This window comes from Catenulispora sp. GP43 (assembly GCF_041260665.1).
Taxonomy (GTDB): domain Bacteria; phylum Actinomycetota; class Actinomycetes; order Streptomycetales; family Catenulisporaceae; genus Catenulispora.
Genome location: NZ_JBGCCT010000043.1, coordinates 1 through 56,062, shown reverse-complemented (window position 1 = coordinate 56,062; position 56,062 = coordinate 1). Strand labels below are relative to the sequence as shown.

Annotated in this window: 53 protein-coding genes (1 of these 53 cut by a window edge); 10 read left to right on the top strand and 43 right to left on the bottom strand. The window is 71.2% G+C overall.

Annotated features, from left to right (window positions below):
- Positions 1-428 carry the 3' portion of an LLM class flavin-dependent oxidoreductase gene (locus ABH926_RS48750; RefSeq protein WP_370374237.1) on the top strand. The gene continues 544 nt to the left of window position 1, outside the view, so the window shows 428 of its 972 coding nt (coding positions 545-972); the start codon falls outside the window, past its left edge; its stop codon occupies positions 426-428.
- Positions 429-603: 175 nt separating this feature from the next.
- Here the strand turns inward: ABH926_RS48750 and ABH926_RS48745 are convergent, their stop codons facing one another.
- Positions 604-1,008, bottom strand: coding sequence for an SCO5389 family protein (locus ABH926_RS48745; protein ID WP_370374236.1), 405 nt, complete (start codon positions 1,006-1,008; stop codon positions 604-606).
- 385 nt (positions 1,009-1,393) lie between these two features.
- The gene (locus ABH926_RS48740) at positions 1,394-1,669 is read right to left on the bottom strand and encodes a hypothetical protein (protein ID WP_370374235.1); all 276 of its coding nucleotides are present in this window, start codon (positions 1,667-1,669) and stop codon (positions 1,394-1,396) included.
- Positions 1,670-1,764: 95 nt separating this feature from the next.
- Here ABH926_RS48740 and ABH926_RS48735 point away from each other — a divergent pair, with 95 nt between their 5' ends.
- Together ABH926_RS48735 and ABH926_RS48730 are read left to right on the top strand one after the other, a co-directional pair.
- Positions 1,765-1,917 (top strand): hypothetical protein, encoded by a 153-nt coding sequence (locus tag ABH926_RS48735; RefSeq protein WP_370374234.1) that lies wholly within the window; start codon positions 1,765-1,767, stop codon positions 1,915-1,917.
- A 42-nt stretch (positions 1,918-1,959) separates the two neighbouring features.
- Complete coding sequence (locus tag ABH926_RS48730) at positions 1,960-2,208, top strand: hypothetical protein (RefSeq protein ID WP_370374233.1); 249 nt, start codon at positions 1,960-1,962, stop codon at positions 2,206-2,208.
- Between the two features lie 287 nt (positions 2,209-2,495).
- Here ABH926_RS48730 and nucS read toward each other — a convergent pair whose 3' ends face one another.
- Positions 2,496-3,173 (bottom strand): endonuclease NucS, encoded by a 678-nt coding sequence (nucS, locus tag ABH926_RS48725; RefSeq protein ID WP_370374232.1) that lies wholly within the window; start codon positions 3,171-3,173, stop codon positions 2,496-2,498.
- An 85-nt stretch (positions 3,174-3,258) separates the two neighbouring features.
- Positions 3,259-3,726 carry a hypothetical protein gene (locus ABH926_RS48720; RefSeq protein ID WP_370374231.1) on the bottom strand — a complete coding sequence of 156 codons (468 nt, stop codon included), beginning with the start codon at positions 3,724-3,726 and terminating at the stop codon, positions 3,259-3,261.
- A gap of 223 nt (positions 3,727-3,949) precedes the next feature.
- Here ABH926_RS48720 and ABH926_RS48715 point away from each other — a divergent pair, with 223 nt between their 5' ends.
- Positions 3,950-4,276, top strand: coding sequence for a hypothetical protein (locus ABH926_RS48715; RefSeq protein WP_370374230.1), 327 nt, complete (start codon positions 3,950-3,952; stop codon positions 4,274-4,276).
- A gap of 168 nt (positions 4,277-4,444) precedes the next feature.
- Here ABH926_RS48715 and ABH926_RS48710 read toward each other — a convergent pair whose 3' ends face one another.
- The gene (locus tag ABH926_RS48710) at positions 4,445-6,400 is read right to left on the bottom strand and encodes a protein meaA (RefSeq protein ID WP_370374273.1); all 1,956 of its coding nucleotides are present in this window, start codon (positions 6,398-6,400) and stop codon (positions 4,445-4,447) included.
- 266 nt (positions 6,401-6,666) lie between these two features.
- Between ABH926_RS48710 and ABH926_RS48705 the strand changes: the two genes are divergently transcribed.
- Complete coding sequence (locus tag ABH926_RS48705; RefSeq protein WP_370374229.1) at positions 6,667-8,070, top strand: MFS transporter; 1,404 nt, start codon at positions 6,667-6,669, stop codon at positions 8,068-8,070.
- Here the strand turns inward: ABH926_RS48705 and ABH926_RS48700 are convergent.
- From ABH926_RS48700 to murA, 3 genes are all read right to left on the bottom strand, one after another.
- Positions 8,025-8,582, bottom strand: coding sequence for a GNAT family N-acetyltransferase (locus ABH926_RS48700; protein ID WP_370374228.1), 558 nt, complete (start codon positions 8,580-8,582; stop codon positions 8,025-8,027). The two genes, ABH926_RS48705 and ABH926_RS48700, sit on opposite strands and share 46 nt — an antisense overlap.
- A gap of 129 nt (positions 8,583-8,711) precedes the next feature.
- Entirely contained in the window at positions 8,712-9,566 is an 855-nt protein-coding gene (locus ABH926_RS48695; protein WP_370374227.1) for a 3-hydroxyacyl-CoA dehydrogenase family protein, read from the bottom strand.
- A 175-nt stretch (positions 9,567-9,741) separates the two neighbouring features.
- Complete coding sequence (gene murA, locus ABH926_RS48690) at positions 9,742-11,058, bottom strand: UDP-N-acetylglucosamine 1-carboxyvinyltransferase (protein ID WP_370374226.1); 1,317 nt, start codon at positions 11,056-11,058, stop codon at positions 9,742-9,744.
- A gap of 86 nt (positions 11,059-11,144) precedes the next feature.
- Between murA and ABH926_RS48685 the strand changes: the two genes are divergently transcribed.
- Positions 11,145-12,542: a hypothetical protein gene (locus tag ABH926_RS48685; protein WP_370374225.1), complete on the top strand. Its 1,398-nt coding sequence runs from the start codon at positions 11,145-11,147 to the stop codon at positions 12,540-12,542.
- 40 nt (positions 12,543-12,582) lie between these two features.
- On the opposite strand, the gene ABH926_RS48680 is transcribed toward ABH926_RS48685, so the two are convergent.
- From ABH926_RS48680 to dtd, 31 genes are all read right to left on the bottom strand, one after another.
- On the bottom strand, positions 12,583-13,182 hold the full coding sequence (locus ABH926_RS48680) for a cob(I)yrinic acid a,c-diamide adenosyltransferase (RefSeq protein ID WP_370374224.1): 600 nt from the start codon (positions 13,180-13,182) through the stop codon (positions 12,583-12,585).
- A gap of 43 nt (positions 13,183-13,225) precedes the next feature.
- Positions 13,226-13,672: a DUF2550 domain-containing protein gene (locus ABH926_RS48675; protein WP_370374223.1), complete on the bottom strand. Its 447-nt coding sequence runs from the start codon at positions 13,670-13,672 to the stop codon at positions 13,226-13,228.
- Between the two features lie 56 nt (positions 13,673-13,728).
- Positions 13,729-14,175 carry a F0F1 ATP synthase subunit epsilon gene (locus tag ABH926_RS48670; RefSeq protein WP_370374222.1) on the bottom strand — a complete coding sequence of 149 codons (447 nt, stop codon included), beginning with the start codon at positions 14,173-14,175 and terminating at the stop codon, positions 13,729-13,731.
- Positions 14,172-15,611: a F0F1 ATP synthase subunit beta gene (gene atpD, locus ABH926_RS48665; RefSeq protein ID WP_370374221.1), complete on the bottom strand. Its 1,440-nt coding sequence runs from the start codon at positions 15,609-15,611 to the stop codon at positions 14,172-14,174. The genes ABH926_RS48670 and atpD overlap by 4 nt, the downstream gene beginning before the upstream one ends.
- Before the next feature lies 1 nt (position 15,612).
- Positions 15,613-16,524, bottom strand: a complete 912-nt coding sequence (locus tag ABH926_RS48660) for a F0F1 ATP synthase subunit gamma (protein WP_370374220.1) — start codon at positions 16,522-16,524, stop codon at positions 15,613-15,615.
- Positions 16,525-16,578: 54 nt separating this feature from the next.
- The gene (atpA, locus tag ABH926_RS48655; RefSeq protein ID WP_370374219.1) at positions 16,579-18,213 is read right to left on the bottom strand and encodes a F0F1 ATP synthase subunit alpha; all 1,635 of its coding nucleotides are present in this window, start codon (positions 18,211-18,213) and stop codon (positions 16,579-16,581) included.
- A 186-nt stretch (positions 18,214-18,399) separates the two neighbouring features.
- Positions 18,400-19,215 (bottom strand): F0F1 ATP synthase subunit delta, encoded by an 816-nt coding sequence (locus ABH926_RS48650; RefSeq protein WP_370374218.1) that lies wholly within the window; start codon positions 19,213-19,215, stop codon positions 18,400-18,402.
- On the bottom strand, positions 19,215-19,784 hold the full coding sequence (locus ABH926_RS48645; protein WP_370374217.1) for a F0F1 ATP synthase subunit B: 570 nt from the start codon (positions 19,782-19,784) through the stop codon (positions 19,215-19,217). The genes ABH926_RS48650 and ABH926_RS48645 overlap by 1 nt, the downstream gene beginning before the upstream one ends.
- Positions 19,785-19,825: 41 nt before the next feature.
- On the bottom strand, positions 19,826-20,071 hold the full coding sequence (gene atpE / locus ABH926_RS48640) for an ATP synthase F0 subunit C (protein WP_370374216.1): 246 nt from the start codon (positions 20,069-20,071) through the stop codon (positions 19,826-19,828).
- A gap of 160 nt (positions 20,072-20,231) precedes the next feature.
- Positions 20,232-21,071, bottom strand: a complete 840-nt coding sequence (gene atpB / locus ABH926_RS48635; protein WP_370374215.1) for a F0F1 ATP synthase subunit A — start codon at positions 21,069-21,071, stop codon at positions 20,232-20,234.
- A 97-nt stretch (positions 21,072-21,168) separates the two neighbouring features.
- Positions 21,169-21,510: an AtpZ/AtpI family protein gene (locus ABH926_RS48630; protein WP_370374214.1), complete on the bottom strand. Its 342-nt coding sequence runs from the start codon at positions 21,508-21,510 to the stop codon at positions 21,169-21,171.
- Between the two features lie 175 nt (positions 21,511-21,685).
- Positions 21,686-22,165: a hypothetical protein gene (locus ABH926_RS48625; protein ID WP_370374213.1), complete on the bottom strand. Its 480-nt coding sequence runs from the start codon at positions 22,163-22,165 to the stop codon at positions 21,686-21,688.
- Positions 22,166-22,442: 277 nt separating this feature from the next.
- On the bottom strand, positions 22,443-23,774 hold the full coding sequence (locus ABH926_RS48620) for a glycosyltransferase family 4 protein (protein WP_370374212.1): 1,332 nt from the start codon (positions 23,772-23,774) through the stop codon (positions 22,443-22,445).
- Positions 23,775-23,936: 162 nt separating this feature from the next.
- A complete protein-coding gene (locus ABH926_RS48615) occupies positions 23,937-25,928 on the bottom strand; it encodes a hypothetical protein (protein WP_370374211.1) in 1,992 nt (663 codons plus the stop codon).
- 52 nt (positions 25,929-25,980) lie between these two features.
- Positions 25,981-26,631 carry an L-threonylcarbamoyladenylate synthase gene (locus ABH926_RS48610; protein ID WP_370374210.1) on the bottom strand — a complete coding sequence of 217 codons (651 nt, stop codon included), beginning with the start codon at positions 26,629-26,631 and terminating at the stop codon, positions 25,981-25,983.
- A gap of 60 nt (positions 26,632-26,691) precedes the next feature.
- Entirely contained in the window at positions 26,692-27,537 is an 846-nt protein-coding gene (gene prmC, locus ABH926_RS48605) for a peptide chain release factor N(5)-glutamine methyltransferase (RefSeq protein ID WP_370374272.1), read from the bottom strand.
- 91 nt (positions 27,538-27,628) lie between these two features.
- Positions 27,629-28,699: a peptide chain release factor 1 gene (prfA, locus tag ABH926_RS48600; protein WP_370374209.1), complete on the bottom strand. Its 1,071-nt coding sequence runs from the start codon at positions 28,697-28,699 to the stop codon at positions 27,629-27,631.
- A 107-nt stretch (positions 28,700-28,806) separates the two neighbouring features.
- Positions 28,807-29,025 (bottom strand): 50S ribosomal protein L31, encoded by a 219-nt coding sequence (rpmE, locus tag ABH926_RS48595; RefSeq protein WP_194909381.1) that lies wholly within the window; start codon positions 29,023-29,025, stop codon positions 28,807-28,809.
- 92 nt (positions 29,026-29,117) lie between these two features.
- Positions 29,118-29,906, bottom strand: coding sequence for an alpha/beta hydrolase family protein (locus ABH926_RS48590; RefSeq protein WP_370374208.1), 789 nt, complete (start codon positions 29,904-29,906; stop codon positions 29,118-29,120).
- 33 nt (positions 29,907-29,939) lie between these two features.
- Positions 29,940-31,913 (bottom strand): transcription termination factor Rho, encoded by a 1,974-nt coding sequence (gene rho / locus ABH926_RS48585; protein WP_370374207.1) that lies wholly within the window; start codon positions 31,911-31,913, stop codon positions 29,940-29,942.
- A gap of 373 nt (positions 31,914-32,286) precedes the next feature.
- Positions 32,287-33,315 (bottom strand): homoserine kinase, encoded by a 1,029-nt coding sequence (thrB, locus tag ABH926_RS48580; protein ID WP_370374206.1) that lies wholly within the window; start codon positions 33,313-33,315, stop codon positions 32,287-32,289.
- A gap of 53 nt (positions 33,316-33,368) precedes the next feature.
- Positions 33,369-34,424 (bottom strand): threonine synthase, encoded by a 1,056-nt coding sequence (gene thrC, locus ABH926_RS48575; RefSeq protein ID WP_370374205.1) that lies wholly within the window; start codon positions 34,422-34,424, stop codon positions 33,369-33,371.
- A gap of 29 nt (positions 34,425-34,453) precedes the next feature.
- The gene (locus ABH926_RS48570; RefSeq protein WP_370374204.1) at positions 34,454-35,749 is read right to left on the bottom strand and encodes a homoserine dehydrogenase; all 1,296 of its coding nucleotides are present in this window, start codon (positions 35,747-35,749) and stop codon (positions 34,454-34,456) included.
- A 128-nt stretch (positions 35,750-35,877) separates the two neighbouring features.
- Positions 35,878-37,275, bottom strand: coding sequence for a diaminopimelate decarboxylase (lysA, locus tag ABH926_RS48565; RefSeq protein WP_370374203.1), 1,398 nt, complete (start codon positions 37,273-37,275; stop codon positions 35,878-35,880).
- A 35-nt stretch (positions 37,276-37,310) separates the two neighbouring features.
- The gene (gene argS, locus ABH926_RS48560) at positions 37,311-38,990 is read right to left on the bottom strand and encodes an arginine--tRNA ligase (protein WP_370374202.1); all 1,680 of its coding nucleotides are present in this window, start codon (positions 38,988-38,990) and stop codon (positions 37,311-37,313) included.
- A 5-nt stretch (positions 38,991-38,995) separates the two neighbouring features.
- Positions 38,996-39,385 (bottom strand): response regulator, encoded by a 390-nt coding sequence (locus tag ABH926_RS48555; RefSeq protein WP_370374201.1) that lies wholly within the window; start codon positions 39,383-39,385, stop codon positions 38,996-38,998.
- Between the two features lie 30 nt (positions 39,386-39,415).
- On the bottom strand, positions 39,416-40,627 hold the full coding sequence (locus ABH926_RS48550) for a hypothetical protein (protein ID WP_370374200.1): 1,212 nt from the start codon (positions 40,625-40,627) through the stop codon (positions 39,416-39,418).
- Positions 40,624-40,959: a PadR family transcriptional regulator gene (locus ABH926_RS48545; RefSeq protein WP_370374199.1), complete on the bottom strand. Its 336-nt coding sequence runs from the start codon at positions 40,957-40,959 to the stop codon at positions 40,624-40,626. Before ABH926_RS48545 ends, ABH926_RS48550 begins: the two co-directional genes overlap by 4 nt.
- Before the next feature lie 128 nt (positions 40,960-41,087).
- Entirely contained in the window at positions 41,088-42,767 is a 1,680-nt protein-coding gene (locus tag ABH926_RS48540) for a DUF885 domain-containing protein (RefSeq protein ID WP_370374198.1), read from the bottom strand.
- Positions 42,768-42,787: 20 nt separating this feature from the next.
- Positions 42,788-44,074, bottom strand: a complete 1,287-nt coding sequence (locus ABH926_RS48535) for a S8 family serine peptidase (RefSeq protein WP_370374197.1) — start codon at positions 44,072-44,074, stop codon at positions 42,788-42,790.
- A gap of 174 nt (positions 44,075-44,248) precedes the next feature.
- Positions 44,249-44,695, bottom strand: a complete 447-nt coding sequence (dtd, locus tag ABH926_RS48530) for a D-aminoacyl-tRNA deacylase (RefSeq protein ID WP_370374196.1) — start codon at positions 44,693-44,695, stop codon at positions 44,249-44,251.
- Between the two features lie 44 nt (positions 44,696-44,739).
- On the opposite strand from dtd, the gene ABH926_RS48525 reads away from it, so the two are divergent.
- A complete protein-coding gene (locus ABH926_RS48525; RefSeq protein ID WP_370374195.1) occupies positions 44,740-45,609 on the top strand; it encodes a metal-dependent hydrolase in 870 nt (289 codons plus the stop codon).
- 167 nt (positions 45,610-45,776) lie between these two features.
- On the opposite strand, the gene ABH926_RS48520 is transcribed toward ABH926_RS48525, so the two are convergent.
- A complete protein-coding gene (locus ABH926_RS48520; protein WP_370374194.1) occupies positions 45,777-47,075 on the bottom strand; it encodes an MFS transporter in 1,299 nt (432 codons plus the stop codon).
- Between the two features lie 125 nt (positions 47,076-47,200).
- On the opposite strand from ABH926_RS48520, the gene ABH926_RS48515 reads away from it, so the two are divergent.
- Positions 47,201-48,094, top strand: coding sequence for an ADP-ribosylglycohydrolase family protein (locus ABH926_RS48515; RefSeq protein WP_370374193.1), 894 nt, complete (start codon positions 47,201-47,203; stop codon positions 48,092-48,094).
- Positions 48,091-49,338 (top strand): serpin family protein, encoded by a 1,248-nt coding sequence (locus ABH926_RS48510; RefSeq protein ID WP_370374192.1) that lies wholly within the window; start codon positions 48,091-48,093, stop codon positions 49,336-49,338. Before ABH926_RS48515 ends, ABH926_RS48510 begins: the two co-directional genes overlap by 4 nt.
- Here the strand turns inward: ABH926_RS48510 and ABH926_RS48505 are convergent.
- The 3 genes from ABH926_RS48505 to ABH926_RS48495 form a co-directional block, all read right to left on the bottom strand.
- Positions 49,272-50,102, bottom strand: a complete 831-nt coding sequence (locus tag ABH926_RS48505; RefSeq protein ID WP_370374191.1) for a hypothetical protein — start codon at positions 50,100-50,102, stop codon at positions 49,272-49,274. The genes ABH926_RS48510 and ABH926_RS48505 overlap by 67 nt on opposite strands.
- 234 nt (positions 50,103-50,336) lie before the next feature.
- Entirely contained in the window at positions 50,337-53,006 is a 2,670-nt protein-coding gene (locus ABH926_RS48500; protein ID WP_370374190.1) for a DUF6493 family protein, read from the bottom strand.
- Positions 53,007-53,020: 14 nt separating this feature from the next.
- Complete coding sequence (locus ABH926_RS48495) at positions 53,021-54,421, bottom strand: SWIM zinc finger family protein (protein ID WP_370374189.1); 1,401 nt, start codon at positions 54,419-54,421, stop codon at positions 53,021-53,023.
- A 173-nt stretch (positions 54,422-54,594) separates the two neighbouring features.
- Between ABH926_RS48495 and ABH926_RS48490 the strand changes: the two genes are divergently transcribed.
- Entirely contained in the window at positions 54,595-55,779 is a 1,185-nt protein-coding gene (locus ABH926_RS48490; RefSeq protein ID WP_370374188.1) for an ROK family protein, read from the top strand.
- Positions 55,780-56,062 lie beyond the last annotated feature (283 nt).

Genomic DNA, 56,062 nt, shown 5'->3' with positions numbered 1-56,062 from the left:
CACGCCGGCTGCCGATGCTGCTCGGCATGCACTCCGACGACGCCGAGAAGGCGGAGATGGTGCGGGCCTACGGGGTCGGCGCGCCGCATGCCTCGGTGGTGGTCGCCCAGGTCGCCGAGTCCCGCGCGTCGGGAATCAGCCTTCTGCGACAGACGATGCCCACGTGGCTGCGCCCGGGGATGGCCGCGCATGTCCGGTTCGACGGGACCCGGCAGCCGATGCGCGACCCCGACGCCTACGCCGAGCACCTGACGGCGATCCACCCGATCGGGCCGGCCTCGTACTGCGCCGACCGCATCCTACAGGCCCGCCAAGCGACCGGGATCGAACACTTCCTGCTCTTCGTCGAGGGCGGCGGCCCCGACCATACGCTGGAGAACATCAAGGCTTTGGGAAGTTCAGTGCTCCCACTGTTACGCGGCGCCTGAACGGGTATGAGTCCTGCCGGAGACAAAGAAGAGCCGGTGGCGTCCCCTGCCCCCTGGGACGCCACCGGCCTTTCGCAAGTCCTCCGGCCTCGATTCGGGAAGCCCGCACCAGCCCGTATTCCAGTACGGCTATCCGAACCCGAACCGTCCCCACCAGCTCCGCAGGACCCGCGGCTCAGCAGTCGCGCAGCAGCGGCGACTGGTTCAGGAGCTGTGCACGAACAGAGGTGAACCTGCCGTACACCTCGGAGTCCGCGGACGTCCCGACGGGGAAGACCGCGACCCGGTGGCAGTTCTGGAACGCCAGCTTGACCGCGAAGTGCCGCTCCAGGCAGCCGCGGATGGCGTCGCTGGCCAGAGCCCGGAGCAGCTGCCCGCGCGCCTGCTCGTCCGGCGGCGGCGTGGTGTTGTCCACGAAGCCGGTCCCGTCCGCGCCGTCCACGTGCAGCCGGGTCGACAGGTCGCTGACCATCCGCCACGCGTAGGGCAGCGAGTCCCGCACGCACTCGGCGAACTGCTCGTCGGTCACCTCACCGCGCTCGGCGGCGTCAAGCAGATCCGGGGAAACATCGAGGGACATATCAGAGGACTCCTCCCGGTAGGGGATACACCTAGAGGCATGGCCCAACCCGGAGGTCTTCTAACCTGTCGGGGCGAAGGGCTTTCAAAACGACATCAGCACACGACTGATGTCCAACATCTCTCGGCATCCCGGTCCAGAGCTGGGACGGATACCCTGCTGGCGGCGCTCGATCCCGCTCTACGCTCCGCCACGCGAAGCCGGCGCGCTGCCTTCGCGCCGGTCCCACTGGGGCCCCATGGGTCAAGCTGTGCGCCGCACCTCGTCGACCAGGGCGTCGAGGTCGGCGGCGACGAGGGCGGCGCCGGCGGCGAGGCGTTCGCGGGCGACGGCCAGGAAGGATCTGAGCTGGCGCATGTCCGGGGTCTGCATCGGCGGCGTGCCGTCAGTGGTAGCCGACTGCGTGCAGGCGGGCCTTGTAGAACTCCGCGCCGTAGGACAGGCCGCGGGTGAAGGAGGTCGCGCCCGCGGCGTTGAAGAACTGCACGTCCGGGTTCACCCAGTCGCGGGTGTCGCCGTGGTACGCCTTGCCGGTGCTCTGCACCCAGAACGCCTCGCCGGAGGAGTGCTGGCTGAAGGACTTCACCGCGTGATTGGCGTGCACCGTGCTCACCGCGTGCGTCGTCTTGTTGATGGCGATCACCGCGCTGGTGTGGCTCACCAGCAGGATGCCGCTGTCCTTGTACGACGCGTCCAGGCTGTGGCCCAGGTTGCCCGTGCCGATCGAGACGTCGACCCCGTCGGGTGTTCCGGTAGGTGCCGCTGACCGCGTACGACGTCGCCTTGTCCTGGCCGACCGCCCAGAAGCGGTTGTGCACGTCGTCGTACCAGAGGCCGTGCGCGCCCGGGAAGCTGACGGTCTGCACCAGCGCCAGCGTGCTCGGGTCGTTGATCGCGGTCGGCCCGTAGACGTGCAGGTAGCCGCCGGAGGACGCGGCGACCACCGCGCCGATGTTCGGGATCCGCTCGATCGCGTGCGGGTTGGAGCCGGGCGAGGCCTCCCACAGCAGGCTGCCGGTGCCCTGCGTGCCGGACGCGTTCTTGTCCACCATGCCGACGTTGCCGCCGGAGGCCGCGACCAGGGCCACCTCCCCGAACTTCGCCGTGCTGCGGAACTTCACGTCCGAGAGGTTGGCCCAGCCGCCGGCGCCGGGCGACCAGATCCACTCCGGCGAGGTCCAGCCGGCCGCCGAGGAGTAGATCTGTATCTGGTTGTGGTACTGCTCGCACACCGCGACGTCGTAGCTCGCGTACGCCTGCGCGGTGCCCTCGGCCAGGTACAGCGTGGCCGGCGCGGCCACCGCGGCCGCCGCCCCCGCTAGCAGGGTTCTTCTGCTGAGTTGCATTTCTCTGCTCCCACCGTGTCGGTTACCTTCGAGACAACATCCTGATTCACCCTCCCCGCTCCAGCCAAGGGGGGACGAAAACGGGACGCGCACGGGCAGCCGGCGGGGCCGGATCAGTACCGACTCGGGGCGAATCGGCCCTCAGAACAACCGCGAACTCGGGTCGTCCATCCCGCGCAGCACCTCGTAGTCCAGCACCGTGCACTCGATCCCGCGGTCCGCGGCCAGCACCCGCGCCTGCGGCTTGATCTCCTGCGCCGCGAACACCCCGCGGACCGGGGCCAGCAGCGGGTCGCGGTTGAGCAGTTCCAGGTAGCGGGTCAGCTGCTCGACGCCGTCGATCTCGCCGCGGCGCTTGATCTCCACGGCGACGTGGGCGCCGTCGGCGTCGCGGGCCATGATGTCCACCGGGCCGATGGCGGTCGGGTACTCGCGGCGGACCAGGGTCCAGCCGGTGCCCAGGGTCTCGATCTGCTCGGCCAGCAGTTCCTGCAGGTGCGCCTCGACGCCGTCCTTCTGCAGGCCGGGGTCGACGCCGAGGTCGTGGCTGGAGTCCAGCTCGATGTCGCGCAGAGTGATCACCAGGCGCTCGCCGGCCTTGTTGGTGACCGTCCAGACCAGGCCGCCGTCCTCGTCGCCGGCGGTCTCCTTGAGCACACACGGCGGCGACATCCAGTTGAGCGGCTTGTAGGCGCGGTCGTCGGCGTGGATCGAGACGCTGCCGTCGTTCTTCACCATCAGCAGGCGCTTGGCCTCCGGGAGGTGTGAGGACAGACGGCCGGCGTAGTCGACGGTGCAGTGGGCGATGACGATGCGCATGGGATCGGAGCCTATCAACGGGAAAGCGGTGCGCCGCGCATCCGGGCTGCCGTGGGTGACTGGACGACTACCGGTGCGGTGCCGATCAACCCGACGGTTCCTCAACAACACCTCTGCGCTTCCTGCGTTCCAGGAACAGCTCCAAAGACGCGTCGATGTTCTCCGCGACGAACTCGTCCTCCTCGGCCGCGATCAGCTCCCGCATCCGCGCGACGTCGTCCTCGGCCCCGGGAAGATCGAAGACGGTGTAGCCGGCGGTGTTGCGGACGTCGGAGTCGGAGTCCTCCGCGGCCAGCCGGATCAGGGCCGCTCGAACGGAGGCCGCGGGGCCGCCCTCCGGTATGTACGCGATCGGCAGCACCCTGATCGCCTCGATGCGGACCAGATCGTCCTCGGCCGCGTCGGCGGCCACCGACAACAGGAACGGTGTCAGCACCGGCGCGTCGCCGTCCTCGGGGACGAACAACCGCAGGGCGGCGCGGCGCGCGTCCGCCGTGCGCCCGGGATGGCCGGCGATCAGGTTGCGCGCGCGAGCCGATGGCGACTGGTTCATTACTCGATGTTCCCACGGGGCAGACGCAGAGCTTCCCCTATCGCAGTACTAGTCCCGCATACGCACTTCGCCGTAACCCGTTCTCGCAGTTGCCGCTATCATTCAGCTCGATACGCTGCTAACCCGCACTCTGTCCGTCACGGCAGGGGCGTGTAGGGGAGCACGCATACGCCTCGTCGATAGTGTCGATGGGCGCCGTTTCGACGCGAGGAGTCGCAGACCGATGAGTTTCATAGCCAAGTGCCTCGAGATCACCGAGAAGAGCTTCGAGGGCGCGGTTGAGGAAGCCGAGGAGTGGAGCGCCCACCGGCACGGCGCGAAGCTGTTCATGAAGCTGGGCATCGCCTACTACGCCGAGCAGCGCCTGGAAGGCCACCACGAGCCCGTCGAGCGCATCCTGAACGCCCTGGACGGCCACGCCGCCGAGCACGGCGAGACCGGCATCGACCACCTGCGGGTCACGCACGAGGTGCTGGGCCGCGAATTCGCCGGCGAGCACCACCCGGACGCCATCGCGGAGAAGGAAGCCGCCGAGAAGGCCGACGCCTGATTCGTCGTTGAGTGAATTCGAGCTCGCATAAAAGTTCATACTGTGACGCGCAGCGTCTCCTTAACGGGCGGTGGTGGGAGACGGGCGGGCCTACAAATCGGCGCCCTTCCCTAGGGGATATCTCCGGGGGAAGGGCGCCGATTCGCGTCCGGCGGCGAGGGAGTCCGCTCAGACCGCGACCGATCCGGCACGCCGGATCTCTTCGACGATGGTGTGCAGGATCTGCGTGATCCCGAAATCCTTCGGGGTGAACACCGCGGCCACGCCGGCCTCGCGCAGCGCCCGCGCGTCGGCGTCGGGGATGATGCCGCCGACCACCACCGGCACCGAGCCGGCCCCGGAGGCCCGCAGCTCCTTCAACACCTCCGGCACCAGCTGCAGATGCGAGCCGGACAGCACCGACAGCCCGACGCAGTGCACGTCCTCGGCCACCGCGGCGGCCGCGATCTGCGCCGGCGTCAGCCGGATCCCCTGGTACACGACCTCGAAACCGGCGTCGCGGGCGCGCACCGCGATCTGCTCGGCACCGTTGGAGTGGCCGTCCAAACCGGGCTTGCCGACCAGCAGCCGCAGCCGCCGGCCGAGCTCCTCAGAGGCCTGATCCACCTCGCGGCGCAGCTCCACGAGCTCCTCCGACGGGATCGCGGTCCCGGTGGAGCCCGAGACGCCGGTGGGCGCCCGGAACTCGCCGAAGACCTCACGCAGCACCCCGGTCCACTCCCCCGTGGTGACCCCGGCGCGCACGCACTCCAGCGTCGCGTCCATCAGGTTCGCTTCCGTTCCGGCCTCCCGGCGCAGCCGGGCCAGTGCGGCGTCCACCGCCGCGCCGTCCCGCTGCTCCTTCCATTCCTTCAGCGCCGCCACGGCGTGCTGCTCCACGGCCGGGTCGACGGTCTGGATCGCGGCGTCCAGGTCGGCGGTCAGCGGGTTCGGCTCGGTCTCGGTGAACTTGTTGACGCCCACGACCGTCATCTCGCCGGACTCGATCTTCGCGCGCCGCTCGGCGTGCGCGCCGACCAGCTGCGCCTTCAGATAGCCGGACTCCACGGCCGCCACGACGCCGCCGAGCTCCTGGATGCGCTCGATCTCCGCCCAGGCCGCGTCGGCGATCTCGTCGGTCTTGGCCTCGACCACCTTCGAGCCGGCGAACAGGTCCGGGTACTCCAGCAGGTCCGACTCGTAGGCCAGCACCTGCTGCATGCGCAGCGACCACTGCTGGTCCCACGGCCGCGGCAGGCCCAGCGCCTCGTTCCACGCCGGCAGCTGTACGGCGCGCGCCCGCGCGTCCTTGGACAACGTGACGGCCAGCATCTCCAACAGGATCCGCTGCACGTTGTTCTCCGGCTGGGCCTCGGTCAGCCCCAGGGAGTTGACCTGGACGCCGTAGCGGAAGCGGCGCAGCTTCTCGTCCTCGACGCCGTAGCGCTCGCGCGTGATCCGGTCCCAGAGCGCCGCGAAGGCCCGCAGCTTGCACATCTCCTCGACGAAGCGCACGCCGGCGTTGACGAAGAACGAGATGCGCCCGACCACCTGGCCGAAGTCCTCCGGCGCCACCTGCCCGGAGTCGCGCACGCCGTCGAGCACGGCGATCGCCGTGGACAGCGCGTAGGCGACCTCCTGCACCGGCTGCGCGCCGGCCTCCTGCAGGTGGTAGGAGCAGATGTTGATCGGGTTCCACTTCGGCAGGTTCGCCACCGTGTAGGCGATGGTGTCGGTGATCAGCCGCAGCGACGGGCCGGGCGGGAAGACATAGGTCCCGCGCGACAGGTACTCCTTGACGATGTCGTTCTGCGTGGTGCCGGCCAGCGCCGCGACATCGGCACCCTGTTCCTCGGCGGCCACCTGGTACAGCGCCAGCAGCCACATGGCCGGGGCGTTGATGGTCATCGAGGTGTTCATCCGCTGCAGCGGGATGCCGTCGAACAGCGCGCGCATGTCGCCCAGGTGCGAGACCGGCACGCCGACCTTGCCGACCTCCCCGCGGGCCAGGATCGAGTCCGGGTCGTAGCCGGTCTGCGTGGGCAGGTCGAAGGCGACCGACAGACCGGTCTGGCCCTTTGCCAGGTTCCTGCGGTACAGGGCGTTGGACTCGGCCGGGGTGGAGTGGCCGGCGTAAGTCCGCATCACCCAGGGGCGGTCTCGCTCGAAAGAACTGCCGCGCTCGGTCACGGGGGCTCCCAAGGTGGATGGTGTCGCCGCCCCGGCAGAGTGGGGTCGGCGCCTTGGTCCGGAGCCTACTGACGGGTAACAGGAGTGTCACCGGTGACCTTGCGCACATCGGCGCACGACGCACCGGAACGCCACTATCTCGACATCAAGCTTCTTGACATCGAGCGATTGCCTGCGTCACACTCCAGGAGGACCTGCAGGGCTGACGCTAGGGGTGGGACATGGGGTGGCGCAGGAGCCAATCGGCGAGCGGTGGCATCGGGACCGGCGACACGGGGCGCCGGACCGGTGCGTCCGCCACCGCCGGACCGGCCCCGAAACGCACCTCGACGATCGCGCAGCTGCGTAACCCACCTGGCGGACACGACGCCCGCCGGATGCTCGCGGCGCTGTTCCTGGACCGGGTCGGCAACGGCGTCTGGTCCTCCGCGCTGGTCCTGTACTTCACGGTGGTGGCCCACCTCAGCGCGGGGCAGATCGGTGCACTGCTGGGCGTGGCCGGGCTCGTGGGGATCGCCGGACCGCCGATCGCGGGCGAGCTGGCCGAGCGGTACCCGGTGCGCACGATCCTGGTGGCCTGCCATCTCATCAGGGTGCTGACGCTGTGCGCGGTACCCCTGTGCCACGGCTTCGCACCGCTGCTGGCGGTCACGACCGCGACCACGCTGTGCGACCGCGGATCGAAGACGATGGAGATCGTGTTCGCCGGCCAGACCGCCGGAGACCGGCGCACGACGTACCGGGCCCTGTCGCGGGTGGTGATGAACGCGGCGTACGCGCTGGGCGCGGGGCTCGCGGCGATCGCGGTCGCCCTCGGGACGACGCGGGTGTACGAGGTCGTCGTGGTGCTCGACGGGCTGTCGTACCTGGCGGTGGCGGCGATCGTGATGCGGACGAGCCGGCGCGCGCCGGTGCGGGCCGCCGCCGACTCCGCCCCCTCCTCCGCCGACGCCGCCGACAACGCTGGTGGGAAGAAGGCCGAAGCACGCGGCCGCAGCCCCTGGCGCGATCCGGGCTACCTGCTGTTCGTGGTGCTGGACACCTTCCTGAACCTGGACGACACGATCATGACCGTCGGCATCCCGCTGTGGGCGGTGACCCGCACCGACGCGCCGCACGCGGTGATCCCGGCCGTCATGGTGATCAACACCCTGATGTGTGTATTCCTGCAGATGCCGGTCACCTCCAGGGTCGCCGGCGCCCGCTCCGCGGCGCGCGCGGCCTGCTGGTACGGCGTGGCGCTGCTCGCCGGCTGCGCGCTGATCGCGGGGTCCGCCCGCGGCGGCGCGGCGGTCGAGGCGGTGGCGCTGCTGGCCGCGGCGGTGGTGCTGACCGGCGCCGAACTGGTGCGCTCGCTGGTGTCCTGGGAGCTGGCGGTGTCCCTGGCGCCGGCCGACGCTCAGGCCTCGTACCTGGGTGTCGCCGGGATGGCGCAGGCGGTCGAGCGCTCCGCGGGGCCGGTGGTGCTCTCCACCGTGGTCCTGGCCGCCGGGCCGGTCGGCTGGCTGGGCCTGGGCGCGGTGGTGACCGGGCTCGGCGTCCTACAGCGGGTGGCGAGCCTGCGGCGGCTGGACCGCGATCAGGCCGCCGCGCGCCAGTCGGTCTCCAGCATGGCCATCACGTAGGCGTCGAACCACTGGCCGTCCCACAGCAGCGCCTCGCGCTTCGTCCCTTCCAGGACGAAGCCCGCCTTCTCGTACACGCGCCGGGCGCGCGGGTTGAACGTGTACACGTCCAGCTCGACGCGGTGGATCCCGACCGTCTCGAACGCGTGCCGCAGCACCAGGCGCGTCGCCTCGGTGCCGTATCCGCGCCCGAAGACGCGCGGGCCGACCAACGAGATGCGGAAGCCGCACGAGCGGTTCTCGACGTGCAGGTCGTTCAGCACCACCTCGCCGACGTACGTCCCGGTGGCGTTCTCGACGATCGCGAGGTCCAGCCGGTCGTCGTGCTCGCCGCGGGTCGCGTACCACCGCCGCGCGACCTCGGGGTCGGGCTCGGCGCGGGTGGCGGTCAGCCGGGAGCTCTCCGGGTCGGCGAGCAGCTCCAGCAGACCGGGTGCGTCCTCGACGGCCACCGGGCGCAGGGTGACCAGCTCGCCGGGCAGGACCGGCTTCTCGGCGAACGAAAGCGTCATGATCGTGATCCTGACAGGACGAGGCCGCGGCGTCCGCCGGTTTTTCGCGCACCGGCGGCCGCCGCGGCCTCGTTTCAGCCCGACCGGGGCCTCGTTCCACCCCGGCCAGGGCCTATGAGTAGCTCAGGCCTATGAGTAGTTGTAGAAGCCCTTGCCGGACTTGCGGCCGAGGTCGCCGGCCGTGACCATGCGGTTCAGCAGCTCCGGCGGGCTGAACTTCTCGTCCTGGGTCTCGGTGTAGATGTTCCGCGTCGCGTTGCGCAGGATGTCCACGCCGGTCAGGTCGGTGGTCGCCAGCGGGCCCATGGCGTGGCCGAAGCCGAGCTTGCAGGCCAGGTCGATGTCCTCGGCGGTGGCCACGCCGGACTCGGAGAGCTTGACCGCCTCCACCACCAGCGCGGCGATCAGGCGGGTGGTGACGAAGCCGGCGACGTCGCGGTTCACCACGATGCAGGTCTTGCCGATCTCCTCGGCGAAGGCCCGGGCCTTGGCCAGCGTCTCGTCGGAGGTCTTGTAGCCGCGGACCAGCTCGCACAGCTGCATCATCGGGACCGGGGAGAAGAAGTGGGTGCCGACCACGTCCTGCGGGCGGGAGGTGACCGCCGCGATCTGGGTGATCGGGATCGCCGAGGTGTTGGTGGCCAGGACCGCGCCGGGCTTGGCCAGCCGGTCCAGCTCGCGGAAGATCTCCTGCTTGACCTCGACGTTCTCGAACACCGCCTCGACGACCACGTCGGCGTCGGCGACCGCCTCGGCCAGCTCGGTGGTCGTGGTGATGCGGCCCATCGCCGCCTGGACCTCCTCGGCGGTGTAGCGGCCCTTGGAAGCGAACTTCTCCAGCGAGGCGCGGATGCCCTCGACACCGCGCTCAAGGGCGGCGTCGGTCACGTCGCGGACCGCGACCTCGTAACCGGCGGCGGCGGCCACCTGCGCGATCCCCGAACCCATCAGACCGGCGCCGATGACGGTCAGCTTCTTGGACACTGCGCTACCTCATACTTCACAAGGGTGATTTGCTTGGACGTCCAAAAGATAACGCGGGGTCGGCCGTACCCGGTGTGAACGGCGGCGTAACGCTCGTCACGGGCGTCTGCCAGGGCTTCTTCCGGGGCTCTTCCAGGGCTTCTTCCAGGACGTCCTCACAGATCCTGCGCCGTGCTTACGGGTACGGGTCCGGGTCCGGCTCCCGCTCGATCTGCGCGCCCAGCGAGCGCAGCTGCGTCACCAGGCCCTGATAGCCGCGGTCGATGTGCCGGACGTCGGACACCGTGGTGTGGCCGTCGGCGACCAGCCCGGCCAGCACCAGCCCGGCCCCGGCCCGGATGTCGGTGGCCCGCACCGGCGCCCCGGACAGCCGCTCGACGCCGCGCACGATCGCGTGGTGCCCCTCGGTGCGCACCGAGGCGCCCAGGCGCGCCAGCTCCTGTAGGAACACGAAGCGCGCGTCGAACAGGTTCTCGGTGACCATCGAGGTACCCTCGGCGATCGAGTTCATCGCGGCGAACAGCGGCTGCAGGTCGGTGGCGAAGCCCGGGTAGGGCAGCGTGATGATGTCCACGGCCCGGGGGCGGCGGTCCATCGTCACCCGGAACCCGGTCTCGTCCGGCAGCACGGTCGCGCCGGCCTGCGTCAGCTTGTCCAGGGCGATCTCCAGGTGCGCGGCGTTGCCGCCGTCCACCCGCACGTCGCCGCGGGTCATGGTGGCCGCGACCGCGAACATGCCGGCCACGATCCGGTCGGCCACCACCTGGTGCGGCGAGGGCGCCGGGCTCAGGGTGTCCACGCCCTCGATGACCAGCGTGGAGGTGCCCGACCCGTCGATCTTGGCGCCCATCGAGGCCAGCAGCGCGCAGATGTCGACGATCTCCGGCTCGCGCGCGGCGTTGTCGATGACCGTGGTCCCCTTGGCCAGCACCGCGGCCATCAGGATGTTCTCGGTCGCGCCGACGCTCGGGAAGTCCAGCAGGATGCTGGCGCCGAGCAGGCCGTTCGGGGCCGAGGCGACCAGGAAGCCGTGCTCCTGGGAGATGTCGGCGCCGAGCCGCTCCAGGCCGTCGATGTGCATGTCCAGGCCGCGCGACCCGATGGCGTCGCCGCCGGGGTAGGACACCTTGGCCTCCCCGCGCCGCGCCAGCAGCGGGCCCAGCACGCAGATCGACGCGCGCAGCCGGCGCACCAGGTCGTAGTCGGCCTCGGTGCCCGGATCCTCCGGCACGTCGATGACGAGGGCCGACCCCTTCTGCGGGCCGTCCTCCCGCTCCGGCCCCGGCTCCCAGTCCAGGCGGACGCCGCAGCCCAGCCGCCGCAGCAGCTCGGCCATCAGCTCGACGTCCAGGATGCGCGGGACGCCCCGCAGCTCGGTCCGACCCTCGGCCAGCAGGGCGACCGCCATCAGCTTCAGCGCGCTGTTCTTCGCGCCGCACACCGCGATCTCGCCCGCGAGGCGGGCCCCTCCGGCAACTTTGAAACGCTCCACGACCGGCCATCCTGGCACACTCCGCTACCGCCTCCGGGTGACCGGCAGGCAACCTGCGGCTTTCGATTCGCGTCTTCCCTGGCGCCATGGACACCTGGGACAACGCGCGGCCTGACCGTGATGAGCCGACCGGCGACGCACCGGCGACCCCCGAGGAGGGGGCGCGGCAGGGATCGCCGGAGGGATCGCGGGCACCCGTACCGCAGACCGTGCCGGATCTGCGCAGGGCGCTGAGCCTGATCGCCGACCACTACAGCTCGGCGCCGCAGAGCGACCTGCTCCCCCAGGTGATGGCCCGGGCCACGCGCATCCGGCGGCGCCGCCGCGCGGTCCGCGCCGCCTCGGCGACCGCGGTGCTGGTGGTGGCGGCGGTGCTCGGCCCGTCGGTCGCCTCGCAGCTGGGGGTGCACGGCGGGGCCGCCTCGGCCGCGCCGCCGCCGTCCGCGATCGTGGATCTGACCAGCGCGTACCCGGCACCGGTGCCGGTACCGCCGGCGGCGCAGAGCGGCGACACCGTGGCGCTGCCGACGCCGCCGGAGAACGCGCTGGCCTGGCCGAGCCGCGGCGCGGCGGTGCCGGCGCAGGCGGTGGACGTGGCGAAGTCGTACTTGCTGGCGCACGTCACGGCTCCCACGGCGACCGCGACGGTCACGACGCTGTGGGCGCAGGTGGACCAGGACACCACCGGGGCGACGCCGGCGCCGGCTCCGGCCTCGTCGGGGCACGGCGCGGCGGCGAAGGGGGCACCGCAGAAGGCACAGAAGACCTGGCTGTACGTCATGCAGGGCTGGACGAACGGGCCCGACGGCTCGCCGTCCCAGGCCCAGCTCCTGGTCGGCGACTACACGCAGACCGAGACACAGACAGGGAGCCAGACCGGGAGCCAGACCGGGAGCCAGACCGGGACCCAGACCGGCAAGGCATCGAGCATGTCGGTGTACGCGACGCCGGTGACGTTCACCCACGCCCGCCCCGGCTCGACCGACGACGTCGACGACGCGCAGCAGATCGCGGAGCTGTCGGTGTGGCTGCCGCAGAGCAACCGGCTGGTGGTCCTCGGCACGCCGCAGACCGAGACGGTGCTGTACGCGAAGACCGGCGGCGACCTGGTCCCGGAGAAGACCGACGACGGCGTCGCGGTGTTCCCCCGCACCAAGCAGCTGGTGAAGGGGCGCTACGCGGACACGATCCAGGTGCGCGACGCGAAGAACGTCGCGCTGACGCCGCCGAAGGCTTGGAGCGCCGCGGACTTCGCGCTGGACGGCGCGATGAGTCTGTGGACCAGTAGCGGGGACGGCGAGTGGGGCACGGTCCCGGCGCGGGGCGGGGCGGTGCTGCGGCCGAAGCCGACCGTCGCCGTTCCGACTCCGAGCGGGGGCACCGCTTCCACGGCGCCCTCCACCGGCACGGAGACGGCGACGGAGACCGCGGCAGAAACGGCGACGGTCAGCGGTGGTGCTGCGAGGTTCTCGAGCTCGCTCTAGGCGTTCTCGAGCTCGTTCCAGGGGCTCTCGAGCTTGTTCTCTACCGCTCGCCGCCCGGCACCCACAGCACATCGCCGTCACCGCCGTGCGAGTCGGTGTTCGCCACCCGTGCCAGGATGAACAGCAGGTCCGACAGCCGGTTCAGGTACTTCACGGCCAGCGGGTTCACCGCGTCCCCGTACTCCTCGACCGCGGCCCAGGCGCTGCGCTCGGCGCGCCGCACCACGGTGCGCGCGACGTGCAGCTGCGCGGCGACCACGGTGCCGCCGTTGAGGATGAAGGAGCGCAGCTTGCTGAGCGTCTCGTTCCACTCGTCGCAGGCCGCCTCCAGGCGCTCGACGTACTCCGGCTCGATGCGCAGCGGCGGGTACTCCGGGTTCTCGGCGGGCGGGGTGCTCAGGTCGGCGCCGAGGTCGAAGAGCTCGTTCTGGACGCGCAGCAGCAGGGTCCTGATCCCGTCGTGCAGCATGCCGAGCTCGTTCCTCGCGAAGGCCACGGCCAGGCCGATCGCCGCGTTGGCCTCGTCGACGTCGGCGTAGGCCGCCAGGCGCGCGTCGGTCTTGGCCACGCGGCTCAGGTCGCCGAGGGCGGTCGTGCCGTCGTCGCCGGTGCGGGTGTAGATGCGGGTCAGGTTCACCATGGGGGACACGCTAGCCGGTGGCCGTGCCCGCTGCATGGCCCGGTCAGCTCACCCGCGAGATGTCCCACCCCGGAGGCGCCGCCTCCACCCACGTCAGGAACGCCATCATGGACTCCGTCGACATCGCCAGCTCCACCACGCGCCCCGCCGCCGAGCACTCCAGCACCGCCCAGCCGGGCAGCAGGGTGCGGCTCTCCTCGCCGGCGGCGTCGCGGCGGGCCACGACGTCGAACCCCCGCCGAGCCAGGCTCGTGCGGGGGCGGGGGGAATAGCTGAAGACGCGGTAGAGGTCCACCGTGAGGTCGCGGTAGCGGCCGACGGCGAAGGACCAGCCGGAGGCGTCGCCCGGGGACGGCAGGGGGCCGAAGCGGACCGCGCAGTCGAAGGCTCCGCCGCCGCGGCGGATCAGGTGGCGGCGCATCGGGATGAACGCCACCGACAGGCAGAGCACCACAAAACAGACGGCCAGGACCTCGACAGCGCTGAGCATTTACGAAAGCTCCTCACCGTCGAGTCCCGGCCGCATCTACGTGTACCTCAGGGCCCTCAGTGTCCGGCGCCCACGGAGGCGTCGCCCGACACCCGCAGCTGGGCCTCGGCGAAGCGGAGGTCCGCCTGCGCCTGGTCGCGGGCCGCGCTGTCGTCGCCGGCCGCGTCCTCGGCCGCGCGGGCCGCGGCGGCCAGCTCCTTGGCCGCCGCCACGTTGATCTCGGACGGGAGCAGGACGCTCTCAGCCAGGACCGACACGTCGTCGCGGGCGACCGACAGGAAGCCGCCGGAGACGACGACCTCCTTGGTGCCCTCGTCGGTACCGCGGACGGTCACCACCGAGGGCGCGAGGATGGACAGGATGGGCTGGTGGCCCGGCAGCACGCCGGTGTCGCCCTCGGTGGTGCGGGCGATGACCATCTCGGCCGTGCCCTGCCACACCTTGCGGTCGGCCGCCACCAACGAGACGTTCAACCGGCGGGCGCCGGCGTGCGACTCGCTCATGCCCGCTCCAGCTCCTTGGCCTTCTTCTCCAGGTCCTCGATGCCGCCGCACATGAAGAACGCCTGCTCCGGCACGTGGTCGTACTTGCCGTCGGCGATCGCGGTGAAGGCCGCGATGGTCTCGTCCAGCGGGACGAAGGAGCCGTCGATGCCGGTGAAGATCTTCGCCACGAAGGTGTTCTGCGACAGGAAGCGCTCGATGCGCCGCGCGCGCTGCACGGTGATCTTGTCTTCCTCGGAGAGCTCGTCGATGCCGAGGATCGCGATGATGTCCTGCAGGTCCTTGTACTTCTGCAGGATCGCCTTGATCCGGGTCGCGCACTCGTAGTGGGCCGCGGAGATGTACCGCGGGTCCAGGATGCGCGAGGTGGAGTCCAGCGGGTCCACCGCGGGGTAGATGCCCTTCTGGGTGATCGGACGGCTCAGCACCGTCGTCGCGTCCAGGTGGGTGAAGGTGGTGTGCGGCGCCGGGTCGGTGATGTCGTCCGCGGGGACGTAGATCGCCTGGACCGAGGTGATCGAGTGACCCTTGGTCGAGGTGATGCGCTCCTGCAGCTGACCCATCTCGTCGGCCAGCGTCGGCTGGTACCCCACCGCGGAGGGCATGCGGCCCAGCAGGGTCGACACCTCCGAGCCGGCCTGGGTGAACCGGAAGATGTTGTCGATGAACAGCAGCACGTCCTGCTTCTGCACGTCGCGGAAGTACTCCGCCATCGTCAGGGCGGACAGGGCCACCCGCAGACGGGTGCCCGGGGGCTCGTCCATCTGCCCGTAGACCAGCGCGGTCTTCTCGATGACGCCGGTCTCGGTCATCTCCGCGATCAGGTCGTTGCCCTCACGCGTGCGCTCGCCGACGCCGGCGAACACCGAGACACCGCCGAAGTTCTCCGCGACGCGGTAGATCAGCTCCTGGATCAGCACCGTCTTGCCGACGCCGGCGCCGCCGAACAGGCCGATCTTGCCGCCGTTCACGTACGGCGTCAGCAGGTCGACGACCTTGATGCCGGTGGTGAACATCTCGGTCTTGGAGTCCAGCTGGTCGAAGGACGGCGCCTTGCGGTGGATGCCCCAGCGCGTCTCGGCGTGGAACTCCTCGCCCTCCTTGAGGTTCAGCACCTCGCCGGTCACGTCGAAGACGTGGCCCTTGGTGATGTCGCCCACCGGCACGGTGATCGGGCCGCCGGTGTTGACCACCTCGGCACCGCGGACCAGGCCGTCGGTCGGCTTCAGCGCGATGGCGCGGACCATGCCGTCGCCGATGTGCTGGGCCACCTCGAGGGTCAGCCGGCGGGTCTCACCGAGGAACGGGTAGTCGATGGTGAGGGCGTTCTGCAGGTCGGGCATGCCGTCGACGGGGAACTCCACGTCGACGACCGGGCCGATGATGCGCGCGACGCGGCCGACGGCCTTCGTCACGGTCTCTGTGGTCGCAGTCATTTCAGTCACTTCCCACGTTCGCGTCGGCCAGCGCGTTCGCGCCGCCCACGATTTCGCTGATTTCCTGGGTGATGTCGGCCTGCCGGGCCGCGTTCGCCAGCCGGGTGAGGTTGTCGATGAGGTCCCCGGCGTTGTCGGTCGCGGACTTCATCGCGCGGCGGCGGGCCGCGTGCTCCGAGGCGGCCGACTGGAGCAGGGCGTTGTAGATGCGCGCCCGCACGTACTGCGGCAGCAGCGCGTCCAGCACCCGCTCCGGGGACGGCTCGAACTCGTACAGCGGGAACACCCCGCCGGCCGGGGGCTCGGTGGTCTCCTCGTACGCCAGCGGCAGGATCCGGACCGTGGTCGGCTGCTGCGAGAGCATCGAGATGAACCGGGTGGAGACCAGGTGGATCTCGTCTATCCCGTCCTCGGCCAGGAAGGCCTCGATCACCTCGTCGGCGACCGCGCGGGCGTCGGTGTACGCCGGGTTGTCGGAGAACCCGACCCACGTGCCGGCCATCGACCGCTCGCGGAAGGAGTTGTAGGACACGCCCTTGCGGCCCACCACGTAGCGGACCGGCTCCTTGCCCTGCTCGCGCAGCAGCTGCATCAGCTGCTCCGCTTCGCGCAGGACGTTGGTGTTGTACCCGCCACAGAACCCGCGGTCGCTGGTGACCACGAGCACGGCGGCCTTGGGCCGGGTGCCGGCCTTCGGCTCGCGCTCGGTGGTCAGGGCGTGCGAGGCGTTGGAGCGCGAGGCGACCGCCGAGACGGCGCGCGTGATCTCCTCCGCGTACGGCGTGGAGGCGGCGACCTTCTGCTGCGCCTTCACGATCCGGGCGGTGGCGATCAGTTCCTGGGCCCGGGTGATCTGCTTGGTCGCCTTCACCGAGGCGATCCGGCGCCGGTATACCCGGAGCTGGCCTGCCATATCAGTTCACCCCTTCCCACACTCGAGAGCTCGTGTTGTCGTAGGCCACGGCGATCAGGCCTTGTGCTTGGTGATCGTGGCCTGGCCGACGTTGTCGGCGTCCATGGCCTCGGCCTTGTCCTGGTCGGTCAGCAGCGTGCCGTCGCCGAGCTCGAAGCCGCGCTTGAACTGCGCGACCGCGTCCTTGAACGCCGAGACCGTGTCGTCGGAGAACTGACCGGTCTCGCGGACCGTGGCCAGCACGCCGGCGTGGTCGGTCTTCAGGAAGGAGATGAACTCCTTCTCGAAACGGCGCACGTCGGCCACCGGAACGTCGTCCACCGAGCCCGAGGTGCCGATCCAGATCGCGGCCACCTGCTCCTCGACCGGGTACGGCTCATACTGACCCTGCTTGAGGATCTCCACCATGCGCTGGCCACGGGACAGCTGGGCCTTGGAGGCGTCGTCCAGGTCCGAGGCGAAGGCGGCGAACGCCTCCAGGTCACGGAACTGGGCCAGGTCCACACGCAGCGAACCGGACACCGAACGCATCGCACGCACCTGCGCCGAACCACCGACACGGGACACCGAGGTACCCACGTTGATCGCCGGACGCACACCGGAGTTGAACAAGTCGGTCTCGAAGAAGCACTGACCATCGGTGATCGAGATGACGTTGGTCGGAATGAACGCCGAAATGTCGTTGGCCTTCGTCTCGATGACCGGCAAACCGGTCATCGACCCACCGCCCATCTCGTCGTTCAGCTTCGCGCAGCGCTCCAGCAGGCGGGAGTGCAGATAGAAGACGTCACCGGGGTACGCCTCACGGCCCGGCGGGCGGCGCAGCAGCAGCGACATCGAACGGTAGGCCTCGGCCTGCTTGGTCAGGTCGTCGAAGACGATCAGGACGTGCTTGCCGTCGTACATCCAGTGCTGACCGATGGCCGAGCCGGTGTACGGCGCCAGGTACTTGAAACCGGCCGCGTCGGAGGCCGGGGCCGCGACGATGGTCGTGTACTTCATCGCACCGGCCTCCTCCAGCGCGCCCTTGACGGCCGCGATGGTGGAGCCCTTCTGACCGATGGCGACGTAGATGCAGCGGACCTGCTTCTTCGGGTCGCCCGACTCCCAGTTCTGCTTCTGGTTGATGATCGTGTCCACGGCCACCGCGGTCTTGCCGGTCTGCCGGTCACCGATGATCAGCTGACGCTGGCCGCGACCGATCGGGGTCATCGAGTCGATGGCCTTGATACCGGTCTGCAGCGGCTCCTTCACCGACTGACGGGCCATCACACCCGGCGCCTGGAGCTCCAGGATGCGGGTGCCCTCGGCCTCGATCGGGCCCAGGCCGTCGATCGGCTCACCCAGCGGGTTCACCACCCGACCCATGAAGTTGTCGCCGACCGGGGTGGACAGGATCTCGCCGGTGCGCGCGACCCGCTGCCCCTCCTCGATGCCCTCGTAGTCGCCCAGGACCACGACGCCGATCTCGCGGACGTCCAGGTTCAGGGCGATGCCCAGGGTGCCGTCCTCGAACTTCAGCAGCTCGTTGGTCATGGCCGAGGGCAGACCCTCGACCTTGGCGATGCCGTCACCGATCTCGGTGACGGTGCCGACTTCGTCCTTCGACGCCTCGGGCGCCTTGTAGGAGTCGACAAAGCGCTCCAACGCGTCCCGGATCTCCTCCGGACGGATCGTGAGCTCCGTCATGAGTATTCCTGCTCTCCTAGAATCATCCGGGCCGGGCAACGGCGGGCCCGGAGTCATCCGGAGTTCCGCCCGCCGCCACCACCCGCAGGTCGTTTCGTGATGGGTGTTGCGAGGTCTTCAGTTGTGCACAGTCTTCTTGTACGACGCTAAGCCTTGACGCCGAGCGCCGCTGCGTCGGCGCTCGGCTCAGCCGGCCAGTTGCCGCTGCGCCTGTCCCAGCCGGGTGGCGACGGTGCCGTCGATGACCTCGTCGCCGATCCGCACCGAGAGCCCGCCCAGGACCGTCGGGTCCAGGTCCACGTTCAGGTGGACCTGCTGCCCGTACAGCCGCTGGAGCACCTGGGTGAGGCGCTCGCGCTGCTGCTCGGTCAGCGGCATGGCCGCGGTCACGTAGGCGATCAGACGCTCGCGGCGCGCCGCGGCCTCCTTGCCGATCTCGGTCAGACCGGCGCTGATCGACCGGCCGCGCGGGTTGGCCACCAGCCGGCCCACGAGGCGGTACGTGGTCGGGTCGACCTTGCCGGCCAGCAGATCGTCCAGCAGCGCGACCCGCTTGTCGGCCGGGACCCGGCCGTCGGCTAGGGCCAGCGCCAGGTCGCCGTTGGAGTCCAGCAGCCGGCCCAGCCGGAACAGCTCGTCCTCGACCTCGTCCAGCTTGCCGTCACGCTCGGCGACCGACAGGTCGGCGCGCACCGCCAGGGCGGCGACCGCGTCGGCCAGGTCGCGCGGGGCGCTCCAGCGCGACCGGACCAGGCCCGCCACCAGGGCGGCGGCGTCGGCGCTGATCTTGCCGGCCAGCAGCGCGGTCGCGATGTCCGCGCGCTGGGCCGCCGGCCGGGCCGGGTCGGTCAGCATGCGGCGCAGCGCCGCGTCCTTGCCGAGGGCCACCGCCACGGCCGACAGATCGTCGGCGATGCCGGTGCTGTCGGCACCGGGCGCGGAGGTGAGCGCGTCCAGGCGGTCGGCTCCGGCCGCGAGGGCCTCGCGGCTGGCGCCCTGCATCAGGCACCCGCCTTCGCCGACGCCTGGGCGTCGGCCTTGGCCTCGAGCTCGGCCAGGAAGCGGTCGACGGTGCCGCGCTGACGCGCCTCGTCCTCCAGCGACTCCCCGACGATCTTGCTCGCCAGCTGGATCGCCAGCGTGCCCAGGTCGCCCTTGAGCGCGGCGCGGGTGGCCGCGGCGTCGGCGTCGAGCTGGGCCCGGCCGCTGGCGACCAGGTTGTCGCGCTGCTCGGTGCCCTCGGCGCGCATCGACGCGACGATCTCGGCACCCTGCTCGCGAGCGTGCTGGGTGATCTTGGCGGCCTCGTGGCGCGCCTCGGTCAGGTTGCGCTGGTACTCCTCCTGCAGCGCGGCGGCGGCCGCCTGGGCCTCCTCGGCACGCTGCATGCCGCCCTCGATGGCGTCGGTGCGCTCATCCAGGGTCTTCTTGATGCTCGGCAGGAGCTTCTTCCAGAAGATCGTGAAGATGATCAGGAACGCGATCGTGCCGATGACGAGCTCGTCGCCCTTGGGCACGACCGGGTTGAACTCACCGGCCAGCACGACTGCGGTGTTCGCAGCAGGCATCATGGTCTACCTTCCCTAGGTCCGTAGGGGCTCGGGTCGGCGCTTTACTTCAGAACGAACGGCGCCACGAAACCGAGCAGCGCGAGCGCCTCGGTCAGCGCGAAGCCGATGAACATGTTGGTGCGGATCATGCCGGCGGCCTCGGGCTGGCGGGCCATGGCCTGCACGCCGTTGCCGAAGATCAGGCCGACGCCGATGCCCGGGCCGATGGCCGACAGACCATACCCGATGAAGCCGATGCCCTTGATGGTGATGGTCGAGTCCGCGAGGGTGGTCGCCAGAGCGCTCATGTCTCTCGTTTTCCTTCTGGTTGGCCGGCGGGCTTTGTCGCCAACCGGTCGCTTATAGGTCATGCGGGATCTTGAGTTGTGGTCTTGCACCGCGTCCCCTTGGGAACAAGGAGCCGCACGTCTTCGTTGGCCGTTGAGATGACTACGGCCGTGTGGGGTATTAGTGCGCTTCCTCGAGAGCACCCTGCAGGTAGCTCGCGGTCAGCATCACGAAGATGTAGGCCTGCAGCGCCTGGATGAACAGCTCGAAGCCGGTCATCACGATGGCCATGGTGAAGGACGCGCCGGAGAAGACGATCCCCTTGACGCTGAACATGTACCAGGCGCCGGCGGCGAACGTCGCGATCAGCAGGTGGCCGGCGAACATGTTGGCGAAGAGCCGGATGCCCAGGGTGAACGGCCGGATGAAGATGTTCGACAGCAGCTCGATCGGCGTCAGGATGAACAGGATGCCCAGCGGCACGCCGCTCGGGACGCCCAGCACGCGGAAGTAGCCCAGGCCGTGGCGCTTGAAGCCGGCGTACATGTAGGTCAGCCAGACCATGATGGCCAGCGCCAGCGGGAACGCGTAGACCGAGCTCACCGGGAACTGGATGCCCGGGACGAACGACATGACGTTCATCAGCCAGACGAAGAAGAAGAGCGAGAACAGGAAGGGCACGTACTTGTCGCCCTGCTTGCCCATCGAGTCGCGGGCGATGCGGTCGCGCACGAACAGATAGGCCACCTCGCCGACGTTCTGCACGCCGCGCGGGACCATCTTCGGCTTGTTGAAGGCGGCCCAGCCGAAGGTGACCATCAGCACGATGATCAGCGCGACGATCAGGGTCGGCTTGGTGACGCCGTAGCCGAGGATGTGGAAGGCCGGGCGCGTGGAGAAGTCGAAGTCCTCCGAGGTCGGCGAGACGTGGCTGAAGCCACAGTTGTTGCTGCCGAAGAGGTGGCAACCGCTGCTGTCCGTGCTCAGTGCGCCGACACCGGCGGCAAGGCTAAGACTCATCGTGTGTATCCAGACTGGCTCATCGTGACGGCAACCTTCAGGTGTCGGCGCGTCCGGGTCGCCCCCGGGCGCGCGATCGGCACTGGATGTGTCGTGGCTATCGGTCGTGCGGGTCGAACTGGTCCTGCTGCTGCGCGGCCGCGTCCTCGGGCTCGACGTCGGCCAGGGCGCGGCGCTTGCGGAGCAGCGCTTCGCGTTCCTGTCTCTCCAGCACCGACACCTGCCGGAGCGTGAGGTACAGGCCCGCTGCGAGTCCGAAGACCACCCCGATCGGTGCGAACACGTTCGAGGTGCCGACCCACTTGTCGATCAGCCAACCGAGGCCGCCGTAGAGGACCATGCCCGTCAGCAGGTAGCCCGTGATGGAGGCCGGATCGACCTTCTTCTCGGGCTTCCCGGTGGGGGTTTTCGTCTTGCGTGTACTGCTCATGCTGCTCATGCCGCCTCGGACGATAGCAGGAGAGATGACCTTCCCTGAAACCCAGCTGAGAAGGCGTGAGCGGCACGCTGGAATGCGTTAGGAACTCGTGACCTGACCCGGTTCGATTCCGAACAGAGGGCAGCCGAGGAGTCAGCGCCGGCCCACAGGCCGGTTTATGGGCGGTCATGGGTGACTACCGGCCGCCGAGGGGCGACGGTTCGGACTCGGCAGTGCTCTCCGGGCGCGAGGGCGCCACCGGCTTGAGCGAGTCCGGGATCGCGGACGGGTCCGCGTAGAAGATCTTCGTCTTCAGCACCGCACGGGTCTCGGCGGCCAGCCACACCAACGTCAGGCCCAACATGGTGAACCCGAAAGAACGGAAGTGGAACAGCGTGGTGTGCTTGAACGCGATCATCAGCGCGGCAAGGAAGAAGATCTTGCCGAGGTAGGTGAGCATCGCGTACCCGAGCAGCATCTGCGGCTGCTTCTGCGCGACACGGCTGATGACCACGATCGTCACCGAGAAGAAGGCCAGAGTGATGACGCTGCCGAGCAGCGCTCCGATCAGGCCCTTGCTGCCGACCAGCACGGTGCAGAGCACGACGGCGATCGCGCCGGCGACAGCGGTCGGTACCGCTGCTCCGCGCAACAATCGGGCGTCAATGGCCTGCATGGCTTCCCTCAAGAAGTCTTGTAGGTCGCGCGTTGCCGGGGATCCGGCACCGCGTCGTGTCGGTTCAGGTTACGGGGGTGGTTCGGATTTCTCACAACCCCTCATCCCCTTGTTCGTGAAAGCTATCACAAGCTCGCGTTCTACGCACGAACCGGTTTTCGGTGCGGCCTCGACCTGTGTTTTTCCGGCCCGGCTCCGTCAGAGTGCGTACTTCTTCAGCTGGGAGAACGTACCCGGGATGGACACGGCGCGACGGCGGAGTGGACGCGAGGTGTGATCAACGCGACAGGGTGTGCGAGCGCATTCCGCCGTCGGGATTCGTGCTGTCGGCACCGTTCTCGGCCGAGGTCGCTATGGCCGGGATGGCCGGCTCGGCACCCGCCGGATCCGGTGCGGCGTTGCCGGTGCCGGTGCCGGCACCCGCGCGGTGGCGGTGGCGGGCCGTGGGCGCCGAGCCCACCCGCAGCGCCTTGGTCCGCAGCCGCTCCCGGTGGTCCCCCAGCCGCGGTCCCAGCAGCATCAGCAGTCCCACCAGCGTCATCGCTATGGCGCCGTAGACGATCGGCTGGCGCGAGGGCGTCACGGCGAACAGCACGGTGACGAACGCCACCAGCGCCGACCAGAAGTACATGATGAGCACCGCGCGGCGCTTGGAGTGCCCGATCTGCAGCATCCGGTGGTGCAGGTGGCCCTTGTCGGCGGCCAGCGGGGACATGCCGGCCTTGGTGCGGCGCACCACGGCCATCACCATGTCGGCGATCGGCAGCAGGGTCACCGAGATCGGCATGATCAGCGGCAGGTAGGCCGGCACCAGCTTGTGCACCGAGTCGGTCTGGCTCAGGCCCGCGCCCAGCTGGTAGGGGTCGATGCCGCCCATGATGGTGATGGAGGTCGCGGCCAGCAGCATGCCCAGCAGCATCGAGCCGGTGTCGCCCATGAACATCCGGGCCGGGGCCCAGTTGTGGGCCAGGAAGCCCAGGCAGATCCCGACGGTGACCATCGCGATCAGCGCCGGGGCGGTGGCGCCGGTGAGCTTGTAGCTGATGGCCAGCCGGTAGCAGTAGGCGAAGGAGGCCAGGCCCGCGATGCAGGTGATGCCGGCGGCCAGGCCGTCCAGGCCGTCGACGAAGTTCACCGCGTTCATCAGCACCAGCACCAGCAGCACCGACACCACGATGGACAGCGTCGGGTCCACGGCCACGAAGCCGATGCCGGGGATCACCAGCCAGCTGATCTGGATGCCCTTCACCACCATCACCGAGGCGGCGAAGATCTGGCCGACGAACTTGACCAGCGGACCGAGCTCGAACTTGTCGTCCACCATGCCCAGCACCACCACCAGGAAGCTGCCCCACAGCAGCGCCTGGATGGTGTTGGACTCGCCGTAGACGTTGCGCGCCAGCATCGGGAAGTGCCCGGCCACGGTCAGCGCGGCGGCCAGCCCGATGAACATGGCCAGCCCGCCCACCCGGGGCTTGGGGGTCTCGTGCACGTCCCGCTCGCGGATCACCGGGACCAGTCCCAGCCGGATGGCCAGCGCCCGGACCGGGCCGCCGAGAAGGAGGGTCACCGCCAGTGCCACCGTCATGGCGAGCAGGTACTCCCTCACGGGATCCTCTCCGATTCTCTCGCTGTGTACTGCTGGGCCGAACAAGGACATTCGATCACCAGTGGGCGATGATCGTCGGAGGATCAGGTGACACCGTCGTCGCGAGACAACCCTACGCCGAGTGGCGGCAGGCGGTGCGTCACAACTGTGGAACGGAAGCGGTCATCGACAGAACTTCCGCTCCGCGGCGAAGGGGTCTGCCGGGACGACCAGCGCCGTCCGGCTCACCGCGCCGGTGAGGTTGCTCCAGAACCGTCCCGGGGTCATGGGCTGTCTGGTCGAATCCAGCAGCTCCTTCAACGCCCCGCAGCTCATCGCGTGCCGCGCGGCGGCCACCGAGGCCGGGGAGACCCCGTTGAGGACCTCCTTGGTGTCCACGACGGCCGGATCGCCGTAGTCGGCGAGGATCCACGCCCACGGCAGCTCCTTCTCGTGGCCGGGCCGGCCCGGGGTGGTGACGGTCAGGTGTGCGCCGATCGGGTTCGCCAGCCCCAGCGTGTCGACGACCTCGTCCCCCAGCGGGGTCTCGGCGCCGGCCGCGCCGAGCCGCCCGGCGGCCACGGCGAAGGGGAAGGGCAGGCTCGGGTCGAGCGGGACGTCGATCCCGCCCTCGGAGGTGAGGACGCGCTGGCCGTGCGCGGTCCACGAAGCGATCGCCAGCCCGATTCCCCGCTCGCGGTTGGTGTATGCCGCCGAGGTGTCCGGGTTGGGCCGTCCGGTCCACTGCTGGTAGCCGACGCGCTCGTCCTCGGCGACGGCGTGCTTCTGGTCGTAGAAGTGGACCGAGTAGGTGGAGCCGCAATAGGCGGCCCAGACGGCGGTCGCGGCGACGGCCGGCACCAGGGCCTTCGTCACCGGCACCAGCAGGACCGGCAGGACGAGGAGGAAGATGACCGGCAGGACCATGCGCGCGTGCATGAAGTCACCACCGACCTTGACCACATAAAGGCCGAGCAGCAGACCTGCGATCACCGGCGTCGCCAGCAGGATCGCGGTGCCGCGGTCCTTCACCGCGCTCTTCTTCATGAGATGAGCGATGGCGGCGGCAAGCAGGATCGCCAACGGAATCCAGACGAAGTAGCCCTTTAGCGTTTCCTCGACATAGCGCCAGCCCCGGTTCCACTGCGAGCCGTCCGCGGACTTCGCCAGCGCCGGAAGCGGAACCAATTCGCCGTAGTAGCCCGCGCGCAGGAACTCCGTGACGAGCGGCAGGGCTTGCGCCGTAACGAAAAGCAGGACTGTGCGCCGCTTGCCGGGGCGGATGAGGAACCACGCCGCGGCCCCGAAGACCGCCTCCAGGAGCGCGAATTCGGGACGGACCAAGGGCGCCAGGCCTATCAGGAAGGCCACCGCGTATTGCCGCCGGGCATCGGGCGCCTGCGCGCACCAGGCGACCAGCGCCAGCCAGCACAGGCCCAGCCACAGGATCTCCAGGCCGGTCTCCAGCCCGGAGGTCGCGAAGTCCCAGAACGGCGAGACGCCGAGCAGCACCAGCGCACCGGCCGGCAGGAGCAGCTGCCGCGGCCCGCCGCTGAGGCGCGCGTGCAGCCGCGCGGTGGCGAACAGCGCCGCCGTCACACCGCCGACGGCGCACAGCAGGCCGGTGAGGATGGCCACGCGCGCCACGTCCACCCCGGTGAGGCCGCCGCCGATGGTGAGCAGGAGCGTCCACAGGGTGGAGGTGTCGGTCTCGGCCCGCTCGTAGGGAGAGTAGACGGGCCCGTGCCCGGCCAGGATCTGGCGCACGGTGCGCACGGCGATCATGCCGTCGTCGGCGATCCAGCGGCGCTGGTAGGCCAGCGCGGCGTAGGCGAGGGTGGTCGCGGCCATCAGCACGAGGGTGATGGGATGGTGACGGCGGCCGATGGCGGCCGCGGCGCGGACCGGGTTGACGGTGTCGCGGAGGGGGCGGCGGGGTGCGGGGATGCGGATGGGGGGTTGGTCGGCAGGCTCAGGAGCTTGGTCCGCGGCACCGGCGGGCTGGTCGCCACTCTGCTCGGTGCTCTGCTCGCGCTGACGAGGCAGCTCAGCACCCTGCCCGGCCTGCCCGGCCTGCTCACTGCTCGCCGCGGCGGCCCCGGCCGCCGCGCCGCTCCCGGACTCCGCAGCCGCGGCCTCCTCGGGCACACCGGTACCCGCTCCCTGCTTCCCCACCCTGCTCCTCCCGGCGCCCTCGGCCTCGGACTGGTCAGTCGGCCAGCCGAGGTTACTCGGCGCGGGTCAGCGTCGGAGCCACTTCCCGCAATTGGTCGAACGTCAGGGCGCCCTCGCGCAGCAGCAGGGGCGCGGTGCCGGTGACGTCGACGATGGAGCTCGCGCCGCCCTCGGCGCCGACCCGGCCGGCGTCCAGGTAGACCGACACGGCGTCGCCGAGCTGGTCCTGGGCCTCTATCGCGGTCTGCGGGGCGGGCATGCCGCTCTTGTTGGCGCTGGAGACGGCCATCGGGCCGGTCTCGGTCAGCAGCTCGATCGCCACCGGGTGCAGCGGCATGCGGACCGCGACGGTGCCGCGGGTCTCGCCGATGTCCCAGGTGAGTGTCGGCTGGTGCATCGCCACCAGGGTCAGCCCGCCGGGCCAGAAGGCGTCGACGAGTTCCCAGCCGACCGCGGGCATGCCCGCCACCAGGCCGTGCAGGGTCGCGGGCGAGGGCACCAGGACCGGGCTCGGCATCGACGGGCCGCGGCCCTTCGCCTCCAGCATGGCGCGGACGGCCCAGTTGGTGAACGCGTCGGCCCCGATGCCGTACAGCGTGTCGGTCGGCATCACCACCAGCTCGCCGCGCCGGACGGCGCTGGCCGCCTCGCGCAGGCCGGTCTTGCGCTGCTCAGGGTCGGTGCAGTCGAAACGGCGGCTCATGGGGCGTGAGTCTACTGGCCGCCGCTGTGTGCGCGGTCGGCCGATCGCCCCGGGCGGCCCTCAGCCCTTGCGGGCGGTCACGAACCGCGGCCGGTTCGTCAGGTCCCGGTGGTCGGACGCCTCGGCCCAGCCGCGCTCCTCCAGGAAGATGCGCTGCACCTCGCCGCCCTGCTTGTCGGAGTGCTCGAACGCGGCCCAGCCGCCGGGCTTCAGCAGCCGCTGCGCGGTGCGCTCCAGGCCGCGGATCAGGTCCAGGCCGTCGGGGCCGGAGAACAGCGCCAGCTCCGGGTCGTGGTCGCGGGCCTCGGGGGCGACGTACTCCCACTCGGTCAGCGGGATGTAGGGCGGGTTGGACACCACCACGTCCACCCGGCCGTCCAGCTCCGGCAGCGCGGTCACCGCGTCCGCCAGGTGCAGGGTCACGCGCTCCCCCGCCTCGGCCGCCGCGATGTTGCGCGCGGCCCAGGTGTAGGCGTCCTCGGACAGCTCGACCGCGTGGACCCGGGCGCGCGGGACCTCCTGCGCTATCGACAGCGCGATGGCGCCGGAGCCGGTGCACAGGTCGACGATGAGCGGTTCGGCGACGTCCAGCGCCCGCAGCTTGTCGATGGCCCAGCCGACCATCACCTCGGTCTCCGGACGCGGGACGAACACCCCCGGGCCGACCGCGAGTTCCAGGTAGCGGAAGTAGGCGGCGCCGGTGATGTGCTGCAGCGGCTCGCGGTTCGCCCGGCGGGCGATGACCTCCCAGTACCGGGCGTCGAAGTCGTGGTCGGGGACCCGGTGCAGCTCGGCACGGCGCACGCCGTGCACCCAGGCCGCCAGTTCCTCGGCGTCGTGCCGGGGCGAGCCGACGCCGGCCTCGGCCAGGCGCAGCGAGGCCTGCGCGATCTCGGCGCGCAGCAGCGACGCGCCCGTGGCCGGGCCCGCCGCCGACGGCTCGCCCGTCGGTTCCTGTGCCACCGGAGTGGAATCGCTCACCGGTATTCCCGCCGCCTCAGTTGCCCCCGGCCGCGAGCTTCGCGGCGGTGTCCGCGTCGACGCAGGCCTGGATCACCGTGTCCAGGTCTCCGTCGAGCACCTGGTCCAGGTTGTACGCCTTGTAGCCGACCCGGTGGTCGCTGATGCGGTTCTCCGGGAAGTTGTAGGTGCGGATGCGCTCGGAGCGGTCCATGGTCCGGATCTGCGACTTGCGCGTGTCCGAGGCCTCCTTGTCCGCCTCCTCCTGCGCCACCGCCAGCAGGCGGGCGCGCAGGATGCGCATCGCGGACTCCTTGTTCTGCAGCTGCGACTTCTCGTTCTGGCAGCTCACCACGACGCCGGTGGGCAGGTGCGTGATGCGGACCGCGGAGTCGGTGGTGTTGACCGACTGCCCGCCGGGGCCGGAGGAGCGGAAGACGTCGATGCGCAGGTCGTTGGCGTTGATGTCGACCTCGACCTCCTCGGCCTCGGGCAGCACCAGCACGCCGGCCGCCGAGGTGTGGATCCGGCCCTGCGACTCGGTCACCGGCACGCGCTGCACGCGGTGCACGCCGCCCTCGTACTTCAGCCGCGCCCAGACGCCCTCGCCGGCCTCGTTGACCCGGCCCTTGACCGCGACCTGCACGTCCTTGTAGCCGCCGAGGTCGGACTCGGTCGATTCCAGGACCTCGGTCTTCCAACCCTGGCGCTCGGCGAAGCGCATGTACATGCGCAGCAGGTCGCCGGCGAAGAGCATGGACTCCTGCCCGCCCTCGCCGCCCTTGATCTCCAGGATGACGTTCTTCTCGTCCATCGGGTCGCGCGGGATCAGCAGCTTCTGCAGCCGCTCCTCCAGCACGGTGCGGCGCTCCTGCATCCCCGGGATCTCCTCGCCGAAGGCGGGGTCCTCGGCGGCCAGCTCCTCGGCGGCGGAGATGTCCTCGCCGACGCTCTGGTACTCCCGGTAGGTCTCGGCGATCGGGCCGAGTTCGGCGTAGCGCTTGCCGAGCTTGCGGGCGACGTCCTGGTCGGCGTGGACGGACGGGTCCGCCAGCTTCGTCCCCAGCTCGGCGTACTCGGCGAGCAGGTCGTCGATGACCTCGAACATGTCACGTCCTCAAGTTGATGCCAGCAAGGGAAACGCCCGGAGCAAACACAACGGCGGCGCCGGAGCCCGGGACCCGAGGGTCCACGGCACCGGCGCCGCCGCGCACGCTACTTGCTGGCGTCCTTCTTGCCGAAACGAGCCTCGAAGCGCGCCACGCGGCCGCCGGTGTCGAGGATCTTCTGCTTGCCGGTGTAGAACGGGTGGCACTGCGAGCAGACTTCGGCGTGGATCACGCCGTTCGGCGCGGTGCTGCGAGTCTGGAAGGTCGCGCCACAGCCGCAGGTCACGGTCGTGACCTGGTAGCTCGGGTGGATGTCAGGCTTCATTTCGGCTCCTTGAGGTCGAGTGGCCGCCGGGTCTCCATATACGTGGGGTGAACCGGGACCGACGAACCATCTTAACGGGAGTCGGGGGGTGCTTATTCCACGCTCCCGAGCACCCGCTCCAGGAACTCCAGCGTCCGGCCCCAGCTGGCGTGTTTCGGGTCCAGCACCTCGAAGTGCCCCATGCCCGCGAACTCGGCGAGCTCGACCTCGTCCCCAGCCTCCCGGGCGGCGTCGGCGAAGTTCCGGGACATGCTCACCGGCACCCGGTCGTCCTCGTCGCCGTGCACCAGCAGCAGCGGGGTCTCCAGCGGCAGCAGCGCCGAGGGCGAGGCCGCCGCGTAGCGGTCCGGGACCTCCTCCGGGCTGCCGCCGAGGAACTCCATGGTGGCCGGCACGTCCAGGACCCCCAGGCCCTCGCGCGCCGAGCCCACGCCCAGCCGCTCGTTCGCCGCGTCATAGAGGTTGGCCACTCCGGCCTGCGAGACGGCGGCCGCGACCTGGAACTCCGAGGACAGCCACAGCGCCAGGTGCCCGCCGGCCGAGTGCCCGACCAGGGCGGTGCGGTCGGTGTCCAGCGGGTGCTCCGCGGACAGCGCCCCCAACTGGTCCAGCGAGGCGGCGACGTCGTCCAGCGTCACCCGCCAGGACTCGCCGCCTCCGCCGTCGCCGACCCGGCGGTAGTCGATGTTCCAGGCCGCGAAGCCGCGCTCGGCCAGATCCTCGGCCAGCGGATCCATCAGCTCGCGGTCGAAGGGGGTGCGCCAGAACCCGCCGTGGATCAGCACCACAACCGGGAACGGCCCCGCACCCTCCGGCACGAACAGCTCGCCGACCTGGGAGGGATGGGGACCGTAAGGGTAAGAGGCCGGGGTGATCGTCACCCCGGCCACCTTACTGACTTCTCGAAGAAACCGTTACTCCTGCGGACCGACCGCCGTCTTCTGGATCGTCATCAGGAACTCGGCGTTCGACTTGGTCTTCTTCATCCGGTCCAGCAGCAGCTCCATGGCCTGCTGCTGGTCCAGCGCGTGCAGGACGCGGCGGAGCTTCCAGACGATGCTGAGCTCCTCGGCGCCCAGCAGCAGCTCCTCCTTGCGGGTGCTCGACGGGTCGACGTCGACCGCCGGGAAGATGCGCTTGTCGGCCAGCTTGCGGTCCAGCCGCAGCTCCATGTTGCCGGTGCCCTTGAACTCCTCGAAGATCACCTCGTCCAGCCGCGAGCCGGTCTCCACCAGCGCGGTGGCCAGGATGGTCAGCGAGCCGCCGTTCTCGATGTTGCGCGCCGCGCCGAAGAACTTCTTCGGCGGGTACATCGCCTGGCTGTCCATACCGCCGGTGAGGATGCGGCCGGAGGCCGGGGCGCTGGTGTTGTAGGCGCGGCCCAGACGGGTGATCGAGTCCAGCAGGATGATGACGTCGTGGCCGAGCTCCACCAGCCGCTTGGCCCGCTCGATGGCCAGCTCGGCCACCGTGGTGTGGTCGTCGGCCGGCCGGTCGAAGGTCGAGGCGATGACCTCGCCCTTCACCGAGCGCTGCATGTCGGTGACCTCTTCGGGCCGCTCGTCCACCAGCACCACCATCAGGTGGCACTCGGGGTTGTTCTGGGTGATCGCGTTGGCGATGGCCTGCATGATCATGGTCTTGCCGGTCTTGGGCGGGGCCACGATCAGACCGCGCTGGCCCTTGCCGATCGGCGCGATCATGTCGATGATGCGCGTGGTCAGGATGTTGGACTCGGTCTCCAGGCGGAGCCGGTCCTGCGGGTACAGCGGGGTGAGCTTGTTGAACTCCGGACGCTGCCGGGACGCCGCCGGCTCCAGGCCGTTGATCGAGTCCAGCCGCACCAGGGCGTTGAACTTCTCCCGGCGCTCCCCGTCCTGCGGGGCGCGGATCACACCGGTGACCGCGTCGCCCTTGCGCAGGCCGTTCTTGCGGACCATGGCCAGCGAGACGTAGACGTCGTCCGGGCCGGGCAGGTAGCCGGAGGTCCGCACGAAGGCGTAGTTGTCCAGGATGTCGACGATGCCGCCGACCGGGATCAGGACGTCGTCGTCGCTGATCGTGGTGTCGACGTCCGAGCCGCCCTCGCCGCGGTTGCGGTTGCGGCGGTTCTGCCGGTCCTCGCGGCCGCGGTTGCGGTCCCGGGTGCGCCGGTTGCCGCCGCGGCGGTCGTCGAAGTCGTCGCCGCCGCCGGAGCCGCCGGAGCCGCTCTGGTTCTGGCCGCCGCCGGGGTTCTGCTGGCGCTCGCCGCCGCCCTCGCCGCCCCGGCCGCGGTCGCGCTCGCGGCGGTTGCTGTTGTTGCTCCGCTCGCGGCGGTTGCGCTGCTGGTCGCCCTCGCCCTGGCCACCGGGGTTGGCCTGGCCGCTGGGCGCCTCGGCGGTGGCGGTCGCGGTGGCCGCGGCCGGCGTGGCCTGGCCCTCGGCGACGGCCACGGCGCTCTCGGCCGCCTTGCTCGCGCGCTCGGTACGGTCGCCGCGCTCGGCCCGCTCAGTGCGCTCGGTGCGCTCGGTGCGCTCGGTGCGCGCCGCGGCCTCGGCCGGGGCCTTCTCGGCCCGCTCGCGCTGCGGCTGCTCCGGGATGTCGGCCCGGACCTCAGAGGTCTGGCTCTGCTCCGCGGCGGCCTTCTCGGCCGCGGCGGCGGTGTTGCTGCGGGTGCGGCGGGCGGTGGTCCGCGCGGGCGCCGCGGCGGCGGGCTCGGCCTTGGCCGCCCCACCGCTGTTCTTCTCCTGAATTGCCTCGACGAGCTGGCCCTTGCGCATCCGCGCGGTACCGGTGATCCCCAGGCTCACGGCGTAGGCCTGGAGCTCGGGGAGCAGCATCGAGGACAGCCCCTTGCCGGCACGCCCGGCGGGGGCGGTGGCGGGGGATTCAGTCGTGGTGTCGCTCACGAAGCGATCCTTCCTGGTCGCCGGCTCCGGCGGAGTACTTCCGCTTCCGGGCCGGGGACAGGTGCTGGTTGTGTTGAGCAGTTTTGAATTGGAACCGAGGTCGCGATGCAGGTACCCGCGCGGACGCGGCGCTGTGCTGGACAAGTTCGGCACAGGCCGGTCGCGGATGCTTTTCACACGGGATACCTAGACCGCACTCGCGCGAATCGCCGCCGCCGACGGTCGTGCCCGCCAAGGGAGGGGAGTCGCGCTGTCGCTCACCAGTGGAGACGTAGGTGCTCGACAGGAGAGTAACACCTCGTGGTGGTCAACGGGACGCCGAGCTTGACGCGCCGTCCCAAGGAAAACCATACGCGGGCGCTGCTCTCATCAATCACAGTCCCCCGTGGCGTGGGTTTGAACCCCTCTCCGATCCGTCCGATCGGTCGGAATCCAGTCCCCGCCCCGCGCCTTCGGTCGAGCTCAAGGATACCGCACCGGCGCTGTCGACGGCGAGGCCGAGGGCCTGCCAGCCGGCCGGCGCGGCCTTGCCGCCGGCCTCGATCACCGCCTGGACCTGGTCTTCGGTCGTCAGAACCAGAACGGTCGGGCCGGCGCCGGAGACCACCGCGGCGTGCCCGGCCGCGCGCAGCTCGGCGATCAGCGCCGCCGAGGCCGGCATGGCCGGCGCCCGGTAGTCCTGGTGCAGGCGGTCCTGCGTGGCGGCCAGCAGCAGGTCGGTGCGGCCGCCGATGAGCGCGGCGGACAGCAGCGCGGCGCGTCCGGCGTTGCGCGCGGCCGCCTCGTGCGGCACCAGCTTGGGCAGCAGACCCCGCGCGACCTCGGTGGACAGGCCGTCGGCGGGCACGAACGCCACCGCCCGCACGGCCGGGTCCGGGACGATCGACAGCACCCGCGCGCTGGCCGCGGCGGCATCGGAGATTTCACCCGCTTGGTCCAACCAGGCGATGGTGAACCCGCCGCGCAGACAGGCCGCCACGTTGTCGGGGTGCCCCTCCATCTCCGTGGCCAGCTGCAGCACGGCGTCGTCGGACAGCGTCGCCCCGACGGTCAGCGCCCGCGCGGCCACGATGCCGGCGCAGATCGCCGCCGCCGAGGAGCCCAGGCCCCGGGCGTGCGGGATCCGGTTGGCGCACACCAGCTCCAGGCCCGGCGGCCGGGCCCCGAGCCGGTCGAAGGCCGCGCGCATGGCGCGGACCACGAGGTGCCCCTCGTCGCGGGCGACCGTGTCGGCCCCCTCGCCGGCGACGTCCACCTTCAGTCCGGAGTCCGCTATCCGGACCATCACCTCGTCGTACAGCCCGAGCGCCAGGCCCAGGGAGTCGAAGCCGGGTCCGAGGTTCGCGCTGGTGGCCGGTACGCGGACGCGCACCGGGGCGGCTCGGAAGACAGGGCTCGGCATTGTGCTCCGTTCGTGCTCCGGACAGGAAGCCCTCAGCTTTATCAGAACGTTCCTTAGCTGAGGCTGAGAGCCTCGGCCACCGCGGTGACGTCGGCCGGCACCGCCTCGGGAAGCGGGGGCGCGGCCTTGACCGCCCACTCCGGGTCCTTCAGGCCGTGCCCGGTGACCGTCACCACGATCCGCTTGCCGGACTCCAGCCGTCCGGCTTGAGCCAGCTTGAGGATCCCGGCCACGCCCGCGGCCGAGGCCGGCTCGACGAACACGCCCTCCTCGGCCGACAGCACCCGGTGCGCGGCCAGGATCTCCTCGTCGGTCACCGCCTCGATGACGCCGTCGGAGTCCTCGCGCGCGGCGACCGCCAGATCCCAGGACGCCGGGTTGCCGATGCGGATGGCGGTGGCGATGGTGTCCGGGTGCTCGACCGGGGCGCCGTGCACCAGCGGGGCCGCGCCGGCGGCCTGGAAGCCGAACATGCGGGGCGTGTGCGAGGCCTGACCCTCCTTGGCGTACTCCTGATACCCGAGCCAGTACGCGGAGATGTTCCCGGCGTTGCCGACCGGCAGCGCGTGGATGTCGGGGGCGTCGCCGAGCACGTCGACGACCTCGAACGCGGCGGTCTTCTGGCCGTGCAGCCGGACCGGGTTGACCGAGTTCACCAGCGCCACCGGGTACTTGGCGGCCAGCTCGCGGGCCAGCCGCAGGCAGTCGTCGAAGTTGCCCTGGACCGGCAGCTGGGTGGCGCCGTGCGCGAGCGCCTGGGCCAGCTTGCCCAGCGCGATCTTGCCGGCCGGCACCAGCACCACCGGCTTGAGGCCGCCGCGCACGGCGTAGGCCGCCGCCGAGGAGCTGGTGTTGCCGGTCGAGGCGCACACCACGGCCTCGGCCCCGGCCTGCTTGGCCAGCGAGATCGCGGTGGTCATGCCGCGGTCCTTGAAGGAGCCGGTCGGGTTCATGCCCTCGACCTTGATGAACACCTCACAGCCGGTGAGCGCGGACAGCCGCGGGGCGGGCAGTAGCGGCGTGCCGCCCTCGCCCAGCGTGACCACGGGCGTGCCGGCGTCGACCGGCAGCCACTGTCGGTACTCCTCGATGACGCCTCGCCAAGCCATGTCCGCCGGTCTCCTTGGGGGATGAGGTGTTATTCGGATTCCACGCGCATGACGCTGGACACGTCACGCACGAAGTCGAGCGCCCGCAGCCGGTCCACGGTCGCGGTCAGGGCCGCGTCCGGGGCCAGGTGCGTGACGATCACCAGCTGCGCGTCCAGGCCGCGCCCGGACTGCCGCACCGTGGCGATCGACACGTCCTGTTCTGCGAAGATACCGGCAACCGCGGACAGCACGCCCGGCTTGTCGTCCACGTCCAGGCTGATGTGGTAGCGGGTCCGCGCCTCGCCGACCGGGCGGACGGTGAGCGCGGCGTAGGCCGACTCGGCCGGCCCGCGGCGCCCGGTCACCTTGTTCCGGGCGGTCGCGACCAGGTCGCCGAGCACCGCCGAGGCGGTCGGCGAGCCGCCGGCCCCGGGGCCGTAGAACATCAGCTGACCGGCGGACTCGGACTCGATGAACACCGCGTTGTAGGCCTCGCGCACACCGGCCAGCGGGTGGCTGCGCGGGATCATCGCCGGGTGGACGCGCGCGGAGACCTTGCCGGCCTCGGGGTCCACCTCGCAGATGGCCAGCAGCTTCACCACCGAGTTCATCGCCCGGGCCGAGGCGATGTCCGCCGCGGTGACCTCGGTGATGCCCTCGCGGTGCACGTCGGAGGCGGTGACCCGGGTGTGGAAGGCCAGCCCGGCCAGGATCGCGGCCTTGGCGGCGGCGTCGAAGCCCTCCACGTCGGCGGTCGGGTCGGCCTCGGCGTAGCCCAGCGCGGTGGCCTCCTCCAGCGCCTCGGTGAAGCCGGCGCCGGTGGTGTCCATCCGGTCCAGGATGAAGTTGGTGGTGCCGTTGACGATGCCCAGCACCCGGTGCACCCGGTCGCCGACCAGCGACTCGCGCAGCGGGCGCAGCAGCGGGATGGCGCCGGCCACCGCGGCCTCGTAGTAGAGGTCCACGCCGTGTCTCTCGGCGGCCTGGTACAGCGTGGCGCCGTCCTCGGCGAGCAGCGCCTTGTTCGCGGACACCACGGACTTTCCGGACTCCAGCGCCGCCAGGATCAGCGACCGGGACGGCTCGATCCCGCCGATGACCTCGATCACCAGGTCCACGTCGTCCCGTTTGACCAGGGCCTCGGCGTCCGTGGTGAACAGTTCCGGATCGACGCCGGCCACCTCGCGCGCGCGGTTCGGCCGGCGCACGGCGATCCCGGCCAGCTCCAGCGGGACCCCGACGCGCGCGGCCAGATCGGCGGCGTTGGCCGTCATCAGGCGCGCGACTTCCGAGCCGACTACCCCGCAGCCCAGCAGTGCCACCTTCAGCGGCTCAGTACGCATCGTGAAATCCCCATCGCCTCGGTCGGTGCCACACACGCCGGCGGGTATGGCACTGTCAGTCTTGTCAGTCTCGCCGAATCCCACTCCTCGACAACCCGTCGTCCGGGATGTGGGACCGCCGAGGAGCGCTATCCCAGGTCCAGCCCCAGCAGGTCGTCCTCGGTCTCGCGCCGCACGATGACCCGCGCGGCGCCGTCCCGCACCGCGACCACCGGCGGCTTGAGCACGTGGTTGTAGTTGCTGGCCATGGAGCGGCAGTAGGCGCCGGTCGCGGCGACCGCCAGCAGGTCGCCGGGCGCGGTGTCGCCGGGCAGCCAGGCGTCGCGGACCACGATGTCGCCGGACTCGCAGTGCTTGCCGACCACCCGGGTCAGCGCCGCCTCGGCCCGGCTGGCCCGGTTGACCAGCGCGACCGTGTACTCGGCGTCGTACAGGGCGGTGCGGATGTTGTCCGACATCCCGCCGTCCACCGAGACGTAGGTGCGCAGGCCCGGCAGCGGCTTCACCGTGCCGACCTCGTAGAGCGTGATCCCGGGGGGACCGGCGATGGCGCGGCCGGGCTCGACGGACAGGCGCGGACGCGCCAGGCCCGCGGCGTCGCACTCGCGCGCCACGATCTCCTTGAGCCGCCGCGCGGTCTCGGCGACCGGCGCCGGGTCGTCGGCCTCGGTGTAGGCGATGCCCAGACCGCCGCCGAGGTCCAGCTCGGGCAGCTCGATGCCGTGCTCGCGCTTGATCGCGGCCAGCGCCTCGGTCAGCCGGTGCGCGGCCACCTCGAAGCCGGCGGTGTCGAAGATCTGGCTGCCGATGTGCGAGTGCAGCCCGGTGAGCTCCAGGTGGTCGGCGTGCTTCAGGATGCGCGCCACGGCCTCGGCCGCCGCGCCGCCGGCCAGCGAGAAGCCGAACTTCTGGTCCTCGTGCGCGGTGGCGATGAACTCGTGGGTGTGCGCCTCGACGCCGGCGGTGACCCGCACCATCACGCGCTGCCGGACACCCCGGTCCGCGGCGATGGCCGCCAGGCGCTCTATCTCGTCGTGCGAGTCGACGATGATCCGGCCGACCCCGGCGTCCACCGCGCGCTCGAGCTCGGCCACGGACTTGTTGTTGCCGTGGAAGCCGAGGCGGTGCGCCGGGAAGCCGGCGCGCAAAGCGACCGCGAGCTCGCCGCCGGAGCAGACGTCCAGGTGCAGGCCCTCCTCGGCGGCCCACTTGGCGATCGCCACGGACAGGAAGGACTTGCCCGCGTAGAAGACGTCGGCTTCCGCGCCGAACGCCTCGACCCACTCGCGGGCCCGGCGCCGCCAGTCGTCCTCGTCGACGAGGTACGCCGGGGTGCCGAACTCCCGCGCCAGCTCCCGCACGTCGGCGCCGGCGAAGGTGAGCGCCCCGGACTCCTCGTCGCGCGCCACCCCGCCGGGCCAGATCCTGCGGTCCAGCCGGTTGAGGTCCGCCGGAGCGGCGCCGTGGCCGCCCTCCGGCAGCACGTCGGCGTAGCGGGGCCCGGCGGGGTGCGCGCTTCTGCTCATGGACCGAAAGTGTTCCCTACTTCAGGTCCGATTTGTCACATGCGCTCAGGTGCCGAGACGCCGAGAAGGTCCAGACCGTTGCGGAGCACGGTCTGAGTGGCCTCGACCAGCCAGAGCCGGGCGCGGTTCAGGTCGGTCGGCGCGTCACCGCCGAGCGGGAGGATGCGGCAGTCCTTCTTCTCGGACTGCCAGGCGTGGTACTTGCCGGCCAGGCCCTCCAAGTAGTGCGCGACCTTGTGCACCGCGCGCGTCCCGGCGGCCTGCGCCACGACCCGGGGGAACTCGGCAAGCGCCGCGAGCAGTTCCTCCTCGCGCGGGTGCACGAGCAGCTCCGGCTTGAAGTCCTCGGCCGTGCCCTTGTCGAAGCCCAGCTCAGCGGCATTGCGCTTGACCGAGGCCATCCGCGAGTGCGCGTACTGGACGTAGTAGACCGGGTTCTCGGCTTTCTGCGAAGTGAGCAGGTCCACGTCCAGCACCAGCTCGTGGTCCACGCTGGAGCGTGCCAGCGCGTAGCGCGCCGCGTCCACGCCGATCAGGTCGATCACGTCGTCCAGCGTGACGATGTTCCCGGTCCGCTTGGAGAGCTTGACCTCCTCGCCGTCCTTCACCATCTTCACGAACTGGCCGATCAGGACCTCGATGTCCTTCTCCGGGTCGTCGCCGGAGCACGCGGCCATCGCCTTGAGTCGGCCGACGTAGCCGTGGTGGTCGGCGCCGAGCATGTAGATGCACGGCGAGTAGCCGCGGTCCCGCTTGTTCAGGTAGTACGCGCAGTCCGCGGAGAAGTAGGTGCGCTCGCCGTTGGAGCGGACGATGACCCGGTCCTTGTCGTCGCCGAAGTCGGTGGTGCGCAGCCAGACCGCGCCGTCCTGCTCGAAGACGTGGCCCTGCTCGGCCAGCCGGTCCGCGACGCCCTCGACGTCGCCGGAGTCGTGCAGCGTCTTCTCGGAGAACCAGACGTCGAAGTGCGTGCGGAACTTCTCCAGCGACTCCTGCTGGAGCCGCAGCTGGAGCTTGTACCCGGCGGTGCGGAAGGCCTCGACCTGCGCCTCGGCCGGCATCTGGGTCAGGACCGGGTGCTCCTCCAGGATCGTCTGAGCCAGATCCTTGATGTACGCGCCCTCATACAGGCCCTCGCCCGACGGCACCTCCTGGCCGTTCGCCCGCAGCGCCAGCGACTTGCCGAAGTTGTTCATCTGGTTGCCGGCGTCGTTGATGTAGAACTCGCGCGTGACGTCGGCGCCGGCGGCCTCCAGCAGCCGGCCGAGCGCGTCGCCGACCGCGGCCCACCGGGTGTGGCCCAGGTGCAGCGGCCCGGTCGGGTTGGCGGAGACGAACTCCAGGTTGACGATGTGGGCCGCGAAGGTCTCGCTGCGCCCGTACGCCTCGCCCTGCTCCACGATGCTCTTGGCGAGCTCGCCGGCGGCGCCGGCGGCCAGCTTCAGGTTGAGGAACCCGGGCCCGGCGATGTCCACGCCGGCGATGCCCTCGACCTTGCGCAGGCGCTCGGCGAGCAGCTCGGCCAGCGCCCGCGGCGGCATGCCGGCGGCCTTGGTGAGCTGGAGGGCGACGTTGGTGGCGTAGTCGCCGTGGTCGCGGTTCTTCGGTCGCTCGACGGTCACGGTTTCGGGAACCGCGGTCAGGGTCAGCGCGCCGTCGGCGACGGCTTCCTTGACGGTGTCGAGGACGGCCTGGGAAAGCTGCTCGGGAGTCACCCGGCCTAGGTTACGGGACGCGAGGCCAGCTCCCGCACCGCGTCGACCAGGTCCACCGGTTCGAAGGGCTTGGTGATGTAGGCGTCGGCGCCGGCCGACTCACCGAGCCGCCGGTCCTCGGGCAGCGCGGCGGCGGTCACCACGACCACCCGCGGACGGCCCAGGGCCGGGTCGCGCTTGAGGCGCCGGAGCACGTCCAGACCGCCGGGGCCGGTCTCGGGCAGCAGCAGGTCCAGGGTCACCACGTCGGTGCCCGGCACCAGTTCCAGGCACCGGGCGCCCGAGTCGGCCTCCTGGACCTCGAAGCCCTCCAACTCCAGGTTGATACGGATCAGAGTCCTGATGGTGTCGCTGTCGTCGACCACCAGGACGCGCCCCGAACCTGAGTTGTTCACGGGGCCACCGTAGCGGGCGAATATGAATCTTCAACCCGTCGTGCTGCTCGGCGCCGGAGTCGACGGGAGCGTGGAGGACGGCTGCGCTCCGGTGGCGCCACCGGTGGGCGTGGTGGAAGGCGTGGCGGGCGGCGTTGTGGAAGGGGTCGTCGAGGGTGTAGCAGAACTCTGAGGCCCGGTCGGCGTCGAGCCCCGGTGTACCCCGCGCGGAATGTTCACCAGCGGCGGCGGAACCGTGACGTAGCGCCGACCGCCGTTGACGTTGTCCCACTGCTGCTGGAACAACTGCCGCGGGTAGGCGTTCGGCACCAGCGCACCGTTGCCGTCCAGCCAGCCGTTGTTGTCGATCTCCGACCCGTACCCGTTCATGAACGGATCGGCACCGACCGGCTGGCCGTCCTGGTCGTAGACGAGGACACCGTCGAGCAGCTTCCCGCTCTGGTCGTAGACGTACAGGTTCGAGATCTGCTTGCCGTTCTCTGCAAGCCCCTGTTGCGGCGCCCCTTGGACATAGGACACACCCGAAGCTGTCTGGGTGTAGTCGTCCTGACCGCCGGCCGACGACAGCGCCATCGCGACGGTGAACAGGACGAGGATGCCCTCCCCCGCTCCCATGGCCCGGCGCCGCCAGCCCTCCGGTACCGTCCGGCGGGCCGCGTACACCGACGCCGGGACCGCGACCAGCAACGCGATGAAGCCGGTGAACGTACTGTTCCCGACCTGCGGGATGAGCGCGAAGTCGTGCCACGGATCAACGTTCGTCGTCATCACCTCCAAAAGCCGCACGGCGACCCAGCCGCGCAGCACCCACCACGCGGGACGCAGCGAGGGCAGGAAATCCAGCACCTCGCGCCCCGCCCGGTACTGGCGCGCCCGGCCCTCCGCGTCCGCCAACGTCTGGCGCGCCCTGGCCCGCAGCGTCCGCCGCGGCCGGCGTGCCCCGCCCGAGCCGCTCCCCTCTCCCGGCTCCGGCAGCCCGGCCGCCTGTCGCAGTTCCCTGGCATACGCCGCCGGCGCGCCAAGCCGCTCCCGCAGCGTGCCCGCGTCCTCGGTCGCCACCTCGCGCAGATGGTCCTCCAGGTCTTCCAGCAGCTCGGCACTGTCCGCCTCGGGCAGGTCGGCGAACTGCGCCCGGACCTCGGCCGCGTACCCGGCCACCTCGTCGCCGACGGCGCCGGCGCCGTCGGCGTCACGGTCCCGGTCCCGGTCGCCGCCCACACCCTCGAACTCCTGGGAACTCATGCCCGATCTCCCCTCTCCGCTCCGAGCAGCCGGTCCATGGTCCCGGCGAACACCCGCCACGTCGCCGTGGACTCCTTCAGTTGCGCCCGCCCGCTGGCGTTGACCCCGTAGTACTTCCGGTGCGGCCCCGCCTCCGAGGGCACCACGTAACTCGTCAGATATCCGTTGGCGTACAAGCGCCGCAGCGTTCCGTAGACCGACGCGTCCCCGATGTCCTCGAACCCCGCGATCCGCAGCCGACGGACGATGTCGTAGCCGTATCCGTCCTCGTCGACCAGGACCGCGAGCACCGCCGAGTCCAGGACGCCCTTGAGCAGTTGTGTGGAATCCATCGCCCCTCCTGTGCGGAACACGGTACTACACATTGCACAGTACTGCGTGAAGAAAAAGAGCCCGGACTCCGAGAAGTCCGGGCTCTGAGTCAGAACAGAGCCACGCGCGCGTCGAGCGCGCCGCCCGCCTACAGCCGGCCGAGCGCCTCGCGCAGCGGCTTGAGGCCGATCGAGCCGAGGTCCAGGGCCTGCCGGTGGAAGGTCTTCAGGTCGAAGTCGGCGCCCTTGCGCGCCTCGGCATCGGCGCGCGCCTGCAGCCAGATCCGCTCGCCGATCTTGTACGCCGGCGCCTGGCCCGGCCAGCCGAGGTAGCGGTCCAGCTCGAACGCGAGCTGCGCCTCGGTGGTGTTGACGTTCGCCGTCATGTACTCCCAGCCCAGTTCCGGGGTCCAGCGCTCGCCGCCGTGGTCGGCGCCGTTGCCGAAGTCGGTCCCGGCCGGGATCTCGAACTCCAGGTGCATGCCAAGGTCCACGACCACGCGCACGGCGCGCATCATCTGGCCGTCGAGCATGCCCAGCTTGTCGCCGGGGTCGGCCAGGTAGCCCAGGTCGTCCATCAGCCGCTCGGCGTACAGCGCCCAGCCCTCGCCGTGGCCGGAGACCCAGCACATCGAGCGCTGCCAGCGGTTCAGCACGTCCTTGCGGTAGGCGGTCTGCGCGCACTGCAGGTGATGCCCCGGGACGCCCTCGTGGTAGACCGTCGTGGTCTCACGCCAGGTGGCGAACTCGGTCTGGCCCTCGGGCACCGACCACCACATGCGGCCCGGCCGCGCGAAGTCCTCCGACGGCGGCGTGTAGTACATGACGCCGTCGTGGGTCGGGGCGATCATGCACTCCAGGCGGCGCACCGGCTCGGGGATGTCGAAGTGGACGTCGGCCAGCGCCTCGACGGCGGCGTCGGACTTCTCCTGCATCCAGGCGCGGAAGTTGTCGGCGCCGGTGATCTGGCGGGAGGCGTCGGAGTCCAGTGCGGTCAGCGCGTCGGCCAGCGAGCCGCCGGGCACGATGCGCGCGGCGGTCGCGGCCATCTCGGCGCGCAGCCGGGCCACTTCCTCCAGGCCCCAGTGGTAGGTCTCCTCCAGGTCGATGACGTCGCCGAGGAACTCGCGCGAGGCGCGCTGGTAGCGCTCGCGGCCGACGGCGTCCTTGGCCGGCGCCGAGGGCAGCAGCTTCTCGGTGAGGAAGCGGCCGAACTCTGCGGTCGCCTCGGTGGCCGCCACCGCGCCGCGGTCCAGGTCCGCGCGCACCGCGCCGGCGGCACCGGTGCGGCCGACCAGGCCGGTCCAGAAGTTCTCCCCGCCGAGCTCCCCGTTCCAGTCCTTGGCCTGCTTGGCACAGGCCAGCACCTGGCGCCGCGCGGAGGTGCGGCCGTTCGCCGCCGAGTCGGCCAGCGTCGCCTTCAGCTGCTCCAGCGCCTCCGGCACCGCCGCCAGACGCGCGGCGATGTTCGCGTGGTTCTCCTCGCCGTCGGTGCTCATCTGGTCGAACACCGACCGCACAGCCTGGAAGGGGCTGGCGAGCACGTTCAGCGCGGCGGTGTCGTCGCCGGCCTCGTAGGTCTCGACGGCCAGGGCCAGGCGCTCCTCCATCGCCTCCTTGGCGACGCGCTCGTTCTCGTCCGCGGGCTCCAGGGCCCGGATCGCCGCGAGGGTGGTCGCCGTCAGCGTGTTGCGCTCGGCGAACCCTTCCAGTGAGTAGTCGGTCAGCTCATGGTCGTGCCCGGCGACACCGAGGTCGGTGGCGAACTGCGGGTCCAGTTCGACATAGCGGGCGACGTAGTCTTCGGCGATCTCATTAATGGACGTCACAGCCCCGACCCTATGACACCTCACACCCCGGCGCGCGAGCCCTTTACGCGCCCCCGGCGCGCCGCCGCGACGGCCACCGGAGCGGCCAGCACCAGCACCCCGGCGGTGCTGACGGCCAGCGCGATGCGGGACGCGCCGCGGTCGTGGCCTGGCACGGCGGCGTCAGCCGGCGAGACGACGACTCCAGGACCGGCCGACGGGTCGGGGCGCCGCTCGTCCGGCAGGTCCTGCGAGACCGCGCGGTAGGGGTCGACGACGCCGTAGCCGGTCACCGGATCCGCCGTGGCCGGCGTGCCCGCCGCGCTGGAGGGGTTGGCCACCGGCGGGTCGGCGGTGGCCTCCAGCCGTTGTGCCACCTGCCAGTTGTGCAGGGTCGGCCGGTAGGACAGGACGAGGGCAGCGACGCCGGAGACGTACGGCGCGGCCAGGTCCGTGCCCTGCATCGCGGTGAGCCCGTCCGGATGGCCGGCGGCCGGGACCGCCATCCGGCCGCCGGGCGCGGACACCAGAGCCCCGGTGCCGCTTCCGCTCCCGCCCCCGGCCGCGTTCCGCGGTCCCGGCGCGATGGCGCTGCCGTCCACGTTGATCGCCCCGACCGCCAGCACCCCGGAGGTCGCCGCCGGATAGCTCTTCGGCCAGGGACCGACCGCGGCGACGATCAGCACGTCGCTGGCCAACGCGTTCTGCACCGCGGAGCGCAGCTGGGGCGAGTCGTCGGGGACGCCGATGGAGATGTTGATGATCCGCGCGCCGGCCGCCGTCGCGGTCCGGATCGCGTCGGCGAGCTTCACGGAGCTGCCGGGCGTGTTCGGGTCGTAGGTCTGCCGGATCGGCAGGATCTGCGCCTCCGGCGCGACCCCGGTGAAGCCGAACAGGCCGCTCTCCTTGCCGGCGATGATCGCCGCGACCGCGGTCCCGTGGCCGCTGCAGTCGTAGTCGGCGGTGTCGCCGGGGTCGACGACGCTCGGGCCGGGCAGCACCGCGTCCGGCGCGAACGCCGGGTTCGACGGATCGACGCCGGTGTCGATGACCGCGACCGTGACGTCCTTGCCGCGGTTCAGGTACCAGACGCCGGCCTGGCTCAGGCCCAGTCGCTGCTGCGGCCACAGCAGATCCGGCTCGGCGTCGCCGGCCGGCAGGTCGGGGGCCGGGAGCGGCGCGGTGCAGTGGCCGGCGCCGGCGACCGGCGCGCCACCATATATCTGCCCGGCAAGTGATTGAGAAGCCTGAGCCGCGGCAGTGCCCGAGAACAGACATCCGGCCGCAAGGAATGCGACGGTGAGTGTGCGCAGGGAAGGGCGAGGCATGGGTTCACCACCGGTCGTGAAAGCGCGCGCCGGGTTCTCGCGACGGCAGCGGAAAACCGCGTCCGACGTGGCCACCAGGTCGTGATTGTCGAGAATGATATAGAGCCGCGGACCGCTCGACCAGGCCTGTGCCGATAACTGTTTCGAAGGGTTTTCCCAGCGCCCTTCGGGGTTTCAGACCTCCAGCACGACAGTGAAAGGACCGTCGTTCACGAGCGCCACTTTCATATCCGCGCCGAATCTGCCGGTCTCCACTTTCGCCCCGAGCCCGCGCAGTTCCGCGACCACCGCCTCGACCAGCGGTTCGGCCACCGGTCCGGGCGCGGCAGCGCTCCAAGTAGGGCGGCGGCCCTTGCGGGCGTCGCCGTAGAGCGTGAACTGGCTGATTACGAGCAGTGGCCCACCGAAGTCGGAGCAGGACTGCTCGGTCCCGGGCTCGCCGTCCGGGCCCTCGAACAGGCGCAGACTCCACAGCTTGCGGGCCAGCTGCGCGGCCTTGGCGGGGGTGTCGTCGTGGGTGACGCCGACCAGGACGGCCAGGCCCGGGCCCGGAATCGCCCCGACCACCTCGCCGGCCACCGTCACCGACGCCTCACTCACCCTCTGGACCACGGCTCGCATGCGCCTATTCTCCCCTGCCGCGCCGCCGATGAGACGATGGCGCCATGGCACAGCTCACCACCACTCTCGTCACCTTCCCCGCCGGCGCGACGTCCGGGAGCGCGACCGTTCTGGCCGTGCGGCCGCTGCCCGAGGGCGCGGGCGTGATCGTCGACACGACGCCGTTCCATCCGCTGGACCACAGTTGGCCCGACCAGCCCGGCGACACCGGCGTGCTGATCGCCGCCGACGGGGCGGAGCACGCCGTCGCGGACTGCGTCACCGGCGGGGTGGGCCCGGACGGGGCGTTCGCGGTCGGCACGGACATCCCGGTCCGCCGGGGCGATGAGACCTGGCAGTGGCTGGCCGTGCACGTCCTCGACGGCGCGGACGCCCCGGCCCCCGGCGCGACGGTGGAACTGCGCGTCGACGAGGCCCGCCGCGCGGCGCTGTCCGCCTCGCACACCGGCTGCCACCTGATGGCCCTGGCCCTCAACGAGGCGCTGGCCGACCGCTGGCGCAAGGAGGTCCGCACCGACGGCCTGGGACAGCCCGACTTCGACAGCGTCGCGATGGACACCTCGCGGATCGGCCTGGACGCCAGCACCGACCGGTACCGGCTCGGCAAGTCGCTGCGCAAGAAGGGCTTCGACCCCGAAGGGCTGCGCGAGGCGCTGCCGGAACTGACGGAGAAGATCAACAGCCGCCTCGCACAGTGGCTCGCGCAGGACGCCGCGATCCGCATCGACACCCCCGGCCCGGAGCTGACGGCCCGCCGCCAGTGGGTGTGCGAGCTGCCGGAGGGGACGGTGGAGATCGCCTGCGGCGGCACGCACCTGCACCGGCTCGGGGAGTTGGCTTCGCTGACCGCGGAGCTGACGCTGTCGGAGGACGGGAGCGAGTTCGTGGTGGTGACGACGCCGAAGCGCGGCTAGGCGGCGCTTCCACGGCGGGGTCCCGGATTCCTGGTGCGGAATCCGGGACCTGATCCGGGACGTGATCCGGGACCTGATCCGGGATGTGATCCGGGACGTGATCCGGATTTGGTCCGGGACATGAGCAGTCGCGCGGAGGACCCGGCGACCCGCGTGGAAGCTCGCCGCTAGCAGGCCGCCGTCGCCAGTCCGGCGTTCTCGGTATCCATCACGGCGCCCGCGCCGACAGGTACCTCGTCGATCGCCTCGGCGACAGCCGGCACCGCCACGCGCTCCGTCCCGGTCTTCGCGAACCGCTGATACGCCAGCATCGCGGCGGCCAGCACCACGCCGATCGCGCCGGTCGTGGCGAAGGCCCACGGCGGCGAGGAGGCGTCCACCACCGTGCCGGCCAGCGGCGCGCCGATCGCACCGCCCAGGGTCATCGCCGAGCCCTGCAAGCCCATCGCCTGACCGCGCGCCGAGGCCGGGACCGCGGCGGCCACCGACTCGGCCGTGGACGCCAGCGTCGGCGCGCACATGAAGCCGGCGGGCAGCAGGATCAGCGCCAGCCACCACCACCCGAACTGGCCGACGAAGCCGACCGGGATGGTGCCGGCGCCCAGCAGCAGCATCAGGACCGGCAGCCGCCACGGCCGCTCGGTCGAGCCGTGCCAGAAGCCGCCGATCAAGGACAGCAGGCACCAGGCGAAGATGCACACCCCGGCCATGCTCACCGCGTTCTGCTGGCGCAGCAGCGCGGTGATCGAGATGTCGGTGCCGGCCAGCACCAGGTTCGCCGCCAGGCCGGTGGCCAGGACCAGGACGAAGGCCGGCCGGACCCACGTGCTCGGCGGGACCTTCTCCGGCGGCGCGCCGTCGCCGCCGGCGGCCGCGTGGCCGATCGGCGGGTTCAGCACCCACAGCGTCAGCACCGACCCGACGGTCAGCACGCCGATCGCCGCCATGGTGACCGTCGCGGTGTGCATCGAGGTGATGGTCGCGATCGCCAGCGCCGGGCCGACCATGAAGACCAGCTCCACGATCATCGAGTCCAGGGCGAAGGCCTGACGGCGCATCGCGTCGGGCACCCGGGCGGCCACCGCCTGCCGGATCACCGAGAACACCGGCACCCCGAGCACGCCGCCGAGCACGAACGTGGTCACCAGCAGCAGCGGATAGGACAGGAACGGGGCGCTCACCCAGTACGCCGCCTCCGACACCCCGGTCAGCAGCAGCACCGGTTTGAGCCCCCGATGGTCCACCATCCGCCCGAGCAGCGGCGATCCGACGCCCATGCCGATGGTCATCACCATGCTCGCCAGACCGGCCGCGGCATAACTGCCGCCCTGGTCCAACACGATGTGCAGGGTGAGCGCCATGGCCTTGGCGGTCAGCGGCAACCGCGCCACGAAGGCGACGACGAACAGGGCCCGGGTGCCCGGGATGGCGAGAATCGGCTTGTAAGGGGTGATGAGCTTGAGCACTTGTTTCCTTCCCACGCAGATCATCGCAGACACCGCCGACAAAGACGAGTGGGATACGAGGCGGATGACAAGCCCGGGCCGAAGCGAAGTGAGTTAGTGGTATGCCATGCGGTAAGAAGTGGAACATGACCGACGACCGCCGCCTTGCCCGCGCCGTCGCGTCGCTCCGCGGCCTGGCCGTGGGCGACGCGGTGGGCGCCTGCTACTTCATCCCGCTGAACCAGCCGCTCCTGACCGACCGCCGCCTGCCCCCGGACCCCTGGTACTGGACCGACGACACCGAGATGGCCTGCTCGGTGCTGGCGGTGCTGCGCGACCACGGGCACGTGGACCAGGACGCCCTGGCTTACTCGTTCGCCGCCCACCACGACTTCGACCGCGGCTACGGCGCCGGCGTCAACCGCATGCTCCGCCTCATCCGCCAGGAGGGCGCCGACTGGCGCGAACTGGCCAAGGCCATGTTCGACGGCAAGGGCTCCTGGGGCAACGGCGCCGCGATGCGCGTCGCGCCGCTGGGCGCCTGGTACGGCTCGGCGGACCTGGACCGCGTGGTCGCCGAGGCGACGGCGTCGGCGGAGGTGACGCACACCCACGCCGAAGGCGTCGCGGGCGCGGTGGCGATAGCCGTCGCCGCCGCCCTGGCCGCCGACACCGCCCTGAGCGGCCACGACTTCCTCGACGAGATCGCCGAACGCACCCCGCCGGGCCTGGTCCGCGACGGCATCGGGAACGCGATGACGCTGCTGCCCCTGACCGACCCGCGCAGCGCCGCGGCGTCCCTGGGCAACGGCCGCTACATCTCGGCCCCGGACACCGTCCCCTTCTGCCTCTGGATCGCCGCCAAGCATCTGGACGACTTCGAGAACGCCTTCTGGGACACCGCCTTCGTCGGCGGCGACATCGACACGACCAGCGCCATCGTCGGCGGCATCGTGGCCGCCCGGGTCGGCGTGTCGGGGATCCCCGCGCCGTGGCTGAAGCGGTGCGAGGCACTGCCGGAATGGGTGGGCGTCGAATGACGGCGGTCGAGCACGTCAATGCCCTGACGAAGCGCTGGCTGGCGGAGGCGGGCGCCGACTCGGCGGTCCTGTCGGCCGTCGGCGTCTGGCCGCTGCTGGCGTTCCTCGCCGACGGCGCTGCCGGCGCCGACGACGCCGACGAGACGCGCGCGGAGTTGTCCGCCGCGATCGGCGTCCCGGCCGAGGAGGCGGCACGCGCCGCGCGCGAACTCCTGGAAGTCGTGACGCACACGCCCTCGGTGAAGACGGCGCTCGGGCTGTGGACGCGCGACCAGGTCCGTGTTCGTGAGGACTGGCTCGGACGGCTGCCGGGCGGCGTGCACGGTGAGCTGACCGGCGAGCCGGGGATCGACCAGACGCGGCTGGACGCCTGGGCTTCGGAGCGGACCGAGGGTCTGATCCCTCAGCTGCCGATCGAGGTGAGCGCGGAGACGATGTTCGTCTTGGCGAGCGCGTTGTTGGTCAGCGTCACGTGGCGCAACGAGTTCACAGCGACCACCGACATATCGGCCGGGCCGTGGGCCGACGCTCGAGGTCGGCTTGAGTGCCTGCGCCAGTTCGACGCGGACCTCGATCTGTTGCACGTCGCCGACACGCCGATCGGTCGGGTCACCGCGGTGACCGTCGAGGGCGACGAGGACGTGGATGTCGTGCTGGTCCTCGGTCCGGCGGAGACTTCGCCCTCGGAGGTGCTGGCGGTCGGGACCGCATTGATCGGTGCCCCGCGCCACCCCATGACGCGGGGCACCGATCTACCCGTCGGCGATGCCGGACCGGGTGTCCTTGTGGAGACGGTCGAGTCCATCTGGAACCAGGACAGCCTGGTGACGACGACGGTCCCGTTCCGTATCGCGGCGCGGCACGATCTGCTGGATCGGGCCGCGCTTTTCGGGCTCCAGAACGCCATGGTCGATAGCGACGGCCACTTCCCGGGCGTCAGCGACTACCCGCTGTACGTGCAGCAAGCGGTCCAGGACGCCGTCGCGGAGTTCAGCAAGACCGGCTTCCGGGCGGCGGCCGTGACCGCGATCGACATGTTCGGCACCGGCGCGCCGCGGGAAAGGTACCAGGTGCGGCGCGTGTCGGTCACCTTCGATCGGCCGTTCGCCTACTACGCGGTGCATCGTGACAGTGGCCTGATTCTCGTCGCGGGATGGGTCACTGAACCGTCGCGCGCTCAGGACGTCTCGTCCGGCAGCGCGGAGCGCCACCGGCAGATCCGCGGGCCGCTGTCGGTGCGGTAGACGATCGTGGCGGGCTGCGGCTGCCGCGTATTGACGTCGGTGCACGCGGCCCGCACCGCGTCGGCGGCCGGACCGTCGATCGTGCGCAGCTCCAGGCAGGTGTTCGGCTGGCCGGTCCCCGGCTGCGGCAACGCCTTGGGCCAGGGCTGCTCGGGCCCGCCGGCCCCCGACGGGCACGTCACGGCGTAGCGCACCTTGGTGGTGGTGTACGGCGTGGTGGCATCGGAGGTGAGCGCCTGTAGCTTGGCGAACGCATCGGCCACCGGCGCGGGGAACCGCGACGCGTTACCGGCGGCGAGCCCGAGCGCACTCACGGTCTGATAGGTCCCGCCGGGCTGGTAGACGCCGAGGACGGTGGTGGCCACATCAGGGATGGGGTGGCCGCCGTTCGGCTGCAGCACGGTCTTGGTGGGCTGGCCCGCCAGATCCTTTTGCAGGGTGCTGACGAGGACGTCGAGCGCACCGGGGGTGAACGTGAGGCGCTTCTGCCCGTTGAAGACGACGGTCCCATCGGAGTACACGACCACCGCCGGCACCGCCAGATCACCGCGGACGGCGAACCCGCCGGAGTAGCTCAGCTCGGCGACCCGCGTGAGCGTGCCGGCGGGTGGCAGGAGCGGGGGTGATGGGCTCGCGGCGGACGGGCTCGTGATAGACGGGCTCGCGTCGGCCGACGGCGGGGGTGCACCGCCGCCTGCCTTGGCGGAGCTTTGACAACCGGCCACGCTGACGATGAGCGCGACCGCGTACAAGTACTTGCTCATCTTCATATGGCTTGGACGTCGGCGGGGAGGAGCCGGTTCCCTCCACCAGGGTTCGCATTCGCTACCAAAACCGCACCGCGCCGCACTGGCCCGACCACCGCACTGGCCCGACCACCGAAGAACCCGCGCCGCGACCAGCCGATCGCCGCAGCACCCGACCGCCCGCCCGCCACCGAAGCCGTCCCGCCCCGCGCCGAAGCCCGAGGCGGCCCCCAACCGCGTCGCGCCCCGCCCTCACCCCGCCGCCAGCACCGCCTCCAACCGCCGCGCCGCGTTCGCCACCGCGCTCCCGCCCTTCTTCTGCGCGAGTGCGCTCACCTCGGCGATCGGCGTGCGCTCGGCCAGCGTTCCGGCCAGTTCCGTGGCCAGGACCAGCAGATCCGCCGTGCCGGACAGGGTCTTCGGCACCGCCGGCGGCAGCACGCCGGGCAGCGCCAGTGCGGTCGCCTCCCAGACCGCGCCGGCCGCGCCGCCGTTGGCCAGGTCGCGCAGGGCCGGGACCGCGCGGCGCATGCCCGCTGCCGATGCCTTCAGCTCGGCGGCCAGGGCTGCTCCCAGCTGCGCCGGGTCCAGCAGGCCGCGGGCCGCCAGGACCAGTGCCGCGTCGACGCCCGAGGCGCGCAGGCGCACGTCGTCGTGCACCAGGCGCGCCGCTATCACGTGGTGCGTCGCGGTCTGGGTGCCGTCCTGTTCGGCGAGGACCACCGCCGACTCCGGCGAGGGCGGGGCCGTGCTCCAGTCCACGCCGCCGATCATCGCCGTCGCGGCCAGGTCCGGGCGGCCGGGGAGGATCGCGGGCCAGCAGGCGGTCCAGTCCGACTGGTCCCAGCAGCGCTCCGGCTCGTGCCAGACGCCCGGGGCCAGGTCCAGCAGCGTCTCGGGGACCAGGGCGTGGCCCCGGGTCGCGAGCCGCAGGGTCTCGGCCCGCGGGCGGGCGCGTCGCAGGACGAGCGTCTGCGGGTCCGGCATCTCCGCCTCCGGCACCGCGATCCGCTCCCCCGCCACCCACGCCGCGAAGCGCGAGCCCGCCTTCGACGTGAAACCGCGTGTGTCCACGTCCCCGCAGTCGTCCGGCAAGCGCAGCAGCGCCTGATGGAAGTCCGCCTCCAGCGGCGTCCAGCCCCGGGCCTCGCACTCCCGCAGCCGCGCGGCCAGCACCGCCGCGTCGATGCTCCCGGTCGGCGACGTCGGCACCGACACCAGCGGCGGCAGGTCCGGCATGCCCAGCGCGGCGTGGATCTCGGCGGCGCGCAGGATGAGGAAGTCGGCGGGCGTCGTCCGGGTCCGCCGCCACCAGCCGCGGCCCGAGGTCCGCGCCCGCGACCACAGCTGTTTCACCCCGGCGCGATGCGGATAGCGCCGCGAGTCCCGATCGATGCCGGCCGCCGCCACAGCGAGGACACACAGCGAGCTGCGCGGAGTCAGCGCCGACTGCGTCTGCGCCCAGTCCCACCCCGGACGCCACCGTTCGACGACCGGCGCCAATGCCTCCCGCAACGCCGCCGAATCCGTCCGTTCGAACGCCACCACCGCTTCCAGCACCCGCTCGAAGACCATCGCCTCGACCGGATCGGCGTGCATCAGCGACCCGATCACCTCGGCCAACTCGGCGGGCGAAGCGATCGGCGGCAGCAGCGGACGCGGCACATACGGCGCCACCTCCGGATAGCCGGCGTCGAGGCCCGGGCCGCCGGTCATCGAGTCCTGCGACACCCCGAGCAGCCCGGCGAGCGTCGCCGCCAGGTCCGGGGCAAGGTAAATCTGCGCCTCGGCGAGCAGCCGGGCCCGCTCGTCCTCAGCCAGCGACTTCCCGTGCTTGCCGACCAGCTTCACCGCGCGCTCCTGCAGATCCGCCGCCTGCGCGCCGAAGGCGATCGCGATCGTCCCCACCAGCTGCCCGGCGCGGCCCGGGTTCCCCGCGGCCAGCGAGTCCAGCCAGCCCAGGGTGGCCTTGACGACGTTCTTCTCCGACCGGGTCACCGCGATCGACGCGGCCTCGACGGCGAGCTCGATGTCGAGAAGGCCGTGGTCGGACACCGTCTTCAGCGCGACCAGGAACGTCCGCGCGACCGTCCCGCTCTGGGAGGACAGCAGGCTGATACAGCTGGACACCCGCTGGACGACCTCGCCGTCGACCGGCTCGAGCCCCTTCCAGAACGCCAGGTGGTCCTGCATCGCCCCGGGCCGCCCGCCGCGCAGCAGCCGCCGCAGGCTGGCGTCGAGCACCTCGGCGCGAGACACCAGGCCCTGCTGCACCGCCGTGGTCGCGGCGACGTGGAACCAGGAATAGGACGAGAACAGATCGTCGTTCTCGTCGTTGTCGAAGAGCAGCGGCAGCACCTCGGCCAGCCGCGGGTAGGCCAGGATCTCGGCCTTGACCTTGTCTTCGTCGTAGATCCGCTGGAATTTCACACCCCAGGCGCGCACGAACTCCGGGGTGGGCGCCAGCCGGACGTCGGCCGCCTCGCTGACGGCGGCCACCAGTTCAAAGGCGTCTTCCGGCTGAAGCGTCTCCAGCAGGGCGCCGGGCAGGCCGGTGAGCCAAGCCGGAGCGCGCTCGGCCAGTACCCGCTGCGCGATGGCCGGCTCGTGGGAGTCGAAGGCGTCCAAACGCTGCAAACCCCGCAGGAACTTGGCCGTCGCGGAGGCGTTGGAGAAGACGGCCATCGCCGCCGGGGTCAGAGTCTGCCCGGCAAGCTTCTTGCGCTGGTAGAAGTCGCGCCATTTCTCCTCCTCGGTGCCGCGCCAGCTGATCGTGCGCAGGAACTCCTTCAGAGGCTTGATATAGGTGCGCCGCTCCTTCTCCGCCATCCCTTCGAAGAAGACGGCGACCGCTCTCGCGTCGCCGCCGGCCAGCAGGGCGGTGAAGTCCTCGACCGTGCTCACTGCGCTCACCGTGCTCATTGCGCTCACCGTGCTCATCGGGCCGCCCCCGCCATCGCCTCGTCCGAGTCGGCGTCGGCGGTATCCGTGACCCCGCGCTCGCCGCGCCGGTAGGCGTCGGCGGCGAGGATGTGCTTGCACGGCCCGCGCCCGCCCTGATACTTCGCGTACCACAGGCACGTGCACGACAGCGTGCCGTCGGCCACCGACCGCACCCGTTGCACGTGGTCCTCGACCTTCACCGTCGCGATATCGCCGTCCCAGCGCACCGCGTCGGCGTCGAGCAGGTCCCGGGCGGCGCGCAGGCGCGGGTTCTGCTTCGCGGCGCGTTCGGCGTCGTAGGGCAGCTCGCGGTGGAAGTACGCGGCGTCCGCGTGGTCGTAGCCGACGCGGCCGGCTGTCCCGAGCTGCGTCAGCGCCGCGCGGACCCGGTCCACCGGGAGTCCCGCCCGCTCGGCCAGCAGCGCCGGTTCGATGTGCGCGTCGAACGCCAGCAGGGCGGCGACCGTCTCGGCGTCGTCGATCACGTCGTCGCCGGCCAGGGCTGAGAGCACCGCCCCCTCGCCCGAGAAGCCCCGGGTGATCTCCGGGGACAGGGTCAGGACCAAGCGCATGCCGGGCAGGTCCAGCTGCCAGACGGAGGCCGCCGGGTTCGCGCCGCGTGCCACGTTCGGGCCGTAAACCCGGAGCTTGCCGCCGAAGCGGAGCAGGGGAAGCAGTTCCTTGAGACGCTGCGGGCCGGCGATGCAGATCGCGCCGGGGCCGGGGGACGCCGCCAGCCGCAGCGTGCGGCCGGCCGGGACCAGCCACTGCACGCCGCGCGGCGCGCCGGGCAGGCCGCGCAGGAAGCGCGCCGCGTCCGCCGCGCCGAGTTCGGCGCGCAGGTCGTAGCCCGAGGTCACGGCCTGGACCTCGGCGAAGCCGCGCAGCCAGCGGGGCGGGAGCGGGACCTTGCGCTCGACGACCGTGCCGTCGAAGGTGGTGGCCTCCAGGCCCTCCGGGCCGACCTCGAGCTTGAGCGGGTCGCCGCCCCGGACCCTGGTCAGCGCCAGGCGCAGGTCGTTGTTGACGTCCACGTTGGTGGTGCCGCGGTCCAGGGCCGTGCCGTCCATGCCCTCGTCCAGGACGTCGAGCCGGGCGTAGACGCCGCAGCAGCCGGAGAAGGACTCGAAGCGCAGGCGGTCGCCGTTGCAGGTGACGACCGGGTCGCGCAGGGCGGCCAGGTTCGGGCGCCAGTAGCGGGCCTGGGCGATGTTCGCCACGCCGAGCAGCGCGCCCGCGGCCGGCTCGGCCTCGCCGAGAAAGCCGGAGAAGAAGCGCGGGTGCGCGGCGGGGCCCGCAGTGGTGGTACCGCCGGAGGTCTGCAGATCCAGCATGCCGCTCGGGCTCAGACTGGACGCACGGACATATCCGTATATTTGGGCGGTGGAGGTCATGTTCTGAAGGTAGCGGCGGACACTGACAGCGCCGGAGGGGACTAATGTCGACTCGGGTTCGCTCAGGTGGGCTCAGTTCCGCACAAGAGCGTGCAGACTGAATAGTCTGACCAAGCCCGACCGAACCCGACCGAGCCTGATTCAGGCGCGATGCGACAAGGAGCCCGCGAGACGTGGAGTCCGCCTGGAACCGCAGCGTCCTGCGCACCAACAACGAGCGGCTCCTGCTCGACCGGCTGCGCGCCGACGGCGCCACCTCCCGCGCTGAGCTGGCCCGCCTGACCGGGCTGTCCAAGCCGACGGTGTCCACCGCGCTGGGCCGGCTGGAGCACGGCGGCCTGGTCCGCGAGATCGGCAAGCAGGCGGTGGCCGGCCGCGGCCGGTCCCCGGTGCTGTACGAGGCCGATCCGACCGCCGGCTACGCCATCGGGGTGGACGTCGGCCGCAGCTGGATCCGCGTCGGCCTGGCCGACCTGGACGGCACCGTCGTGGGCCGCAGCGACCACCCCAACACCGCCGCCGACGCCGACGGCATCGTCGACGCGATCGTGGAGCAGGCCCACGCCGCCACCACGGAAGCCGGCGTCGAGTGGTCGCGGGTCCTGCACACCGTGGTCGGCAGCCCCGGCGTCATCGACGCGGCGACCAACGAACTGCGCTACGCGGTGAACCTGCCGGGCTGGGGCCGCCGCGAGGTGACCGACCGCCTGGCCGCCAGCCTGGGCACCGGCCTGCAGGTCCTGAACGACGCCAACCTCGCCGCGCTCGGCGAGCACGCGGCCGGCGCCGGACGCGACCGGCGGCTGTTCGTCTATCTGCTCATCGGCACCGGCCTGGGCTCGGGCATCGTGGTGGACGGCAAGCTGTTCCCCGGCGCGCACGGAGCGGCCGGCGAGATCGGCTACCTGCCGTACGGCTCGTACGACGAGGACCGCCCGCCCGCCCGGGGACCGCTCGAGGACGCCGCGGCCGCCGACTCGGTGGTCGCCATCGCCCGCGAGCTGGGCATGGCCGACGTCGGCTCGGCGAAGGACGTGTTCCTGGCGGCGCGCGCGGGCAGCCACACCGCGCGCGAGGTCGTGCGCCGCGAGGCCGAGCGGCTGGCGCACGCCGTCGCCTCGATCGCCGCCGTCATCGACCCGGAGCTGGTGGTGCTCGGCGGCGGCATCGGCGACAGCGCGGACCTGCTGCTGGAGCCGCTGCGCGAGACGCTGGACAAGATGACGCCGCTGGTGCCGGAGCTGGCGGCCTCCGAGCTCGGGGCGAACGCGGTGCTGGAAGGGGCTTTGGCTTCCGGGGTGCGGACGGTGCGGGGGCTGGTTTTCGAGGCCTGGCAAGGGGTTCAGGAGGCGGTCTAGAGGCAGTCCAGAGGCGGTCCAGAGGCGGTCCCAGAAGCGGTCCAGGCGACAGTGGGGCCCCCCCCCCCCCGGCCCGGGCCCCCCCCCCCCCCCCCCCCCCCCCCCCCCCCCCCCCCCCCCCCCCCCGACCCCCCCCCCCCCCCCCCCCCCCCCCCCCCCCCCCCCCGGGGGGGCCCCCCCCCCCGCCCCCCCGGCCGTCCCCCCGTTAGGAACAGAGCATGAGCAGCACGTTCGACGTCCGCATCTGGGGCATCAGCCCCTACAAGGGAGCGAAGAAGACTAC

Bases quoted from the DNA above. Each gene is read 5' to 3' on its own strand.
- ABH926_RS48500 (WP_370374190.1), bottom strand. From the start codon at position 53,006: ATGAGCACGGTGAGCGCAGTGAGCACGGTCGAGGACTTCACCGCCCTG.
- ABH926_RS48550 (WP_370374200.1), bottom strand. From the start codon at position 40,627: ATGAGTTCCCAGGAGTTCGAGGGTGTGGGCGGCGACCGGGACCGGGAC.
- atpB (WP_370374215.1), bottom strand. From the start codon at position 21,071: ATGAGTCTTAGCCTTGCCGCCGGTGTCGGCGCACTGAGCACGGACAGC.
- prfA (WP_370374209.1), bottom strand. From the start codon at position 28,699: ATGTTCGAGGTCATCGACGACCTGCTCGCCGAGTACGCCGAGCTGGGG.
- ABH926_RS48645 (WP_370374217.1), bottom strand. From the start codon at position 19,784: ATGATGCCTGCTGCGAACACCGCAGTCGTGCTGGCCGGTGAGTTCAAC.
- ABH926_RS48625 (WP_370374213.1), bottom strand. From the start codon at position 22,165: ATGCAGGCCATTGACGCCCGATTGTTGCGCGGAGCAGCGGTACCGACC.
- rpmE (WP_194909381.1), bottom strand. From the start codon at position 29,025: ATGAAGCCTGACATCCACCCGAGCTACCAGGTCACGACCGTGACCTGC.
- ABH926_RS48715 (WP_370374230.1), top strand. From the start codon at position 3,950: ATGAGTTTCATAGCCAAGTGCCTCGAGATCACCGAGAAGAGCTTCGAG.
- ABH926_RS48495 (WP_370374189.1), bottom strand. From the start codon at position 54,421: ATGACCTCCACCGCCCAAATATACGGATATGTCCGTGCGTCCAGTCTG.
- nucS (WP_370374232.1), bottom strand. From the start codon at position 3,173: ATGCGCATCGTCATCGCCCACTGCACCGTCGACTACGCCGGCCGTCTG.
- ABH926_RS48720 (WP_370374231.1), bottom strand. From the start codon at position 3,726: ATGAACCAGTCGCCATCGGCTCGCGCGCGCAACCTGATCGCCGGCCAT.
- ABH926_RS48570 (WP_370374204.1), bottom strand. From the start codon at position 35,749: ATGCGTACTGAGCCGCTGAAGGTGGCACTGCTGGGCTGCGGGGTAGTC.
- ABH926_RS48700 (WP_370374228.1), bottom strand. From the start codon at position 8,582: ATGACGCTTTCGTTCGCCGAGAAGCCGGTCCTGCCCGGCGAGCTGGTC.
- ABH926_RS48660 (WP_370374220.1), bottom strand. From the start codon at position 16,524: ATGGCAGGCCAGCTCCGGGTATACCGGCGCCGGATCGCCTCGGTGAAG.
- ABH926_RS48680 (WP_370374224.1), bottom strand. From the start codon at position 13,182: ATGGTGAACCTGACCCGCATCTACACCCGCACCGGCGACGACGGCACG.
- ABH926_RS48510 (WP_370374192.1), top strand. From the start codon at position 48,091: ATGACGGCGGTCGAGCACGTCAATGCCCTGACGAAGCGCTGGCTGGCG.
- ABH926_RS48630 (WP_370374214.1), bottom strand. From the start codon at position 21,510: ATGAGCAGCATGAGCAGTACACGCAAGACGAAAACCCCCACCGGGAAG.
- ABH926_RS48705 (WP_370374229.1), top strand. From the start codon at position 6,667: ATGGGGTGGCGCAGGAGCCAATCGGCGAGCGGTGGCATCGGGACCGGC.
- ABH926_RS48525 (WP_370374195.1), top strand. From the start codon at position 44,740: ATGGCACAGCTCACCACCACTCTCGTCACCTTCCCCGCCGGCGCGACG.
- lysA (WP_370374203.1), bottom strand. From the start codon at position 37,275: ATGAGCAGAAGCGCGCACCCCGCCGGGCCCCGCTACGCCGACGTGCTG.
- dtd (WP_370374196.1), bottom strand. From the start codon at position 44,695: ATGCGAGCCGTGGTCCAGAGGGTGAGTGAGGCGTCGGTGACGGTGGCC.
- ABH926_RS48545 (WP_370374199.1), bottom strand. From the start codon at position 40,959: ATGGATTCCACACAACTGCTCAAGGGCGTCCTGGACTCGGCGGTGCTC.
- ABH926_RS48610 (WP_370374210.1), bottom strand. From the start codon at position 26,631: ATGAGCCGCCGTTTCGACTGCACCGACCCTGAGCAGCGCAAGACCGGC.
- thrB (WP_370374206.1), bottom strand. From the start codon at position 33,315: ATGCCGAGCCCTGTCTTCCGAGCCGCCCCGGTGCGCGTCCGCGTACCG.
- atpA (WP_370374219.1), bottom strand. From the start codon at position 18,213: ATGACGGAGCTCACGATCCGTCCGGAGGAGATCCGGGACGCGTTGGAG.
- ABH926_RS48730 (WP_370374233.1), top strand. From the start codon at position 1,960: ATGTTCGGGATCCGCTCGATCGCGTGCGGGTTGGAGCCGGGCGAGGCC.
- ABH926_RS48505 (WP_370374191.1), bottom strand. From the start codon at position 50,102: ATGAGCAAGTACTTGTACGCGGTCGCGCTCATCGTCAGCGTGGCCGGT.
- ABH926_RS48670 (WP_370374222.1), bottom strand. From the start codon at position 14,175: ATGAGCGAGTCGCACGCCGGCGCCCGCCGGTTGAACGTCTCGTTGGTG.
- ABH926_RS48535 (WP_370374197.1), bottom strand. From the start codon at position 44,074: ATGCCTCGCCCTTCCCTGCGCACACTCACCGTCGCATTCCTTGCGGCC.
- ABH926_RS48515 (WP_370374193.1), top strand. From the start codon at position 47,201: ATGACCGACGACCGCCGCCTTGCCCGCGCCGTCGCGTCGCTCCGCGGC.
- atpD (WP_370374221.1), bottom strand. From the start codon at position 15,611: ATGACTGCGACCACAGAGACCGTGACGAAGGCCGTCGGCCGCGTCGCG.
- ABH926_RS48745 (WP_370374236.1), bottom strand. From the start codon at position 1,008: ATGTCCCTCGATGTTTCCCCGGATCTGCTTGACGCCGCCGAGCGCGGT.
- ABH926_RS48685 (WP_370374225.1), top strand. From the start codon at position 11,145: ATGGACACCTGGGACAACGCGCGGCCTGACCGTGATGAGCCGACCGGC.
- atpE (WP_370374216.1), bottom strand. From the start codon at position 20,071: ATGAGCGCTCTGGCGACCACCCTCGCGGACTCGACCATCACCATCAAG.
- ABH926_RS48710 (WP_370374273.1), bottom strand. From the start codon at position 6,400: ATGCGGACTTACGCCGGCCACTCCACCCCGGCCGAGTCCAACGCCCTG.
- thrC (WP_370374205.1), bottom strand. From the start codon at position 34,424: ATGGCTTGGCGAGGCGTCATCGAGGAGTACCGACAGTGGCTGCCGGTC.
- ABH926_RS48675 (WP_370374223.1), bottom strand. From the start codon at position 13,672: ATGCTCAGCGCTGTCGAGGTCCTGGCCGTCTGTTTTGTGGTGCTCTGC.
- ABH926_RS48650 (WP_370374218.1), bottom strand. From the start codon at position 19,215: ATGCAGGGCGCCAGCCGCGAGGCCCTCGCGGCCGGAGCCGACCGCCTG.